General features: G+C 65.2%; 44 protein-coding genes. 23 read left to right on the plus strand and 21 right to left on the minus strand.

All coding sequences use genetic code 11. The features are described from left to right. Positions 1-28 precede the first annotated feature (28 nt). On the minus strand, positions 29-730 hold the full coding sequence (locus BIU99_RS13190; protein WP_071261603.1) for an SDR family oxidoreductase: 702 nt from the start codon (positions 728-730) through the stop codon (positions 29-31). A 132-nt stretch (positions 731-862) separates the two neighbouring features. Here BIU99_RS13190 and BIU99_RS13195 point away from each other — a divergent pair, with 132 nt between their 5' ends. Further along, positions 863-1,465, plus strand: a complete 603-nt coding sequence (locus tag BIU99_RS13195; protein ID WP_071261604.1) for a TetR/AcrR family transcriptional regulator — start codon at positions 863-865, stop codon at positions 1,463-1,465. 49 nt (positions 1,466-1,514) lie between these two features. On the opposite strand, the gene BIU99_RS19425 is transcribed toward BIU99_RS13195, so the two are convergent. Genes BIU99_RS19425 through BIU99_RS13210 form a run of 3 tightly spaced genes read right to left on the minus strand, consistent with a single transcriptional unit; the run spans position 1,515 to position 3,780 of the window. Further along, positions 1,515-2,246 (minus strand): DUF3349 domain-containing protein, encoded by a 732-nt coding sequence (locus BIU99_RS19425; RefSeq protein ID WP_254773622.1) that lies wholly within the window; start codon positions 2,244-2,246, stop codon positions 1,515-1,517. Between the two features lie 2 nt (positions 2,247-2,248). Continuing rightward, positions 2,249-2,557 (minus strand): hypothetical protein, encoded by a 309-nt coding sequence (locus BIU99_RS13205; protein ID WP_071261606.1) that lies wholly within the window; start codon positions 2,555-2,557, stop codon positions 2,249-2,251. Between the two features lie 11 nt (positions 2,558-2,568). Beyond that, positions 2,569-3,780 (minus strand): inorganic phosphate transporter, encoded by a 1,212-nt coding sequence (locus tag BIU99_RS13210; RefSeq protein WP_071261607.1) that lies wholly within the window; start codon positions 3,778-3,780, stop codon positions 2,569-2,571. Positions 3,781-3,952: 172 nt separating this feature from the next. Here BIU99_RS13210 and BIU99_RS13215 point away from each other — a divergent pair, with 172 nt between their 5' ends. The 4 genes from BIU99_RS13215 to BIU99_RS13230 all read left to right on the plus strand — a co-directional run bounded on the left by BIU99_RS13215 (position 3,953) and on the right by BIU99_RS13230 (position 7,839). Next, positions 3,953-4,279 carry a hypothetical protein gene (locus BIU99_RS13215; protein ID WP_071261609.1) on the plus strand — a complete coding sequence of 109 codons (327 nt, stop codon included), beginning with the start codon at positions 3,953-3,955 and terminating at the stop codon, positions 4,277-4,279. Between the two features lie 91 nt (positions 4,280-4,370). Next, positions 4,371-5,237, plus strand: a complete 867-nt coding sequence (locus tag BIU99_RS13220; RefSeq protein WP_079003810.1) for a zinc-ribbon domain-containing protein — start codon at positions 4,371-4,373, stop codon at positions 5,235-5,237. A 132-nt stretch (positions 5,238-5,369) separates the two neighbouring features. Next, positions 5,370-6,839 (plus strand): MFS transporter, encoded by a 1,470-nt coding sequence (locus tag BIU99_RS13225; RefSeq protein ID WP_071261611.1) that lies wholly within the window; start codon positions 5,370-5,372, stop codon positions 6,837-6,839. Then, positions 6,832-7,839, plus strand: coding sequence for an alpha/beta hydrolase (locus BIU99_RS13230; protein ID WP_064295043.1), 1,008 nt, complete (start codon positions 6,832-6,834; stop codon positions 7,837-7,839). Before BIU99_RS13225 ends, BIU99_RS13230 begins: the two co-directional genes overlap by 8 nt. Here BIU99_RS13230 and BIU99_RS13235 read toward each other — a convergent pair. Continuing rightward, a complete protein-coding gene (locus tag BIU99_RS13235; RefSeq protein WP_071261613.1) occupies positions 7,834-8,655 on the minus strand; it encodes a TSUP family transporter in 822 nt (273 codons plus the stop codon). The two genes, BIU99_RS13230 and BIU99_RS13235, sit on opposite strands and share 6 nt — an antisense overlap. 107 nt (positions 8,656-8,762) lie before the next feature. On the opposite strand from BIU99_RS13235, the gene BIU99_RS13240 reads away from it, so the two are divergent. From BIU99_RS13240 to BIU99_RS13255, 4 genes are all read left to right on the plus strand, one after another. After that, positions 8,763-9,044 (plus strand): helix-turn-helix transcriptional regulator, encoded by a 282-nt coding sequence (locus BIU99_RS13240; RefSeq protein WP_064295041.1) that lies wholly within the window; start codon positions 8,763-8,765, stop codon positions 9,042-9,044. 112 nt (positions 9,045-9,156) lie between these two features. Beyond that, entirely contained in the window at positions 9,157-9,453 is a 297-nt protein-coding gene (locus tag BIU99_RS13245) for a hypothetical protein (protein WP_064295040.1), read from the plus strand. Between the two features lie 126 nt (positions 9,454-9,579). After that, positions 9,580-9,933: a hypothetical protein gene (locus tag BIU99_RS13250; protein WP_071261614.1), complete on the plus strand. Its 354-nt coding sequence runs from the start codon at positions 9,580-9,582 to the stop codon at positions 9,931-9,933. Positions 9,934-10,200: 267 nt separating this feature from the next. Further along, complete coding sequence (locus BIU99_RS13255; protein ID WP_071261615.1) at positions 10,201-10,653, plus strand: VOC family protein; 453 nt, start codon at positions 10,201-10,203, stop codon at positions 10,651-10,653. 316 nt (positions 10,654-10,969) lie between these two features. Here the strand turns inward: BIU99_RS13255 and BIU99_RS13265 are convergent, their stop codons facing one another. The 10 genes from BIU99_RS13265 to BIU99_RS13310 form a co-directional block, all read right to left on the minus strand. After that, complete coding sequence (locus BIU99_RS13265; RefSeq protein WP_071261616.1) at positions 10,970-11,524, minus strand: AAA family ATPase; 555 nt, start codon at positions 11,522-11,524, stop codon at positions 10,970-10,972. Between the two features lie 189 nt (positions 11,525-11,713). Further along, positions 11,714-12,271: a GNAT family N-acetyltransferase gene (locus BIU99_RS13270; protein ID WP_071261618.1), complete on the minus strand. Its 558-nt coding sequence runs from the start codon at positions 12,269-12,271 to the stop codon at positions 11,714-11,716. Between the two features lie 122 nt (positions 12,272-12,393). After that, positions 12,394-13,095: a M48 family metalloprotease gene (locus BIU99_RS19430; RefSeq protein ID WP_175484397.1), complete on the minus strand. Its 702-nt coding sequence runs from the start codon at positions 13,093-13,095 to the stop codon at positions 12,394-12,396. A 99-nt stretch (positions 13,096-13,194) separates the two neighbouring features. Next, positions 13,195-13,839, minus strand: coding sequence for a hypothetical protein (locus BIU99_RS19780; RefSeq protein ID WP_139205438.1), 645 nt, complete (start codon positions 13,837-13,839; stop codon positions 13,195-13,197). Positions 13,840-14,088: 249 nt separating this feature from the next. Next, positions 14,089-15,987: a glycoside hydrolase family 2 protein gene (locus BIU99_RS13285; RefSeq protein WP_071261622.1), complete on the minus strand. Its 1,899-nt coding sequence runs from the start codon at positions 15,985-15,987 to the stop codon at positions 14,089-14,091. Continuing rightward, positions 15,984-17,420, minus strand: coding sequence for a glycoside hydrolase family 32 protein (locus BIU99_RS13290; RefSeq protein WP_071261624.1), 1,437 nt, complete (start codon positions 17,418-17,420; stop codon positions 15,984-15,986). The genes BIU99_RS13285 and BIU99_RS13290 overlap by 4 nt, the downstream gene beginning before the upstream one ends. Continuing rightward, positions 17,417-18,310 (minus strand): carbohydrate ABC transporter permease, encoded by an 894-nt coding sequence (locus BIU99_RS13295; RefSeq protein ID WP_071261626.1) that lies wholly within the window; start codon positions 18,308-18,310, stop codon positions 17,417-17,419. Before BIU99_RS13295 ends, BIU99_RS13290 begins: the two co-directional genes overlap by 4 nt. After that, positions 18,307-19,266: a carbohydrate ABC transporter permease gene (locus BIU99_RS13300; RefSeq protein ID WP_254773623.1), complete on the minus strand. Its 960-nt coding sequence runs from the start codon at positions 19,264-19,266 to the stop codon at positions 18,307-18,309. Before BIU99_RS13300 ends, BIU99_RS13295 begins: the two co-directional genes overlap by 4 nt. Positions 19,267-19,321: 55 nt before the next feature. Next, on the minus strand, positions 19,322-20,623 hold the full coding sequence (locus BIU99_RS13305) for an ABC transporter substrate-binding protein (protein WP_071261628.1): 1,302 nt from the start codon (positions 20,621-20,623) through the stop codon (positions 19,322-19,324). A gap of 113 nt (positions 20,624-20,736) precedes the next feature. After that, entirely contained in the window at positions 20,737-21,774 is a 1,038-nt protein-coding gene (locus BIU99_RS13310; protein ID WP_175484398.1) for a LacI family DNA-binding transcriptional regulator, read from the minus strand. 91 nt (positions 21,775-21,865) lie between these two features. Here BIU99_RS13310 and BIU99_RS13315 point away from each other — a divergent pair, with 91 nt between their 5' ends. From BIU99_RS13315 to BIU99_RS20435, 4 genes are all read left to right on the plus strand, one after another. Continuing rightward, positions 21,866-22,975 carry a glycoside hydrolase family 172 protein gene (locus BIU99_RS13315; protein ID WP_071261632.1) on the plus strand — a complete coding sequence of 370 codons (1,110 nt, stop codon included), beginning with the start codon at positions 21,866-21,868 and terminating at the stop codon, positions 22,973-22,975. Positions 22,976-23,183: 208 nt separating this feature from the next. After that, positions 23,184-24,005: a TSUP family transporter gene (locus tag BIU99_RS13320; RefSeq protein WP_071261853.1), complete on the plus strand. Its 822-nt coding sequence runs from the start codon at positions 23,184-23,186 to the stop codon at positions 24,003-24,005. A 569-nt stretch (positions 24,006-24,574) separates the two neighbouring features. Further along, positions 24,575-24,985, plus strand: a complete 411-nt coding sequence (locus BIU99_RS13325) for an ACT domain-containing protein (protein ID WP_071261633.1) — start codon at positions 24,575-24,577, stop codon at positions 24,983-24,985. A gap of 219 nt (positions 24,986-25,204) precedes the next feature. Further along, on the plus strand, positions 25,205-25,480 hold the full coding sequence (locus BIU99_RS20435) for a DUF2961 domain-containing protein (RefSeq protein WP_371263811.1): 276 nt from the start codon (positions 25,205-25,207) through the stop codon (positions 25,478-25,480). A 119-nt stretch (positions 25,481-25,599) separates the two neighbouring features. On the opposite strand, the gene BIU99_RS13330 is transcribed toward BIU99_RS20435, so the two are convergent. The 5 genes from BIU99_RS13330 to BIU99_RS13350 form a co-directional block, all read right to left on the minus strand. After that, entirely contained in the window at positions 25,600-27,393 is a 1,794-nt protein-coding gene (locus BIU99_RS13330) for a cell wall metabolism sensor histidine kinase WalK (RefSeq protein ID WP_139205439.1), read from the minus strand. A gap of 62 nt (positions 27,394-27,455) precedes the next feature. Continuing rightward, positions 27,456-28,643 carry an ABC transporter permease gene (locus BIU99_RS13335; RefSeq protein WP_071261636.1) on the minus strand — a complete coding sequence of 396 codons (1,188 nt, stop codon included), beginning with the start codon at positions 28,641-28,643 and terminating at the stop codon, positions 27,456-27,458. Beyond that, positions 28,636-29,337, minus strand: coding sequence for an ABC transporter ATP-binding protein (locus BIU99_RS13340; protein ID WP_071261637.1), 702 nt, complete (start codon positions 29,335-29,337; stop codon positions 28,636-28,638). Before BIU99_RS13340 ends, BIU99_RS13335 begins: the two co-directional genes overlap by 8 nt. Beyond that, entirely contained in the window at positions 29,334-30,377 is a 1,044-nt protein-coding gene (locus tag BIU99_RS13345) for an HlyD family secretion protein (protein WP_071261638.1), read from the minus strand. The genes BIU99_RS13340 and BIU99_RS13345 overlap by 4 nt, the downstream gene beginning before the upstream one ends. After that, positions 30,374-30,988: a hypothetical protein gene (locus BIU99_RS13350; RefSeq protein WP_071261639.1), complete on the minus strand. Its 615-nt coding sequence runs from the start codon at positions 30,986-30,988 to the stop codon at positions 30,374-30,376. Before BIU99_RS13350 ends, BIU99_RS13345 begins: the two co-directional genes overlap by 4 nt. A 116-nt stretch (positions 30,989-31,104) precedes the next feature. On the opposite strand from BIU99_RS13350, the gene BIU99_RS13355 reads away from it, so the two are divergent. Beyond that, positions 31,105-31,788: a response regulator transcription factor gene (locus tag BIU99_RS13355; RefSeq protein WP_217635001.1), complete on the plus strand. Its 684-nt coding sequence runs from the start codon at positions 31,105-31,107 to the stop codon at positions 31,786-31,788. Positions 31,789-32,029: 241 nt separating this feature from the next. Here BIU99_RS13355 and BIU99_RS19440 read toward each other — a convergent pair whose 3' ends face one another. Beyond that, positions 32,030-33,127 carry a LacI family DNA-binding transcriptional regulator gene (locus tag BIU99_RS19440; RefSeq protein ID WP_083397354.1) on the minus strand — a complete coding sequence of 366 codons (1,098 nt, stop codon included), beginning with the start codon at positions 33,125-33,127 and terminating at the stop codon, positions 32,030-32,032. Between the two features lie 159 nt (positions 33,128-33,286). Between BIU99_RS19440 and BIU99_RS13365 the strand changes: the two genes are divergently transcribed. From BIU99_RS13365 to BIU99_RS20165, 9 genes are all read left to right on the plus strand, one after another. Continuing rightward, positions 33,287-36,118: a right-handed parallel beta-helix repeat-containing protein gene (locus tag BIU99_RS13365; protein ID WP_083397355.1), complete on the plus strand. Its 2,832-nt coding sequence runs from the start codon at positions 33,287-33,289 to the stop codon at positions 36,116-36,118. Then, positions 36,111-37,091 carry a carbohydrate ABC transporter permease gene (locus tag BIU99_RS13370; protein ID WP_083397356.1) on the plus strand — a complete coding sequence of 327 codons (981 nt, stop codon included), beginning with the start codon at positions 36,111-36,113 and terminating at the stop codon, positions 37,089-37,091. The genes BIU99_RS13365 and BIU99_RS13370 overlap by 8 nt, the downstream gene beginning before the upstream one ends. A 5-nt stretch (positions 37,092-37,096) precedes the next feature. Continuing rightward, a complete protein-coding gene (locus tag BIU99_RS13375) occupies positions 37,097-37,942 on the plus strand; it encodes a carbohydrate ABC transporter permease (protein WP_071261856.1) in 846 nt (281 codons plus the stop codon). 62 nt (positions 37,943-38,004) lie between these two features. Further along, positions 38,005-39,444, plus strand: a complete 1,440-nt coding sequence (locus tag BIU99_RS13380) for an ABC transporter substrate-binding protein (RefSeq protein ID WP_071261643.1) — start codon at positions 38,005-38,007, stop codon at positions 39,442-39,444. A gap of 117 nt (positions 39,445-39,561) precedes the next feature. Further along, complete coding sequence (locus tag BIU99_RS13385; RefSeq protein ID WP_139205442.1) at positions 39,562-40,536, plus strand: hypothetical protein; 975 nt, start codon at positions 39,562-39,564, stop codon at positions 40,534-40,536. After that, complete coding sequence (locus BIU99_RS13390) at positions 40,536-42,884, plus strand: family 78 glycoside hydrolase catalytic domain (RefSeq protein WP_071261647.1); 2,349 nt, start codon at positions 40,536-40,538, stop codon at positions 42,882-42,884. The genes BIU99_RS13385 and BIU99_RS13390 overlap by 1 nt, the downstream gene beginning before the upstream one ends. After that, positions 42,881-44,026 (plus strand): SGNH/GDSL hydrolase family protein, encoded by a 1,146-nt coding sequence (locus BIU99_RS13395; RefSeq protein ID WP_071261649.1) that lies wholly within the window; start codon positions 42,881-42,883, stop codon positions 44,024-44,026. The genes BIU99_RS13390 and BIU99_RS13395 overlap by 4 nt, the downstream gene beginning before the upstream one ends. A gap of 171 nt (positions 44,027-44,197) precedes the next feature. Further along, the gene (locus tag BIU99_RS13400; protein WP_139205443.1) at positions 44,198-44,476 is read left to right on the plus strand and encodes a hypothetical protein; all 279 of its coding nucleotides are present in this window, start codon (positions 44,198-44,200) and stop codon (positions 44,474-44,476) included. Positions 44,477-44,485: 9 nt separating this feature from the next. After that, on the plus strand, positions 44,486-44,718 hold a 233-nt coding region (locus BIU99_RS20165; protein WP_217635002.1), incomplete at its 3' end, for a hypothetical protein.

Below are 44,718 nucleotides of genomic sequence, written 5' to 3' on the forward strand. Positions count from 1 at the left end.
GGAGCGTTTTGTGCACTCTCGGGAAGGGTCAGGCGAGCTGCGGGTAGACCGCCTCGAGTGGGGCGCTGAGCCCGGCCTTCAGCTGCACCGAGGTGTCGTCCGCGAGGACTTCGTACTCACCGGCCTCCGTCGCGTCGAGCACCTTCGTCACGAGGACGGCGGGATCGAGCTTCGGGTCGGTCGCGCCGGCGGCCATGGCCGTGTCCACGTAGCCGACATGCACGCCGACGACGTGCACGCCTGCGGGGGCGAGTTCGAGGCGAAGCGAGTTGGTCGCCGACCAGAGCGCGGCCTTCGTCGCGCTGTAGATTCCCGCGACGGCGTACCAGCTGAGGGCGGAGTGGATGTCGATGATCGCGGATCCGGTGTTGGCGGCGAGGATCGGTGCGAACGCGCGAGCGAGGAAGAGCGGGCCGAGGAAGTTGGTCTCCACGTTGGTCCGGATCTCCTCGTCGGTGTGCGACAGGATGCCGGGCGTCGACGCGTTCGTGCCGGCGTTGTTGATGAGGATCGTGACGTCGGGGGCTGCCGCGACGACGGCGGCGATCGACGCGGGGTCGGTGACGTCGAGCGCGAGCGGGACGACACGCTCGTCGTCCCAGGTGCGCGGGTTCCGAGCCGTGGCGTAGACCTTGCTGGCGCCGCGTTCGAGGGCGTCGCGGACGAAGTTGGTCCCGATGCCGCCGTTCGCGCCGGTGACGAGGACGACTGCTCCGTTGAGTGAGGGCATGTGGTTGACCGTTCTGTTCGAATGAGTGGTTCCGAAGTGGCCGTGGAACAATGAGCGACATCCAGTGATGTCGCGATCCAGTGACTATGCTCACAACTGAGTGCAATCATCTTGTATTCCCGAAGGACACCCATGACCGTCGAATCCCGGCCGCTCGGTCGCCGCGAGCGCAACAAGCTCGACAAACTCGAACGCATCACCGCAGCAGCCGGCGAGCTGTTCGCCGAGCACGGGGTCGACGACGTGACCACGCAGCAGATCGCCGATCGGGCCGACATCGGCACCGGCACGCTCTTCCTCTACGCGAAGACGAAGGGTGAGCTCCTGCTGCTCGTGCAGAACTCCATCTACGCGGATGCACTCGTCCGCGGGGTTGCGGACGCCGAAGCCGCCGCCGACCCGCTCGATGCGGTCATGGCGATCATCCGTCCGGTCGTGGAGTGCAATCGGAAGCAGGTCGACAACGGCCGCACCTACCTGCGGGAGATCGTCTTCGGCGATCCCGAGGAGCCGTATCACCGCGCCGCGCTCGCCCTCACCGTGCAGACCGAGGAGGCGATCGCCGCGGTGCTGCGACGAGACGGCCTCATGACCGCCGAGCGTGCCGCGACGACGGCGCACATCGTGTCCGCGATCATGTTCGTCAGCATGGCGGCGACGATCAACGCCGGGAACACCATCGACGAGATCGTCGCCGAGATCGAAGCACAGGTGCGGGTGATCCTTCCCAGCTGAGCCGGGAACCGTCCTGCAGGTGACCCGCAGCGTGGACTGCGGGCGGGTTTCAGACCGCGAAGTCGCTCGGCCACCCGTGCTCGGCGAGCGACCGGCGGACACGCTCCACATCCTCGTCACTCGGCAACTCTGCGGTGACCCGGGCGATCGCCGTGGCGACGTCGACACGGCTGAGCGACGCGTCGCCCTCCGCCGCGAGGCGCGCGCCCACCTCAGCCACCTCGGCGTCGCTCAGCCGACGTCGGAGGAGCGCCACGAGCGGGACGAAGTCCTGCTCGGGGAATCCTGCGGGGTACCCGGCTCGAAGCCAGCGCACGATGCGGGCGACCAGCCCTCCGCGTTCCTCGAGGAGGTTCGCGCGCGCCTCCCGACCGTCGTCGTCATGGTCAGTCGCCACCGCGCGGACGTCGTCCGGGCTCCCGAGCGGCCACCCCGCGCTCGCGAGCCGGGCGGAGACGCGGACGAGGTCCTCCGGGAGCGCCGGACCGAGGAGGAGCTGTTCGACACGCGCCCGCAGGCGATCGTTGCCGACCTGCTCACCGCTCGCATCGGCGTTCTCCGCCTCGATGAGCAGTCCTTTGACGACCTGGTCCAGCTCCTCAGGCGTGAGACTCCGTCGGAGGATGCCGAGCAGCGGCACGTAGTCGTGCTCGGGCACGCCCGTCGGGTATCCGGCGCGGAGCCAACCGACGACGCGCGCCACCACGCCGGACCCGCTGCCAGCGACATCGACGCCGGCCACGTCTGCGCCGGTCGCGTCCACACCGTTCTCGTGCGACACGATCAGTCCTTCGGGGTGAAGGTCGGGATCACGTGTTCGAAGCTGACCTCCTGCCCCAGACCCGTGGCCACGATGATCGTGAGCCCGACCAGCACCGCGGCGACGACGACGGCGAAACACAGCACGCCGATTGCGCGGAGGAGGCCCGATGGGAGCGCCGGCGTGCTCCGCCCGCTCCGGTCTTCGGCCGCGGCACCTCCGGCGACCGCGAACGAGCGGACGCCCAGCGCGAAGAGCGTGGGAAGACCCGCTCCGAGCACGAGCGCGATGACGGCCACCTGGCCGGCGGCTTCGAGGAAGAGCATGAACATGTCCGACGTCCTTACGCTGCGGTCTTCTGCGACGAGCGGGCGGGGGCGTCCTGCCAGTCGTCGTTCACGTTGTGGGATCCGATGCTGTCGCGGCGTGAGCGGAGGTAGATGGCGAGCGCGACACCCACGAGGATCGCGACCATGAGGATTCCGCCGATCGCCCCGCCCGCGAGGTGACCGAGCCACCACATCACGGCGCCCACGAGCGCGGCGGCCGGGAGGGTGATGACCCAGGCGACGACCATCCGGAGCGCCACCCGCCAGCGCACCTGCGCCCCCGGCCGTCCGACCCCGGAGCCGAGGATCGATCCGGTCGCGACATGCGTGGTGCTGAGGGCGAAGCCGAGGTGGCTCGAGGCGAGGATGACCGCGGCGGAGGAACTCTCGGCCGCCATGCCCTGCGGCGTGTTCAACTCCACGATGCCCTTGCCGACGGTGCGGATGATCCGCCACCCGCCGATGTACGTGCCGAGCGAGATCGCGAGGGCACACGCGAGCTTCACCCAGAGTGGGACCGACTCGGTGTCGTCCCAGCCGCCGGCCGCGATGAGCGCGAGGGTGATGACGCCCATCGTCTTCTGTGCGTCGTTCGTGCCGTGGGCGAGGGAGACGAGCGACGCGCTGCCGATCTGCCCGATCCGGAAGCCGCGGTGGAGACGTCCCTGAGCGAGGTTGCCGATGGCCCGGAAGACGAGCCAGGTGCCGATCGCCGCCACCGCGCCGGCGAGCAGGGGCGACATGAGGGCCGGCAGGATGACCTTGCCGACGACGCCGTCGAGCTTCGAGCCGTCACCGGCCCAGTTCACGCCGTTCAGGCCGAGGCCCGCGAGCGTCGAGCCGATGAGACCGCCGAAGAGCGCGTGCGACGAGCTCGACGGCAGACCGAGCAGCCAGGTGAGCAGGTTCCAGATGATGCCACCGATGAGCCCGGCGAGCACGATCAGCAGGAGAGCCGAGCCGCCGCCCTCCAGCAGCGCCGGATCGGGAGCTCCCGACGAGTCCTGGATCTTCACCACCGCGTTCGTGACGGTGAGCGCGACTTCGATGCTCAGGAACGCGCCGACGAGGTTCAGCACCGCCGAGAGCGTGACCGCGACCTTCGGCGGCAGCGCACCGGTGGCGATCGAGGTGGCCATCGCATTCGCCGTGTCGTGGAATCCGTTGGTGAAGTCGAAGGCGAGCGCCGTGATCACGACGAGAGAGAGCAGGATGATGGGGTCCACGGCGAAGATCCTGCTCCTCGATCGCAGGATCGACAACGGGTGAGCGGGCGGATTCACCCGTTGTTCACGTTCCGTGGCGACTCAGAGGGTGACGAGGAAATCGTCGGCCGGATCCGCATGTGCAGTCCGGCCCGGGTCAGGCGAAGCGGTTGGAGAGCACCGTGCCGATCGAGTGCTGTCGGAGGTCCTGAGCGACGAGGAGCTCGCCGGTGACGAGGGTCTCCGACTGATCGAAGTACTCGATCAGTCGGCGGCACAAGAGCGGCACATCGACCTCACCCGACACGTCGATGCCGTTGCGGGAACCGAGTACGTCGAGCAGACCGGCCGGATCCGCGTCGACATCACCGTCTACGAATTCCAGGGTGGAGACGGCTACTCGCAGAGCACCGAGACCCACTACATCGACGACGTCAAGCGCAAGGCGCCGACGGGCCACTTCGAAACCGGGCAGGACAACGTCCCCTGCAGCGAGGACTTCCAGGTCCCGGTGGGGTGACACCGTCCACGCGAAGCGCTGACGACGGCGTCGCCGAGGTGGGCGCCCTTCGCGGGGCCCGATGTCGGCGGCCCGTCGTAGGTTCGGGATCGTGCCGGAACGTGTGGAAGCGTGGTGGGCCCGCCGTCAATGGTCGAAGGGCCTCGACACGCCGTACCCGGTGGGCGCCTACCGGCAGGCCTGGGCGTCGTTCCCCGCGCTGTGGCGTCAGTACCACGCGGATCTCAACGCCGGAATCGTCCTGAGCCAGGTGCCGCCGGCTGCCGACGTCCTCCTGCAGTGGCAGTGCGACCGCGGACACCGCTTCGTCGCGACACCGGCGGAGCAGCGCTCGCGGCCCGGACGCGAGCGTCGCCGCAGCGCGTGGTGTCCGGAATGTTCCGACGAGGCCGATCCGTCGAAGATCGTCGCGTTGCCGATGCGGGAGTCGGTGACCGATCCCGTGCCCGCGGTCGCCGGGATCATCCGGGAGCGTCGCGCGCGGCCGAAGGCGTCGCTGTGCGAGAAGACCCCCGACCTGCCGGTGGGGGAGGCCTTCTTGTCCGTGTGCGCGCCGAAACCGGCGTCCGCTGTCGAGGCTCAGCTGCGCGCGGACGTCCATGAGCGGCTGGCGCTGACGGAGGGACTGAACGCGGTGCGCGTGCAACGTCCGTTCTTCCAGCACCTCGAGGTGTGGCCCGACCTCGTCTACCCGGAACTGCGCATCGCCATCGAGTACGACAGCATCGGCCGGCACGGTCTCGAGCACGTCGGCCGCCGTGAAGCCGTCGACCGACGGAAGGACCGCGCGCTGCGCTCGGCCGGCTGGGAGGTCATCCGTCTCCGGACCGGGAAGCTCGAACCGCTCGGTCCTCACGATCTCCAGCTCTCCTCCTGGAACCGCCGAGCACTCGACCGGCTGGTCGACACGCTCAGGGCCGTCCGAGGTCCGTTGCTGGTCGACGCGTATCTGCGGTGATCCGCAGGTGCGACGACCGGCCGATGATGCGTTACTCTCGTCGCAGAGGGAAAAATCCCGTCGTGCTCCGGCCGACGGAAACGCGCACGCGGCTCGTGGGAGTCGTCACTTCTTCATCGAAGGAGTGCGCCCATGCCCGAACCCTCATCCTCCCCGATCGTCACAGCCTCGCCGCCACGTCTCCGCGACGCCTGGGTCGCGCTGGCCGGCCTCTCGGCCGTCTTCCTGTTCGAGATGCTCGACAACTCCGTCCTGAACGTCGCCCTCCCGACCATCGGTCGTGACCTCACGGCGTCCACCGCATCGTTGCAATGGGTCTCGGGCGCGTACTCGGTCGCGTTCGGTGGTCTGATGCTGCTGTTCGGCGCGGTCGCCGACCGGTTCGGCCGGCGCCGGGTCATGCTCGTCGGCCTGACGCTGCTCGCGGTCGTCAGCGTCCTGACCGTGTTCGTGGCCTCGGTGGAGCAGCTGATCGCCGTGCGCGCGCTCATGGGTGTCGCTGCGGCGATGACGACCCCGGGATCCATGGCGCTGGCGTTCCGTCTGTTCGACCGGGATGACCTGCGTGTGCGTGCGCTGACCGTCATCTCGACCGCCGGACTGGTGGGCCTGGCCGCCGGCCCCACGATCGGTGGACTCGTGCTCGCCGTGGCGCCGTGGCAGGTGCTCATCGTCGCCAACGCCCCGATCGCAGTGATCGCCTGGATCGGGATCCGCGCCGGGATCGGTGCCGACGAGCGGTCGCACCTGCACCGTGACCGGATCGACGTGCTCGGCGCTGTACTCGGGACTGCGACCGTCGTCGGCGTCCTCGTCACCCCGACCCTGTTCGTCACCGGCACCGACGTCGCTGCGGGCTGGGGAACGGCAGCGGCAACGGTGACCGCCGCGATCGGCTTCGTGGTCAGGGAGCGCACCGCCCGCCAGCCGTTGCTGGATCTTCGTCTCGTGGCTCAGCCGCTCGTGGCCTCCGGCCTGGCGTACAAGGCCGCCGCCGGGCTGGCGATGGCCGGCTTGTCGTACCTGGCGACCCTGCAGCTGCAGTTCGCCTGGGGGTGGCCGCCGGCCTTGGCCGCTGTCGCGATGCTCCCGCAGGTCGTCGTGCTGTTGGCGGGCGGTCGCTTCGTCGGGCCGTTCGTCCAGCGCGTGGGGCTCGACCGCGCCGCCTGGATGAGCGCTGCCGCGGTCGTCTCCGGGCTCGCCGTGTTCGCGCTGCTGAGCCGGTTCGGCTACCCGTGGGTGCTCGTCGCACTCGTCCTCGTCGCCGCCGGGATGCGGGTGGTCGGAGTCGTCGCCGGCAACAACGTCCTCCGCGGGCTCCCGGCTGACCGCACGTCCATCGGTGCGGCCCTGGTCGACACCGCGAGCGAGATCGCCACCGCTGTCGGGATCGCCGCGACCGGGACGATCCTCGCCGCGCTCGTCGGCGGCGGCATCGCGACCGAGCACTTCACCCCGGCCCTTGTCGCGTCGTTCCAGCAAGCGGTCCTCATCGCGGGATCGACCATCACCGCCCTCGCTGCAGCCCTCGTGGCTGTCGGTGTCCTCCGTTCACATCACTCCCCATCTCAGCCCGCAACCCAGGAGCCTTCCCATGTCTGACCGCATGCCCCGTCCCCCGTTCGATCCCGAACTCGCCCCCTTCCTCGCCGCGCTCGAGGCGCGCGGGCCGTTCACCCTGACGACCGAGATGCTGCCGAGGATGCGCAGCCTCGACACGACCGAGGATGCCCTCGACGAACGGCTGCGCTCGCGGGGGTTCGAGCGGCGCTCCCTCACGGTGCCCGGCCATCTCGGGGATCCGATCACGCTCGCTGTCATCCAGCGGATCGGGCGCTCGGGCGCGACGACGGCGGTCTACACGATCCACGGCGGCGGGATGATGTTCGGGCATCACCTCGGCAACCTCGAGTCCTACGACGACTGGCTCCTGGACGACCATGACGTCGTGCTCGTCAGCGTCGACTACCGCCTCGCCCCCGAGTACCCCGACCCGTACCCGGTGGAGGACTGCTATGCCGGTCTCGTCTGGGTCGCGGAGCACGCGGATGAACTCGGTATCGACCCGGACCGCATCGTGATCGCGGGCCAGAGCGCGGGTGCCGGGCTCGCCGCGGGCACCGCCCTGCTCGCCCGGGACCGCCGTGGGCCGGCCCTGTTCGGGCAGATCCTCGTCTCGCCGATGCTCGACGACCGCGATGCCACCGTGTCGACGATGCAGATCGACGGGGTCGGGGTCGCGGATCGGCAGATGACGCGGTTCGGCTGGGAGGCCTATCTCGGACACCGTCGCGCCGGTGAGGACGTGTCGATCTACGCCGCCCCCGCGCGGGCGACCGACCTCGCCGGTCTTCCGCGCACTTACATCGACTGTGGCAGCGCCGAGGTGTTCCGTGACGAGACGGTCGCCTACGCCAGTGCGATGTGGGCTGCGGGTGGCGATGCCGAATTGCACGTGTGGCCGGGGGCGTTCCACGGCTTCACGAGCATGATGCCGGCCGCCGGCATCTCGCGGACCGCCACCGCAGCCCTGGCCGACTGGACCCGGCGGCTGCTCGGAACACCTACCCCAGGGCGTTCGGCCCTGCCGGGTGCATCATGAACCGGTGAACTGCGCCACGGTGTCCCAGGCGAGCTTCACGATGAGGATGGACAGGGTCACCAGGAACACGATGCGCACGAAGCCGCTTCCGCGTTTCGTCGCCATCCGGGCGCCGATGAACCCGCCGGTGATGTTCATCACGGCCATGGCGAGGCCGAGCGCGAGCAGGACCTCACCGTGCACCCCGTACACGACGAGAGCGGCGAGGTTCGTGGTGAGGTTGGCGATCTTCGCGTTCACGCTGGCCTGCAGGAAGCCGTAGCCGAGCACGCCGACGATGAGGATGACGAAGAACGAACCCGTTCCCGGTCCGAGGATGCCGTCATAGAAGCCCACCAGCAGGCCGATCATCGCCGCCCGCCAGGCGACGGCGGTGGCGCGGTCATGGCGGGGTTCGTGGTGCAGACCCATGGTCGGCTTGAACAGGGTGTACAGCGCCACGGCGATCACGGCGACGAGCACGACGGGCGTTAATACCTCCCGCGGGACGTATCGCGAGAGGGCGGCACCGAAGGTCGATCCGCCATACGCCCCGGCGACGAGGGGGATCAGGAGGACGAGCTGCACCCTGATCTTGCGCAGGTACACCCAGCTGGCCGACAGCGTGCCGAAGAAGGACGACAGCTTGTTCGTGCCCAGGATGAACGGGGTCGCGACGTCGCTCGGAACGGCGATGACGAGCGCGGGCAGCTGGATCAGTCCACCACCGCCGACGACCGCGTCGACCCAACCGGCCACTCCCGCCGCCACGAGGAGGAGGATGAGCGCGGCCACCGAGACGGGGAGCCATTCGGCGATCAGCGGTCCATCGAGCACAGTCGCCCAGCCTAATCGTCAGGGTGACGATCCAGAACGCGGACGTCGAACGGGGTCTTCGAGGGTCCCGGCGATCCTGATGCATTCACATCTGCTTATATGTACAGATGAACGAGGATCTCGAACCTGCTGCCGAGTTGTTCAAGGCGCTGTCCTCCTCCTCGCGGTTGCGGTTGCTGCGCATCCTGGCCGGCGGCACATCCACGGTTGGTCAACTCGCCGAACAGAGCCAGTTGTCGCAGCCGTTGGTCTCGCAGCACCTGCGGACGCTGCGCTCAGCCGGCCTCGTCTCGGTGCAGCGGATTGGTCGAGAGGCGCACTACGACGTCGCTGACGTGCACGTCTCGCACATCGTCGACGATGCCGTGCAGCACGCGCTCGAGGGATAGCGAGAACCACTATCGATTAGCTGCATGTATTGCAATTCGCTTATGCGTGAGATGTACTGGTCAAGCGTCGCCGTCCATCGCGACACCCGATCTCCTCCTTCGAAAGGCAACCATGAGCACGACTGACATCCACGCCGAGCACTCCGTCACCGAGCACGAGCACGGAACGGATTGCGGCCACGAGGCCGTCCAGCACGACGACCACACCGACTACGTGCACGGCACGCACCACCACGCTCTGCACGACGGTCACTACGACGAGCACGAGAGTGTCGCCGAGCACACCGTCGCCGACCACGAGCACGGTGCGGCGTGCGGTCACGACGCCGTCGACCACGACGGTCACGTCGACTATCTCCACGACGGCCACCAGCACGCCGCGCACGGCGAGCACTACGACGAGCACTGAGCACTCGTCGTCACACGACGCACGAGGGGGTCGGCTTTCGAGTCGGCCCCCTCGTGCTGTTGACGGGCTGGCGTTCGGTCGGTCACCCATCAGGCGTTGTTCCTCGGTGGCCGTTACGCTCGCTGCATGGAACCGGACTGGATCGAACATCGGCGCTCGGAGGACCGAGAGCGGCTGGGGTGGATGAAGTCTGTCGGTGAGGGGTTCGTCGTCATCGATCTCCTGGGGCGTCAGCGAACCGAGGCGCTGGATTGGTTCCATGCCGAGGAGGCGCTCGACGAGATCGGCATGGGCTATCTCGCCGACCCGCACGAGCTTCGTCTGGAGGACGGCTCCTGGTTGCGGGTTCGGATCGCAGAGGTCTCGACCTCCGGGATCCGGGTGAAGAAGGACGATTGGGGTGACATGACCGCCACGCAGCTGTACTACGAGGTGTCCTTCCCCGTGACCGAGGATCAGCTGCGACCACTGCCGCGCTGAGCGCGCATCGATACGGTGTCTCCCGCTCACTCACGACCAGAGGTCGACCGCGATCGTTCGTGGATGTGGTGTGCTTGAACGTCCGGTGGCTGCTGTCCGCCACAGGTAGGCGTGAATCCATGCGCGGACGTTTCTTCGTGACCACACGCGCGCGCTGCTCAAGCCGCTTCGCGTCGGATGACTCTTGACGTCGTCGACCATCGTCGTCATCATTCGAAGGCGACCGACGGCAACGGACCGCCGGCACCCTCGAGAGAGACGGCCCCGATGTCCACCATGATCTTCGTCAATCTTCCCGTCAGCGACCTGCCACGGTCACGGGTGTTCTTCGAGGCACTCGGCTACTCGATCAATGAGGGGTTCAGCGACGAGAACGCCATCAGCGTGGTCATCAGCGACACGATCACGGCGATGTTGCTCACGCGGGAGTTCTTCGCGGAGTTCACGAGCAAGTCGATCATCGACGCCACCACCTCCACCGAGGTGCAGCTCGCGCTCAGCGCTGAGAGCAGAGCCGACGTCGATTCGATGTTCGAGCGGGCCATCGCGAGCGGGGCCACGTCTGCCGGCGAACAGGATCATGGCTTCATGTACTCGAAGAGCTTCGACGACCTCGACGGTCACCACTGGGACTTCGTCTGGATGGATCCGGAGGCGGCCGCCGGCGGTGCGCCGGAGATGACCGTCGAGGAGATGCGGGCGAACACGACGCACAGCTGAGCGCGTTGGGGGAGGCGTCGCCGTCGCCTGCATCACCGAGCAGGGGGTATACGTCGAACTCCCGCACGGGAATTGGAGCGGATGACGGGAATCGAACCCGCGCTATCAGCTTGGGAAGCTGAAGTTACCAACTGTCGGCTAACTGGGGCTCACTGGGGCGCGCTTCCACGCGATTTCGGGGAAGTGTGAGACGTGGTTGGGCGTTGTGTGCTCGAGTTTACGGTGAGAAAAGTGTGAGTCGCGCGGTGGTAAACGACCGCGGCGCGTGGATGGCGTGCGTCGTCTTGATCAGATGGCCGGCATATGGTGTCGAGGATTATTCACCCTTTACCGCCCGCCGTGATGAGCGTTGAATACTGAGGTCCTTCAGGATCGACGTCACCAGATCTTCGGTCGACACGTCGCCGCCTACGCGTGTCTCGTCGTGCCAGGGGAGTGGTTGCCACCCGTCGTACCAGTCGCGAATCTTGTCCTCGCCGAACTCCTTCGACAGCGGCCGTCCTGCGTGGCGTCGGAACGTCTCGTCGAGTCCGATGTCGAACTGGTAGATCCGGGTCTGCCCGCGGTGGCCGTCGTGCAGGTGCTCGAACAGCGCTGAGTAGTCGCGCAGGTTGAAGATTCCGTCCAAGATGACGTCGTATCCGAGGTTGAGAGCGTCGCGTGCAGCGCCGACAATCAGGATGCCCGCGTCGCGGGATCGTTGAGGCCTGTCGTCGTTGCTCAGGATCTCGCGGCGGAAGTAGTCCTGATGGATGAGGGCGACCTTCGGCCCGAGCTTTTCGCGTAGCGTCAGCGCCGTCGTCGTCTTTCCAGAGGCAGAGTCTCCTCGAAGGATCACGAGACGAGTGGATTCGCTGCCGACGGGTGTCACGCTTTCATCTTGTCACTTCGCAAGGATGGTCAGGATCCTGTCTATTGGTGACGTGACCAGGCATGACGAAGAGGTTTGTAGAGTCCTGTTCTCCTCCCGAAGGACGGCGGCGGTCCACGAGCCACTGCTGCTTAGCTTCCCCCGCGCGGCGGCCAGGACCCGTTCTAAAGGTTGCCGTGCGGCTTCCTGCTAAGAGCGTTGAACGCGATCGGTCAGACGTGCGTACATGTACATGTCTCGCGGGGAACCGTCTACGCGTTCCCAAGCTCGGAGGAGTCCTTCGCGGAGGTATCCCGCTCGTTCTGCGGCGCGCCACGACCCTTCGTTGCATGGCTCCACATACAGCTCCACCCGGTCCAGGCTGTCGAGTTGGATGGCCCAGGCGGTGAGTGTCGTCAGGGCGTCCACTGCGTAACCGCGCCGCCGCTGTGACGGGGCAATCCAGTACCCAATGCTGGCTCGCGCCCACCGGCCGCCATCGTGAAAGAGCCCGATGTGGCCGATTGCCCGGTCCTCGGAATCCGCTATCGCAAAGACGTAGGCCTCTCGTGACCGCAGCCGCTCGTGTTGACGCTCGATGAAGGCAAGCGCCTCCGGTTCCCCTGGCGTCGGAGGCACGGTTGTCAGCGCGGTGATCAACTGGTCATTGGACGCCTCCTGAACGATCGCAACGTCCGTTGTCCGCCACGCTCGAAGTGTGATGCGTTCACCGGCGAGGGTCGGAAGCACGAGGGGATCACTGGACATGGTCCTATGGTGGCATGGGTACCAACCACCCCCGCCGACTGCCGCCGATCGCCTCACGTGTTGGCCAGGCGAGAGAGCCTCCAGCAGGTGACGCGGCCCTGCTCAGAGAAAGCGGTCGTGGCCTAGAGGGCGCGCGGTGAGCACTCGCATCGCGCGTAGAAGGCGTGGAGCGCGATCGTCTTGCGACGCCTCGGGGTGCTTGGGTGTGATGCGAAAAGTCGCTCGGTTCGAGGAAGGGAACCGATGGGATCGAAGCGGAGCAGGCTGAAACCGATCGTGCCGAGGTGATGTGCGGCCTCTGCGTCGCAGGCAAGCTCGTATCGGCGTAACGACCGAGAGTAGGTGAGCTGTTCGCTGAGTCGGGCGATGAATAGCGCGACGATGGCGCTGGCCAGAGCAACGAACGCCTGAGTCACGAGACTGTCGGCGGTGAGCGACCATCCGAATGCGGCACCCGCCGTGGTGGCACCGGCGCTGATTGCCAGCAGACCGATACGCCGACGGTGAGCCCAGCGAGGTTCTGGGAGCTTGAGGTGCCCGAGCTCGTGCCCGAGCAGGGCTTGAATCTCGGTGTCGCTCAAGTGCTCGATTCCTCGCGTCGAGATCTCGATTTGGGCTGTGAGGGGTTCGGTATATGCAGTGCCTGGAGGGCCATCGAGATCCGCGAAGCGGATCGTGTAAGAGGGGACTTCGAGGAGATTCGCTACCTCCGCAGCGATACGTCTCAGTCGTTCCTCCTGCGAACCGGGACTCCGCTGGCCATCACGATTCCTTCCTGCCCGCCCCAGACGTTTCAGCTCCTCGTCGTCTTGCGCCTCTCCCATCGCATGAGCGTATCGAGAACGAAGGCGCTCCAGCTTGCTCTCCATCTGCCACCGGCTTGGCTAAGTTTCGAACTCCGAAGCACATGTCCTCACCCTGATCTAACGCGGGGCGGAGCCGTGGCTAGTTGCATGCTGAGTTGCTGCATCCACGACCAATGAGGTGAATAGTTCGGTGACGGTTACGGGGTTGCTGCCGTCGGTGGGGTAGAAGGCGAGTTTCCCGTCGGCGATCGGTAAGTGGTTGAGCTGTGTGGTGAAGGGTCGGATGGTCAGCATGCCTCGTTCGGAGGCGGTTGCGGTTGCTAGGCCGTCGGCGACGGCGTCTGTGACGGGCGCGAGGATCATGATCTTGTGCCGTCCCAGCGCGCGTGTAAAGGCGCGACTCTTGGCGAGATCGGTCCATCCCTCTGAGGGCGCGCCGATTGCCGCCGCATCATGCGCAGTGCTGGGGCGATCGCTGAGGAGCGTGCCGTCTGTGCGCAGGCTTCCGTTCCCAAACGCCCATGCCTGCCCGACGATACGGCAGCGGTGCCCGGTCAGGCGTCGTTGATGGTGCTCGAGAATTGGGATGGTCGGCACGCCTCGTGCGGAGAGCTCTGCGGCCGCCGCTGTCGCGAGGAGGCGGACCTCATCTGCGGCACGCTGATGAATGAGCCTGAGCTGAGCTGCTACGGCTGCGGCAGATCGGTCTGCAGCTGCTTGAGCTTCGAACGCGGCATTGACACCTGAACTGAAGTCACTCATTCCGTTACCGTATCCGCAGCCCCTGACGGAGCTACTGGCGCCGACGGTGCTGGCGGCGAGGCTCCCTACAACTGCACGGGCGCTTGCGCGGGCACATTGGTCCAGATCCACAATGGCTCTTCCAGGTCGATCCTGTTTTTCCGGGTTGAGCTGGTGGCGTGTCCACCTTGCCCTCGTGGCACCCGTCGGGCTCTGTCGTGTCGAGGCGTCATCACCCTCCGCTGAGGGCTCGGGTCACGTCGCAAGCCGCTAGTGGTCGGCCACATCCTCAGTTGAAAGTGCGCTCGATTGGCTTGGAGTCGACAGTGCAGACGATTGGCCACCGCAGATCATCGACCGGATTCGGTCGACCGGCACTTTAGGAGTACGGTCGGCGCGAAGGAGCCCGTTCGTCTCCTGGTCTGTGTCGGTGAGCTGGGTATAGCAGGAGCCGGCCAGGAACGAGCTGGATCGGACCCCGTCGTAGAGAGCGCCGAGGCGCTCCAGGAAGTCGTCGGCGTCCGAAGCGCTCGTGTATCCCCAGCCATCGGCTCGACGGGTGTCAGGCTGGTAGTCGATCCCGCCGAACTCGGTCAGCATGACCGGCTGACCCGAGTCGCTCGCTCCACCGACGAGCTGCGCGCGCCCGCTGGGTGCGAACCCTTCGACGAGGCGTCGCCGTGCGGATTCATCGGCGTAGGTCTGCTGCAATACTCTTCCGTCGCCCTCGTAGTCGTGGACGGTGAGAATGTCCGTGTTCTGTTGCTCCCAGCCGTCGTTCGCCACCACTGGCCGTGAGGGGTCGAGCGCCCGAGTGAGGTCGGTGAGTGCCCGGACGAATGCCTGCTCGCTGGGGTCATCTGCGACGTTCTGGACCCCCCAGGATTCGTTGAACGGCACCCAGGTCACGATCGACGGATGCGACAGGTCGCGATCGACTGCGGCCATCCATTCGGCGGTGAGGCGTTGTACCGCGTTCGCTGAGAACTCATATGCCCCGGGCATCTCGCCCCAGACGAGTAGTCCGAGTTTGTCTGCCCAGAATAGGAAGCGCGGATCCTCGATCTTCTGATGAACCCGGCATGCGTTGAAGCCGAGCTCCTTGATGAGTTCCGCTTCTCGTCGGAGAGCGAGAGCGTTGGGCGCGGCCAAGTGTGACTCGGGCCAGAACCCTTGGCTCAGGACGCTTCGCACGTCGTAGGGCCGGCCGTTCAACGTGAACCGTCCGTGTCTCACGCCGACGGTGCGTAGTCCGTAGTAGCTCTCGACTGTGTCGAGGACCGCGCCGTGTTCATCGAGCAGTTCGATCCGTGCATCGATGAGTCGGGGGTGGTCTGGGGCCCACATGAGCTCGTCGGCGGCTTGTCCGTTCCGTTGCCGGGCGATGGGTACGGACGCCTCCACCACGGTCTGATTGCGCGGCACTGAGCACTTGACCGTGCCCAGGACCTCGTCTCGCGGTGAGTAGCGTGACGTGACGCGAACGGTGGCGGTGTCGGCGGGTGTTCCGGCGAGACGGACCGTCAGCTGCATCCCGAACGCGCCAGGTGCCCAATGGAGGTTGGCGATGCGGGTGGGCGGTACCGCCTCGAGCCAGACCGGTTGCCAGATGCCCGTCGTGCGTCGGTACCAGATCACGTGCGAGTCTTCGTGCCAATCCTGTTTCCCACGGGGCTGTGTCACGTCGTGAGGATCGTCCTCCGCGCGAACGACGAGCAGGTGCGGGCTGTCACCCGAGAGCGCACTGGTGATGTCGAATGCGAAGGGCGTGTGCCCGCCTTCATGCTGGCCGACGAGGTTGCCGTCCACCCAGATGCTCGCGCGGTAGTCGACGGCGCCGAAATGAAGCAGCAGTCGGGAGTTGTGCGTGCCGAATCCGGCGTCTTGGAACTGCTCCGTGGTGATGTGGCGCTGGTACCAGACAATGGGATGGAAACGCGTATCACCGATACCCGAGGCCGCCGATTCCGGGGGGTAGGGAACCTCGATCGGACAAAGGGACTCGAACCCGTTCCTCCATCCGGCATCGAGACCGATGTTGGCGTCGTCATGACTGAACTCCCACGTGCCATCGAGACTGACCCAGTTCGAACGCAGAAGCTGTGGCCGAGGATAGGTGCCGTCTTGTTCGCTGGCATTGATCTGTTGCTGGGTGGCTGTGACGGTCACAGGGCCTTCTCCGTATCCGTGGGCTGTTCGATGTGCAGGTGCTCCGACAGCGTCGACGATGGGAGTACCTCGAGATGGGACCAAGGCGCACTGGGGAAGACCAATTCGCTGATCACGGCTTCGCCGGAACCCGCGAAGACCTCGATGCTCATGGCATCGATGAAGATGTCCACGTCGAGGGCGCCACCGGTCAGTTCGATCGGAGCACGCGTCGGGGAATCGAACCCAGAAGAGTCGTTCCACCCCGAATTCGCTCGATCCAAGAACACGCAGCGCTGCGAATTGTCGTAACCGATCACGACAGATTCGAGCGCGGTCGAGACGACGCGGACGGCCGTCTGCGCCTCCCCGGCATGCAGGACCGCGCGAATGCGCAACGGGCCGCCGGACGGCGTCCGGAGATCGATCACTCCGTTGCCGTTCGAGGTGTCGACGACACGCTCGTCGACGACTGCATCGGCCTCGCGCACGATGCGGCTGACCAGACGCGGCACGCCCTGGACCGTGCGGAGTGTGAGTTCACGGGGAATGGTCATGATGCCGCGCCAGGGTTTGGTGGGAGCTGGGAAGCGGTGGCCCATCCAGCCGATCATGATCCGACGGTCGCCGGTGTCGTTGAATGTGACCGCGGCGTAGTTGTCACGACCGAAGTCGGTGAGGTGATACCGAAGGTCCTGTGGGACACCCGCGTCCTCGGCGAAGCGACGCCCGTCGAAGTCGCCGACGAGGTAGACCTGGTTCGGTCCACTCGTGCTGAGGGAGAGCACCCAGCGCTCGTCTGTGCCGTCGAGCAGGAGCGGGAAGAGGTCGGGGCATTCCCAGAAGCTCGGCACGGACGCCGATTCGAACGTCGAGCTCTCGGTCCAGTGTTTGAGGTCGGGTGAGGTGTTGATGACGAGTCTCGACCGATCTGCCTCGACGGCGACCATGACCCACGCGCCGGTTTCCCGGTCACCATGCCAGAACACCTTCGGGTCGCGGTAGTCGGGACGATCGCGGTCGTCCACGGGGTTGTCATCGAACGGCGACCAGGTGCCCCCACCGTCCGTGCTGAACGCGACCGATTGAGCCTGTTTGGTGCCGTGGACGGGGTGGTCGACGTAGTGGCTGGTGTAGATCGCGACCAGCGGTGCCGCATCGGTGCCGAACCCGGAGGTGTTGTGGACATCGTGGACGACCGAACCGGAGAAGATCATCTCGTGTGGTTCCGCGGGGATGGCGATCGGGAGCTCAGTCCAGTGCAGGAGATCGGTCGACGTCGCGTGACCCCAGCCGATGTTGCCCCATTCGAGTCCGTCCGGGTTGTGCTGGAAGAAGAGATGGTACGTGCCGTCGACCAGGATCAGCCCGTTCGGGTCGTTCATCCACCCCCGGCGAGGGGAGAAGTGGAGCGCCGGTCGGTGCTGTTCGCGGTCCAGAACTCTGTCGCTCATTTGATTGATCCGACCGTGACGCCTCTGACGAGGGACCGCTGGAACACGAGGAAGAGGATCAGGGTGGGGATGAGCGAGAGCAGTGATCCAGCCGCAGTCATTGTCGGATTCAGGAAGCGCTCTCCTTGGAGTGAAGCGAGCGCGATGGGGATGGTCTGCGTGTCTGCAGAGGTGAGGAACAGGATCGGAATGAAGAACTCGTTCCAGGACCAGATGAACACGAAGATGAACAGCACCCCGAGGGTCGGGCGGATCACTGGCACGACCACCTGCCAGAGCACGCGCCACCGGCTGGCCCCGTCGACCTCTGCCGCTTCGATCAGCGCGCGCGGGAAGGTGCCGAGCACCGAGGCGAGGAGGTAGATCCCGAACGAGGAGTGCAGCACCGTCAAGATGACAATGATCGGGAGGAGACTGTTGGATCCGTTCACGGCCTGGACGCCGGCGAACAGCGGATAGATCAGCGCCTCCTGCGGGAGGATGTTGGCGATGAGGAGGATGGCGAGGATGGCGACGCGACCGCGGACGCGGCCGACACCGATCGCGTAGGCGCTGATCAAGGAGAGCGCAACCGTTCCGAGGGCGACGCAGCTCGAGATGATGAGGGAGTTCACCAGCTTCTGCCCGAAGTTAACGGTCGTGACATAGCGGATGAGTCCGTCGATCTCGAACGACGAGGGCCACGAGAGCGGACCGTTGGACGAGTAGTCGCTCTGGGACTTGAAGGCGTTCAGCAGCGTCAGGAAGAACGGGCCCAGGATCAGGATCGCGAGGAGTGCCAGCCCCGCCAGGATGATCCACGCGGTGGTCGAAGGTCGCTTCCGCTTCGGCTTCGGCGCCTCGATGCGGTCCATGCGGGTGCGGATGCGGTTGGAGAGCGGCGTGCTCATTCGTCGTCCTTTCGGGCGGTGCGGGTCTGCCAGACGATCATGAAGATCGCGAGCACGACGGTCAGGAGCGTCAGGACGTTGGCGATTGCCGCTCCGTAGCCGACACGGGAGAGGGTGAAGAACGCGACGTAGGAGTAGTACGACGGGACGTAGGTGGAGCCTTCAGGGCCGCCACTGGTGAGGACGAAGATCGGACCGAACACCTTGAGGGCGCCGATCGTGGCAGTGAGGCTGACCACGAAGATCTCGGGCCGGATCTGCGGAATGGTGATGGCTTTGAACCGCGCGATCCAGTTCGCTCCGTCCAGTTCTGCGGCCTCGTACAACTCGGGATCCACCCGTTGCAAGGCACCCATGAACACGACGACGGGGAAACCGATCTGGCCCCAGATGAGCACGAGCATGATGGAGGGCAGAGCCCACTCCGGTGTGCCGAGCCAGTTGGGCGGGTCGGTCATCCCGAGTCCGCGGAGTACGACGTTGACTGCTCCATCATCCGCCTGGAGGATCCAGTTCCACACGATCCCCGCGACCGCGATGGGCAGGATCTGCGGCAGATAGTAGGTCGCTCGGAAGAAACTTGCTGCGCGTGAACCGAACTCACGGCCGACGTAGTCGAACAGGACGGCGGCGATGAGGACGCCGATGACCGTGGGCACGATGACGAGCGCCAGGATCATCGCGCCGACGTTGCGGAAGGACAGCCAGAAGACCTCGTCAGAGAGGAGCGCGACGTAATTGTCGAGGCCGACGAACGTCGGGATCGACAGGCCGCCCTTCCAGTTGAGGAGGCTGTAGTAGATGTTCATGCCGAACGGGATGAACACGATCACGGTGAACGCAATGAGCGCCGGGATCAAGTAGAGGTAGAAGGTTCGGCCGGCACGACGTTGGCTGGACCGGCGCTTGACAACGCGCGCCGGCTCGGCTTGGGCGGGGATGGTTGATGGGAGCACGATTCTCCAGTGGTGGGGCGACCAGCGGTCGCCCCACCGGATCAAGGGAGTGGGACTACTTGCTGGCCGAGGAGTTCTTCAAGCCGTCCTCGTAGAACTTCTGGACGATGTCGACGACCTCCTCCGGCGTCTTCGAGCCGTTTGCTACCGACTGGGAGTCCTTCAGCAACTCCTCGAAGTAGCCTGGGAACGGGAAGTCGGGGTAGAGCGCGAGTCGGTTGCTGTTGGCGAGCTCCTGGAAGGTGGTCGTGAATTTCGCGGTGCGCTCGTCGGTGATTGCTGACGGGTCTCCTGCGATCGGGAGGCCGCCGTTCTCACCCAGGATGTTCTGGATCTCGGGGCGCAGGGTGATGTCGATGAACTCGTATGCGAGGTCCTTGTTCTTCGCCTTCGTCGGGACCACCCAGAGGTTCCCGACCGACCCCTGATTGAGGTTCTGCTCGGGCCAGGCGAACGCATCCCAGTCGAACTTCGCCTCGCTCTTCAGCCGACCGAACCACCACGACCCGGAGGTCATCAACGGGCTCTTGCCGCTGAGGAAGTTGACGCCCATCTGTTCGTGGGTGATGCCCGTGATGTTCGGCGACGTGTAGCCGTCCTTCACCAGGTTCTCGGCTGCGGCCGTGCCCTCGCTCCAGTACGGTGCATCGAAGTCCACCTTGCACTCCAACAGCTGGTAGCAGTTCACCCAGTCGGCCGGAGCATCGCGGAGGACGTACTGGAACCAGGTGTGGATGTAAGGGAACTCCTTCGCGGAGGCCGCGACGGGAGTCACGCCAAGGCCCTTGATGTCGGCGAGCAGCTGGTCGAGTTCTGCGCGGGTGGTCGGCACCTGCAGTCCGTGCTCGGCGAAGAAGTCCTTGTTGTAGTACCACAGGATGTACTCGCCGTAGTTGGGGATCCCGTACCAGTCGCCGTCTCCTGGAACACCGTCGGTCGTGTAGCGGGAGAGCTGCTGGAGGCTCGGGCTCGCGAGGGTCTTGTCCCAGCCGTACTTCTCCACCGCGTCGGTCAGTGGTGAGATGAGCCCCTGCGAGGCGAGCTGGCCGGCGCCCGCAGCTCCCTTATTGAACTCCATGACGTCGGGGACGTCGTTGCCGGACAGCAGCACCTGGGCGTTCGTCTTCGTGGAGGTGAACGCCTGCTGGGCGAACTTCACCTTCACATCGGGGTGCTCTTCCTTGAAGACCTCGACAGCGCGCTTCCACGCTTGACCCATCGCTGAACTCTCGTCCTCATAGTTCCAGATGACGAGCGACTTGCCGTCCTCCGCCGTGGGCCCGGAGGCGCAGCCGGACAGGGCGGCCAGCAGAGCGCTGGCCGCGAACGCGATGATTCCTAACCTCTTCAACTTCATTGGTGAATTCCTTGGCTGTGGAGCCGCCGGGCAAGGGTGCCCGGGGCGAATGAGAACCTAACTCGTGTCAGGCAGGGACAATAGTGCGCCTGACGCGTGTCAGGTGTCAAGTACTACTTTCGCGCGAGACGCAGATGGGCCGGGGGGCCAGCCAGGGAGCGGCGCTCAACGACGTTGCACGGAATGGTGATGACAGCGGGGGACTGCTGATTGGCGCTCGCGCCAATGGTTTCCAGCAGACTTCGCGCCGCTGCATCGCCCATTTCGCGGTGCGGCAGGCCGATGGTGGTCAGCCCGGGAGTGAAGTCCGAGGCGAAGAACTGCTCATCATCGAACCCGATGACGGAGAGGTCTTCCGGCACCGACAATCCGAGCTGCGCAGCGGCGAGCACCACGCCCGAGGCACCTCGATCGTTCGCGCACAAGATCGCGGTCGGTCGGTCGGGTCCAGCGAGCAGATCGAGCGCCACCTCATGATGACTCCGCATGGAGTAGGCGCCGGCGCGGATGGACATCGCCGCCTCGGGCAATCCCGCAGCCGCGAGTTCTGCTTGGAACCCGAGACGACGCTCGGTCGTGGCTCGAGCGTCGTCGTCCCCCGTGATGAAGCAGATGCGTGTGTGTCCCGCCTCAAGGGCGAGGCGCGCGGCGGCTCGCTCGCCACCGCGATCATCGGGTACGAAGCACTGCGCACGCCCGCCGGAGTCGATCGCGTTGGCAAGGACCAGCGGCAACGCATATGCGCTCGGCGGGAGTTCGAGCTCGCGGACACTCGCGGCGGCGAAGATGATCCCGTCGACATCTCGCGCACGGAGCGTCTCGACTGCGCCGGCGATGTAGTCATCATGGAATGCGGTGTCGATGGTCAGGATCATGAATCCCGCCTGCATGGCCGCTGTCGTCGCCCCGTCGATGAGCTGGCCGGCGAACGGGGCACTGGCGATCTCATCGGTGATCAGCCCGATGGTCGCGGTGCTCTGACGCTGGAGATTGACTGCCGCGGCATTCGGGACGTAACCCAGCTCAGCCGCGGTCTGGCGGATGAGTTCCTGCTTGACCGGGTCGATTTCGCCGTCCGCCCGATTGTTGAGCACCAGCGAGACGGCTGTACGCGAGACACCGACAGCCAGCGCCACGTCCTTCGAGGTCACACGACGGTTCACACTGCACGCTTTCGTTCGGCCGGTGAAAACAAGCATAGTCGCGACTTCCCCGAGCGACCTAGCACGTGTTAGGTTTCCCATGACAGAGGAGAAGAACGTGGTCTGGGAACAGTATTTCAGCGCTCCAACGGGCGTCCGGAGTCGATCCATCAATGCCGAGAACCCGACCGGAGAGCCCGGCCAAGCCGCACAAGCGGCATCCGCTCTGGGTGTTGGGCGGAAAGGGCGGCCGGCGATCTCGCTTGTGGCAGGAGCCACAGCGACCCTCGCCGAGATTGATGGCCCCGGAGTGATCCGGCACATTTGGATGACCGTGCCGGACGCGACCAGCGCTGGACCATGGGTGCTGCGGGATCTTGTGCTCCGCATCACGTGGGAGCGGGCCGGAAGTCCGGCCGTAGAAGTGCCGCTCGGGGATTTCTTCTGCAACGGCTTTGGAGCGCGGACACCGGTGAACTCGGCCGCGATCGTCGTCGCGTCAACGGGCGGTATGAATTGCTACTTCGCGATGCCATTCGCCGAGCACGCGAAGGTCGAGATCGTCAACCAGCACCCAGGTGACGTGTCCGGGATCTACTACCAGATCGACTACACGGTTGGCGACGAACTCCCCGCTGAGCTGGCACGATTCCATGCCCAATGGCGACGATCGAACGGCACCACCCGGCCTGGCGAGGATCATGTGATCCTCGACGGTGTGGAAGGCTCCGGCCAGTACGTTGGCACCTACATCGGACTCACCGCCCTGGAGCGGTACTGGTGGGGCGAGGGCGAGACAAAATTCTTCATCGACGACGACACGACCTTCCCCAGCCAGACCAGCACGGGGCTCGAGGACTACGCCGGCGGCGCCTGGGCCTTCCAGGACCGTCTCGCTAACGATGGGCCGATCTCCCCCGTCCTTTTCTCTGCGCCCTACTCGGGCTATCCCTACTACTCTGCCGAGGACACGAGCGGCCATTCTCCATTCCTCCGTGCGACGCCGCAGTCGCACGGGATGTATCGATGGCATCTTCCGGATCCGGTCATTTTCTCGGAGCAGTTGCGTGTCACGCTGCAACAGATCGGCGCATGGGACCACGGTCACTTCGAGCGAAGCGACGACATCTCGTCCGTCGCGTACTGGTACCAGACCGGCCTGACGCCCGCGCGATCTCTCCGCGACCCGTTTGAGCGACGACCCCGCTAAACATCCGGTCGGGACCAGTTCCGGCACAGGGCTGTGCCGATGAATCGGATTCTCGGGCCAACCCGTTCGCGCCCGATGGGCGGGCGAGCCGCCCTGATCAGGCGACTCGCCCGCACCGCGATGCATACGCGAAACGCGCGTCACGAAGTTCTTGCAAACAATGGTCTCACCCCCGGTGAATCACATCACCCCGACGATTAGGATGACTGTGCTCGATGGACCGCTGATCGCCGAATGGCTCCCCGTCTCGGTGGCCGCGCTCGTCCTCCTTCTCGTTGCGGCGGGAGTGGCCGGCTGGGTCGACGCGGTCGTCGGCGGCGGTGGACTGATCCAGCTGCCCGCGCTCGTCATCGCCGTTCCGAGCGACGTCGCGACCCCGTTCATCCTGGGCACGAACAAGCTGTCGTCCTTCTTCGGCACCCTGTCGGCGAGCTGGGTGTACCTGCGCAAGATCAGGGTGCAGCTCGTGCTGCTGGTGCCTCTCGTCGCCGGGGCCTACGCCGGATCGACCGCCGGTGCCGCGTTGTCGCGGTACGTCCCTCGCGACGTGTTGACGCCCGTCGTGCTCGTGGCCGTGATCGCCGTGGCGCTGTACACCCTCTTCAAGCCGACCATGGGTCTGCACCACGAACCCCGCCATGACCGTGACAGCGCGGTCGCCTGGCGGGCGGCGATGATCGGCCTGCTGGTGGGCTTCTATGACGGCATCCTCGGGCCGGGAACGGGTTCGTTCTTCGTCATCCTCATCGTCGGCGTGCTGGGGTACGGCTTCCTGCAGGCCAGCGTGAACGCGAAGATCGCCAATCTCACCACGAACCTCGCCGCCCTCGTCGTGTACGGGGTGCACGGCGAGGTCCTGCTCGCGCTCGGTCTCGCCATGGCCGTGATGAACATCACCGGCGGGTTCATCGGTGCCCGGATGGCGACGAAGCGCGGAAGCGGCTTCGTGCGCATCGTGTTCCTGGTGACCCTGTCCATCCTCATCGTGAAGCTCGCCTGGGACACCGTGACGCAGTTCACGAGTTCCTGACGATGGTTGAGGCGTGCCGTCCCACCCACGCCCGCATGGTGGACGGACCGCGACAGGGCACCACGACGCGGCGGACAGGGCTGGTCGTTTCTTCGCGGTGAGAATAGCTGCGGTGTGCGTCGCACTGACCAGGAACCGCAATCCCGAGATGTGGGCCGGGGTGGTGCATTGAGCGCAAGTGACCCCGCGCGGTGCTGTCCGGGCGGCGAAGCGAATGTGTGGTTTCCTCGACGCGTCATGGAGCCTAGTCGGTGACCTGGGCACGGGCCGGAGACGGGTCCTGCAGGGAAACCCCGCTACTGGACGGTCGGTCCGGAGCAGAGTCTCGCGGAAGGACCGCACGGATCAGCAATGGCGTACCAGGTACCGTCGAGTGCCCCCGGGATCACGGAATCAGGGGATAGAGACGACAACCTTGCCGTTGCCGCTTTCGGCAGCGGGGAACGAGAAACGATGCATCAACACACAGCCCGAATGATGCCTAGATCGACCGGTTCGCTACTGTTCTTATAACGCGATTGACGTGGTGCCGTTCGGCTACCTTCCGCGAGTCCTGAACGGGTGCTTCCATGCCTGCTGTTCCCCTTCGTTCCCTCGCCGGTGAGTACGTGATTGCCCGGTTCCCCGTCGAGACGGACCTCGGTCCGGCGCTGGCCGGTCTCCTCGGGTCGGCGTCGTTGGTGTCCGTCACACGAACCGACCAAGAGATCTCAATCGTCTGCGACACCAATTTCACCCCGGAAGGAGCGGAACTCGACGGCCCGTGGCGGGCGTTATACGCGGGAGGGCCGATCCCGTTCGGGCTGACCGGAGTCGTTGCGTCGCTAGTCGACCCGCTCGCGGCGATTGGTTGCCCGGTCTTCGTCGTCTCCACCTTCGATGGGGATGTTGTGATGACCCCGAGCGACTGGCATGCAGCGGCAGTGGCAGCGCTCCTGGACGCGGGACACACGATCGACGTGGGGGCAGCTCGTGGCTGAGCGCAGCATCTCGGTCGACTAGCGAATCTGCTTCATCGGCGACTCTTATGTCGTCGGCGGGGGAGACCGTGCGATACTCGGCTGGGTCGGACGCGTCGCAGCAGCCGCGGCCGCGGCCGCTGACGGGCTCCCACTCACCTCCTACAACCTCGGCGTCCGTGGGCAGACCGGACCGCAGATCGCGACGCGCGTCAGCTTGCCATTGTCCTCTTCTCCGCGCTGTACTCGGGATACCCGTTCTACTCAGCCCAGGACACCAGCGGACATTTCCCGTTTCTGCGCGCCACGGCTCAGTCTCACGGAATGTACCGCTGGCATCTGCCAGATCCGGTCATCGTCGGTTCACGATTGCGCGTCACGTTGCAACAGATCGGCGCATGGGATCACGGACACTTCGAACGGAGGGATGCCATTTCCTCCGTGTCCTACTGGTGTCAGACTGGGCTCACGCCGGCGTTGCCATTCGGCGGCCCATCAAACCAACGATCACGCTGAGCCGACGCTTCACCCCAGTCATGTCGACAATCTGTCTCCCTGTGGCGCACCCGAGGCGGTAGCGGCGGTTTTGTCAGTTCGGCATTGCGGTCGGTGGAACTGAATACTGATTGGTCCCATTACTCTCGGTCCTGCGCAGGCAGAGCAAGTTCGAAGCGACTGCCCTTGCCGAGGGTGCTCTGTGCGTTGAGCGTGCCGCCCAACGCCTCAGCGAGGCCGCGGGCGATCGAGAGACCGAGGCCGGTGCTCTGCCCGGCGCGGACCCGAGACGGCTCGCCGCGCCAGAGCCGGTCGAAGACCCGCGGTAGGTCTGCCGGGGCGATGCCCTCGCCGGTGTCGACGACCGCGATCCGCACCAGGTCGTCAGTGGTCACCGCTTCGAGGTCGACACGACCGCCCGGCGGCGTGTGGCGCAGAGCGTTCGAGAGCAGATTGTCGAGGATCTGCCGCAATCGGGCAGGATCGGTCTCGAGCGGCAACGGCCCCGAGAGCTCGACGTGCAGCGCGATGTCCGTGCTCGCCGCCTGCGCTCGGTACGCTTCGCCGAGCTCTCGCACGATCACCGCCGCGTCGCACGCCCTGCGCTCCAGCACGAGGTCGCCGGCCTCCGCGAGCGCGAGGAGCTGCAGGTCCCCGGTGATCCGCTCCATCCGCCCGGCCTCGTCGAGCACGAGCCGGCGGAGTGCCGCATCGTCGAGACCGAGACCGTCGTCAGCCGCCTCGACCCATCCGCGGATGTTCGTGAGCGGGCTGCGCAGTTCGTGGGCGATGTCGCCGAGTAGCCGTCGCCGTGACGCTTCGTGTCCAGCGATCTCACCGGACATGCGGTCGAACGCGGCGCCGACGCCGGAGAGGTCGTCGCGAGCGGGCAACGCCGCGCGGGCCTCGCGATCGCCCGCGCTGAAGCGATCGACCGCGGTCTCGAGTCGGCGCGCGCTCCGGAGGGTCGGCACGACGATGAGCGCCGCGGCCACCGAGAGGAGTGCGAGCAGCACCACGACGAACACGCCCACGCGGGCGATCGATCCAGGACTCGCGTCGAGCGGGCCCTGCGCGTCACCTCGCTGGTCGGTGAGCACCACGTTCACGGCAGGCGCCGTCGTCGCCCGGGCCTGGTCGATGCGCGCCTGCAGCAGGCACCCGTCAGCCGCGTCGTCGCCGGTCGGGACGGTGCGCAACGCGAGCTGCGCAGGGGCGCTCGACGGAGACAGATCGAGTTCGACGTCGGTGACCAGCGGTGCGTTCGCGGCGAGCAGGCAGGCGTTCGTGCGATCGCGGAGTTCGTCGAGGGCGACCCGCTCGCTCGGCAGCGGTGTGTTCAAGGCGGCACGGCCACAGTCCGGGGCATCGTCGTATCCGTTGACCACGGGGCGGCCGCTCCCCCACAGGCCGGTGTCGACGACCGCATCGCCCAGGCACTCCACCACCGCGGCGGCCTGCGCGGTGAGCTGGTCACGTTGCGCATCGTCGAGCGAGAACGGCCCGCTGATGCCGTCGGGCAGACGCAGTTCGGATGTCACCGGGTCACCGAGGGGTTCGAGCGGGTCGAGCAATCGGGTGGAGGCCGCCGGACGGGGCAGCTCGGGCGCCGTGTCGGCGGTCACCGTTCCGGCACCGTCGACCACGGCGATGCGACGCCCGGTCTCCTGGCTGAGCAGCAGCAGCGTGGACCCGACGTCGCTCCAGTCGTCGTGGTGTCCGGCCCACGTCCTGAGTGCATCCAGCACCTGCTCGTCTCGAACGAGATCGACGCCGGACGCCTGCTCGTCGTACCGGTACTCCGAGGTCTGGGCCAGCCAGACAGTACCGCCTGCGGAGGCCAGCACGAGCAGCAGTCCAGCCGCGAGATAGCGCGCGAGCAGCCGCGGCACGCGTCGGGGCCCAGCGGTGCCCGCTCTTCTGCTGTTGCTCATGTCGTCGGCCATGCTCTCATCACTTTCCGTCCCGGCCCGCATCCGCGCACCGTCGGACCCGCTCAGGTCGCGGCGAGCGCCGCGGTCGGTGATTGGCGGGCGGCGCGGATGGACGGCGCGAGTCCGGCGACGGCGCCCGTCACCAGCGCGGCGCTCATGCCGGACAGGATCGTCTCCACCGGAACGACCAGCGGCCAGCCCTGCAGACCGCTCCAGGCCGCGGTTCCGAGGAGACCGAGCACGACTCCGGATGCGCCGCCCAGGGCGCAGATCAGGATCGCTTCCACGAGGAACTGCGCCTGGATCTGACCGCGGTGGGCGCCGAGCGCTCGTCGCAATCCGATCTCCCGGCGACGCTCGAGCACGGAGACGAACATCGTGTTCGCGATGCCGATGCCTCCGATCACGAGTGCGACTGCGGCGAGCGCGAGGAAGAGTCCATCGAAGCTGGATCGGGCAGCAGCCTTCGCGGCGAGCACGGCCGAGGGCTGGCTCACCTGCACGAGTCCGCTCGCCCCCGGGGAGAGGGTTGCGGCGACGACTGGTCGTAAGGCGTCGATCGACGCCTCGACACCCGTGACGTAGGCGACCGTCGGTGCGCCGTCGAAGCTCAGCCAGCGCCGCGCGGCAGCATCGTCGACGAGGACCGCCGACTGCACGTCGGCGGAGAGCGGCGTCGGTGCGAGCACGCCGATCACGGTGAACGCGACGCCGTCGACGTCGATCGTGACCGGCCGATCGGGGAGCTGCGACAGGCCGAGCCGATCAGCGGCGTCGATGCCGAGCACGGCCGTCGGCAGGTCGCTCCCGTCGAGCCAGCGACCGGAGGTCACGTCCGTTCGCAGCACCTCGCGAAGATCACCGCGGACGGCGAGTGTGGTCAGCCCGGTCTCCGGGTATCCGCGGAGCTGGTTGCTGCGGACGGGGGCGTGGGCGTTGCCGACCGTCGCGGCATCCTTCACGGTTCCGATGCGCTGCAGCATGCCGAGTGCCTCGGCCGGAAGCGGCACGGGGGTTCCGTCTGCGCCTGCGCGAGGGTCGGCTCGCAGCAGGTCCGCTCCGAGCGCCGTGAGCTGTTGATCGAGCGCGGCCTGGGAGGACGCGGGCACGGCGGTGACGGTCACCAGTGTCGCGATGCCGATGGCGATCCCGATGGTCGAGAGCACGGCGCGAAGCGGTCGGGTGCGAAGCCCGACCGTGCCGACGGCGAGCAGATCCCGGGGGTCGAGACGTCTGCGACGCTCACGCATGCGGCACCGCCCTGGAGCCGGTCCGGGTGTCGGTGATGATGCGGCCGTCCCGCAGCTCGATGCGTCGTGGCAGTCGTGCGGCGAGCTCGACGTCATGGGTGATGACGACGACGGTGGTGCCCTCGTCGTGCAGTCGCTCGAGGAGGCTGAGCACGCGTTCGCCGTTCGCCGTGTCGAGGGCGCCGGTGGGTTCGTCGGCGAGGACGACGAGCGGGTCGGTCACGATCGCCCGGGCGATGGCGACCCGCTGTCGTTCACCGCCGGAGAGGTCCTGCGCCGCGTGCCCGATGCGGTGCTCGAGTCCCACGCGCTCGAGTGCCGCGCGGGCGAGGTCACGGCGCTCCCGCCTGGGAACGCCGCTGTAGAGCAGCGCCATCGCGACGTTCTGTTCTGCGGTCACGCCGTCGGTCAGATGGAAGCCCTGGAAGACGAACCCGATCGAGCTCCCGCGCAAGGTGGACAGCGCGCGATCCGAGAGGTCACGGGTGTCGGTGCCGCCGATGCGGACCACGCCGGCCGTGGGACGGTCGAGGGTGCCGAGGACGTTGAGCAACGTCGACTTGCCGGCGCCGGAGCGTCCGACGATCGCGGTGAGTTCACCCGGGTCGACCTGCAACGAGACGTCGTCGAGTGCAGCGACTCCGCCGGGGTGGACGCGGCTGACGTGCTCGAGCTCGAGTGCCGGCGTCGTCATCGTGCCGACACCACCGTCATGCCGGCGTCGATCCCTGCACCGCTGACCTCGACCCGGTCGTCTGCGATGAGGCCGATCTCGACACCATGGAGACGGCCGCGGTCGTCCTGCAGCGCGTAGCCGCCTTCGGCGAGCGCCACGAGTGCGGCGATGGGCACGATCAGCACGTCCGGCACGGATCTCGTGACGACCCGAACGGTCACGGCGGCAGCGTCGACGCCCGCTAGTGCAGCCTGATCGTCGATCGCGACGAGCGCGCGGACCTTCGCGTCGGCTCCTTCTCCGGTCGTGGTCACCGTGACGATGGACCCGCCGACGGCGCGCCCGTCGGGCAGTTCGATCGTCGCTTTCGCGCCGGCCCCGATGACCCCCGCGTCCTGCGCCGGGACCGACGCATCGACGACGCGTGTCGTGGGCGTGACCGAGAACGGCTGACCGCCCGCCGCGTCGCCGAGGCGTGCCGTCACTGCGGCGATGCGACTCGGCGCGCTCAAGACGACCACGTCGGCGGGGGCCAGCGTGCCGGTGCACTCCAGACCGAGCGATTCCTGCCAGTCCCTGACGGCCTCCGTGAAGTCCCACCCGGTCTCGAAGGTCTCCGGATCACTCCGGCTGAGATGTCCGAGGTCCATCAGGTTCGACGCGACCATGCTCACATCCGCTCCCTCCATCCCCGAGCCGTCGATCGCCCGATAGAGCGGAAGCGCTCCGATCAGCACCGGCACCGGTCGCTCGTTCGCGCGCAGTGCCACGGATCCCCGATCGAGTGTCGCGCCGACGTCGGGCAACCCGGTGATGATGCCGTCGGCTTTCGTCGTCACGGGTACCGCGGCACCGAAGCCGACGGTGCCGTCGAGGCGAGCGGTCTGGACGAGCTCACCCCGCTCGACGACCGCGGTGGCCGGTGCGGCGGTGTGCTCGACCGGGGCTGCGTCGGCCACGGGCCGGAGGAGCAGGGCGGCTCCTCCGGCCCCCGCCGCGAGGACGGCACAGAGCGCGAGCGATCCGACGAGCGCGGTGCGGCGACGCGACCGGGTCATTCGGCGCTCCCATCCGATGCGGACACCATGCAGGCGTCCACGTACTGCATCCCCAGTGAGATCGAGGTGGCGTCGTTGGCCTCGCCACCGAAGGCGAGGTTGATCTGGCCGAACGCATCCGGCTCGGTGATCTCGACCTCGCGGACACCGCGTTCGTGCAGGCAGTCCACCACGCGCTGCGCGAACCGCAGGGCATCCGGGTTCTGAGCGTCGAGCTCCCACGGCGGCAAGGGTGCCACGCGCTGGCAGAGCGCCTCGGCCTCGGCAGCCTTCGCCGGGTCCCCGCCGGCATTTGCACTGACGTCGTCTCCGCCGTCGTTCCCAGGAGTGCCCTGCTCTGCGGAGGTGTGGTCCGCGAGACAGCGATCCCGTGGCTTCCACGCGTCGGCCTCCTCCTTATCCGACATGTCGAGACGCAGACGCACGGGCTCGCCGTACTTCGCGACGAGTGGGTCGGTGGCGTCGGTCGGCGTCGGAGCAGCGGTCTCCAACGTCGCGATGCCTCCGTCGGTTCCCCGATCGGCAGAGGGTGCGGCGCAAGCGGTGAGTGCCGCCAGGAGCGTCAGGGCGCCCGCGGCGGCGGTCAGGGATCGGTGCATGATGCGTGTCACGGTTCCTCCTCGTGTGGTGAGCGGCTGTGACCCACGCTCGCCGAAGGATGTGAAGGACTTGTGAGCGATCGGTCCGGAGCCCGACCGCGCGCCGAGCCCGTGCCTAGGATCGGATCGTGACCAGAGTCTTGATCGTCGAGGACGATGCCCTGCAGTCGGAGCTCGTCCGCCGCTACCTCGAACGGGAGGGGCACGACGTGACCGTCCTGGCCGACGGTGCCGAAGCGCTCTCCGAGGTGCGTCGCTCCGCGCCCGACCTGCTCGTCCTCGACGTCATGCTCCCCGGGGCCGACGGCCTCACGGTCTGCCGCACGCTTCGCGAGGAGCAGTTCGACTTCCCGATCCTGCTCCTCACCGCACGCTCCACCGAGAACGACCTGCTACTCGGGCTCGAACTCGGTGCCGACGACTACCTCGCGAAGCCCTACAGCCCCCGCGAACTCGTCGCCCGGGTCCGAGCACTGTTACGACGAGCCCGCCGCACGGTGCCGGCCTCGACGGTCATCATCGCTGGAGACCTCGAGATCGACCCGGACCGGCATCGAGCCACCCTCGCGGATCGGCTGCTCGACCTCACGCGTGCCGAGTTCGACCTCCTCGAGGAGTTCGCCCTGCATCCCGGCATCGTCCTCAGCCGCGCCCGTCTGCTCGATCGTCTCCACGGGACCGACCGCTGGATCGGAGGCCGCACCATCGACACCCACGTGAAGAACCTCCGGGCCAAGATCGAGTCCGACCCGCAGCAGCCCACCCGCCTCGTCACCGTCTACGGGGTCGGGTACACCTTCCACGCAGGCTGAGCGAGGAACGGACGCCGGCGGAAGCGATTCTTAAGGCAATATTTCCCAGTGTCATATCGGGGACAGTCTCACTGGTGGCCCAGGAAAGCCCCGCGGGCAGCTAGCGGGCGATGACTGCCGAAGGTCACGATCCCCACTCCGCCGCTGTACTCCGGCAAGCCTGGCCGGTCGGTTGGCCGCATGCAAGAGCGCTATAGGAAATCGGCACTCTGAGGGCTGCAGGTGGTCGACAGGGTGGCTTCTATCGATCTCGTAGTGGATGCGGCGCGGGGTTTCTTGCGGTCTCAAGCGTGGGTAGAGCCGCGGCGGTTGCTGGTGTCCGGTGGTCTTTCGTAGCTCCCAGTCGACGCGAGCTCTCACGTTCCACGAGCTGGGGTGTGAACCGTATCTGGCGTGGTATCGCGGCCGCCTCGAATTGCTCGAGAACGAGTTCCACTGCAGCTGTGCCGAATTCTTCGTGGGGGTGATGCACCGACGACAGCTTGGAGATCCCGAGAATGTCGGCGGCCATGTCGTTGTAACCGACCACCGCGACATCCTCGGGGACTCGTAGGTCTGTCTCCGCGAGGGCTTCCAATACTCCGGCGGCGATGGAGTCGTTGACGGCGAAGATACCGTCGACGGGCATTCCTGAGGCGAGGAGACGAGCGACTGCTTCTCGGCCCGCTGAAGCGTCGCGGCGGACGGAATCGACAACGACGAGGGCACAGTCCGGTGTATTGGCCGCGGCCGTTGAGGCTCCCTTGCGTCGCAGAGCCACCTGCGGGATGTCGACCGTACCTCCGACGACTGCGATTCGCCTGCACCCCTGACTGAGCAGATGTTCGACCGCGAGGCGTCCGCCTGCGGCGTTGTCTACACCCACGCTCGACCACAGATCCGATGATTCATCCTGGTCGATGAGCACAGTGGGGATCCCACGAGCCGTGAGGCGACCTACCTGACTATTGATCGCGTTCACGGGCGCAAGTATGACGCCGCGTACCCGGTGTTCCTCGAACAGGGACACGTAGTCGTTCTCCGAGTCCGCATCACCGTTGGTGTCGGCGAGCACGAGACTAAGCCCTGCTTCGCGTGCACGATTCTGGGCACCGCGGGCCACCGAGGCAAAGAACGGATCGCTGACGTCGAATGCGATGAAAGCGAGCATCTTGCTCATGCCAGACCGCAACTGACGTGCGGTCTGATTCGGTATGAAGCCCAGCTGTTCGATAGCGGAGGAGATCTTTGTCGCGCTTTTGCTGCCGACACTGTCGGGGCGATTGATGTAGCTCGACACCAGCGAGACGGACACGCCTGCTACTTCAGCGACGTCTCGCAGACGCGGTTGACGGTTCACGCGATCCTCCCGTTTCCCTCCCTGAATGGTTGCAGATTCGGGCTTGCTTTGCCACCCACACTCACTATATTGTCGCTGTCAGCAGAATCTGTAACGTTACAGACTGCGGGGCTACGCATCCGCCAGAGCCCTCACGTAATGACTCACTGAGGAGCCGCCATGCACCGATACCTGACTCGAGCCCTGAGTATCGGGACAGCTTTTCTATTGGCCTTGGCGATTACCCCGGCATCACCGGCTGCTGCCGAACCGGTTGTGTACTACGTCAACAGCTCTTCGGCGACTTGCGACGACGCTGGAGATGGTGTGAGCGCTGACTCACCGTGGTGCTCGCTCGACGCAGCGAGTCGCACCTACTCGCCCGGTGATCAACTTCTCATCGCGCGCGGATCGACCTACGCCGGAGAGTTCCTCACGGTCAGTGGTCAGGGGACCGCGAACGCCCGCATCCTCATCGGCGCCTACGGCGAAGGCGCTGCGCCCCATCTCGACGGAGAACAGGAGGAGGGAAGGGCCCTCGTCCTCCTTCAGAACCCCAGTTATGTGACGGTTCGCGACCTTGAACTCAGCCACGCGGGAGCGGGGGCTCTCGCACAGTACCGTGGCGACTTCCCCGGACCGGTAACTGGAAACTCCTCCATCGTCTTCGAGGATCTATACGTCCACCACATCGCCGGACTCTTCGTCTCCACCATCCCGGGCGGTCCTGCCGACTTTTTCTGCAAGTCCAACGATCTTGATCTTTGGCAGTCTGCCGGAGCAGGTGTCACCGGCGACTACTACGAGGACGTGCCAAGTGATTCCTACTTCGTCTCCGGAGTGACGTTCGAGCGAATCGTCGGCCACGACAACCTCAACGTGATCAACGTCGACATGTGTGACGGTCGAGTCGGAGAACCCAACTCACCTGGGCCCGCGGCGCCGCACCTTGTTCGCGATGTTACGGTCAACAACGTCCACGCCTACGACGGCAACGGCGCCGGATACGCGCAGCAGTGCAACGAGGGCATGCGGTTCGACGCAGTAACCGGGCTGACGGTGATGAATTCTCGCTTCGAGAGTCTTGGAGCGTGCTATGTGCCGACTGGCACAGCTGGATTCATTCTGGTCTCTGTAGACGACGTGACCTTCAAAAACAATGTCCTGTCCGATACGCCCAACACTGGATCGAACGACCAAACAGCAATCGACAACGAGTTGTACGTGAACGATGTCACGCTCCGCAACAATCTCATCGCCCGCAATGCGGGACCTGGTGTCGAGTTTCTCTCCCTCCGACCGCAGATCGCGGACTACAACACCAACCACCGTATCGAGGGGAACAGCTTCTACGGCAATGGAGGCGGCTCCCTATATCGGCTTGGAAATGCCCCCTTCACTGGCACCATCGCGAACAACCTCAGCGCTGACAGCCGATTCGTCTACCCGGAAGCGGATTTCGCTCCACTCATTGGCAACAACACGAAGAACACCACCGCAGCGACGGGGACGGTGCCCTTCTACGCTGCAGATCACTTCGGCGATGGCATCGCGGGCGACCCCTGGTCCTATCGAGTGGGAATCGATGCCCAAGACGTCCTGACGTGGGACGCCGCGGGATATACCGCCAATGCCCACATTGAGGGAGTCTGGGGCGATGGCGCGCAACGTCAGATCTCAGCCTTCGAGCAGACGCCCGGCACCGCTCGCGTCTGGACGGCTCCCGCTTCTGGTGACATCTCGCTCCGCAGTCTCGCATTCAAGACTGAGGCGGGTGGCGGCAGTGCGACGGCGACAGTCTTGCTCAACGGAACCCCTATCCGCAGCGAGTCCATTAGCGGCAACAACACAGAGGGACTGTCGGTCGATGCCGATATCTCGGTCAATGAAGGCGATACTCTCGCCTTCGCCATAACGGGCGCTTCCGACGGGACTGAATGGACGAGTTGGGTGCCGTCCATCATGTATGTCGCAACGCCCACCGACAGCCCCGACGGCGTCGTTCGTGCCGGTTCCTTTGAGGCACCCGTCACGGGAGGATTCGAGTACTCACCGCGAAACGATGCGTGGTCATTCATCTCCGACTTCGACAATGGGGCTGGTGCCGGCATCGTACGCAACAACGGCCCATTCGGAAATCTCTCTTCCCCCGAAGGCAGCCAGGCTGGCTTCATCCAGGGTCAGGGATCAATGGCCCAATCGATTGCCGATCTCCGGCCAGGTGTGGACTACTCCGTCGAACTCGATGTCGCTAGCCGAGGCGCGGAGGCCGGTCAGAGCGTGGAGGTCCTGTGGGATGAGGAGGTCATTGCGACTATCCCCGCATCGGATCCACAATTTGTCGCTCATAGCGTTGCGCTGCCCGCAATCACGAGTGGCAGTCACCTTTTGACACTGCGCGGCACAGTCGCAGCGGACAGGACCGCCTTCGTCGACGATGTCCGGATCACTTACCAGGCCGAGACCGCGACGGCGCAGTTTGCGGACAGTAGCTTTGAAACGCCGGCGGCCAGCGGGATCAACTACGCGGTAACGGGCTCGCCCTGGAGTTACAGTCCGGTGGAGAACGGCAACGGCAGCGGAACGGCGTCCAACGGATCGGGGTTCGGTCAGCCGAATGCACCCGACGGCGCGCAGGTCGCCTTCGTGCAGAGGGGGGGCTCATTCCAGCAGACAACATCTGGTTTCGAGGTCGGGGCTTCGTACGCCATCGAAGTTCAAGCTGCTCAACGAGGCTCGGAGAGCCAGCAGATCGAGGTGTTGATCGATGGGGTCCCCATCGGCGTAATCGTGCCGCAGAGTTCCGCCTGGGCCTCGTACCGCACCCCGATCTTCACGGCCACGGCTACCGAGCACGTCATCACCTTCCGCGGTCTCGCCTCGGCGGACTACACCGCATTACTGGACACACCGACCTTGCTCGAGGTGTCCACCGCCGGCGTCGGTGATGCAGCAAGCACCGCTAATACCGGGCGCCTCCCCGATCTCAAGCAGGGAGAAACACATGGCTGAAACACTCACATCGACACCGCTACCGGCCGCAGACAAGCCCCCGGCCGGCCGGCAACGGACCACCGCGCCGCCACTGCCCCGCCCCAAGCGTGCTCGGGCCGCGATCTACCTCGCGCTCGTACCTCTACTGGTCATCATCGGTCTCTTCGCGTACTACCCTGCGGCGTCCGGTGTGTTCTGGTCGTTCTTCGACTGGAATCCAGCGTCGCAGTCGTTCTTCACCGGCGTTGAGCACTATCTCGCGATGTTCAACGACGAGATCTGGTGGACTTCATTCCGCAATCTCGGCGTCATCTTCCTTTTTGGGATCCTGGCCTGGGTCCTCCCTTTACTCGCCGCCGAGCTGCTGATCACACTCCGTAGTCCCAGATGGCAGTTCGTGACGCGGACCCTTCTCATCCTGCCGATGGCGTTTCCCGGCGTCGTGACGGCGCTCATCTGGGGGTTCCTCTACGAACCAAACCAGGGGGTCATCAACCGTTTCCTCGAAGCGATTGGGCTCGGCGACCTCGCTCACAACTGGACGGGCATGCCAGACACCGCCCTGCTGGCGCTCCTCTTCGTCGGTTTTCCGTTCATTGCCGGCTTACCGTTCCTCATCTTCTACGCAAGTCTCCAGAACATCCCTCCGGCGGTTCTCGAAGCAGCGCAGCTCGACGGGGCAGGGAGGCTGCGCAGATTCTGGTCTATCGACCTTCCCCTGATGGCAAGTCAAGTTCGTCTGCTGCTCTTCCTCGCCGTAGTAGCTGCCCTCCAGTACGGCTTCGTCGCCTATGTGCTCACGTCAGGCGGTCCGGACAACGCCACGATGGTTCCTGTTCTGCGCATGATCAACGTCGCGTTCGCGGGATCCGATTGGGGCTACGCCGCAGCGCTTTCTACCACGCTGTTTCTCATCACGCTCGTGCTCAGCTCAGTGGTCGTCTTCTCCGGTCGACGCGAGAGCGCGCACACAGACGGGGGGTCAATGTGACTACGATGCTTGAAAAGCGACCGAGCGTCCGTGACCGTTCCGGTCGGCAGATCGGGGTCAAGGCGGCGCTAATTCTGTTGATCACTATCAGCTTGCTGCCGTATGTCCTCATGGTGGTGACGTCGTTCAAGACGAACGAGCAGTTTGCGTCGAGCTTCTGGGGCATCGAGCTGCCGTTGCACTTCGAGAATTACGGACGCGCCTGGAACCAGGTTGCGCCCTATCTGTGGAACACGATCTTTATTGCGGCCATCACGATAGTTCTTGTTCTCATTGTTTCTTCGATCGCGGGTTTTGTGCTTGCCCGCTACCGGTTCCGCGGCCGGAACTTCATCTACGGTCTCGTGCTGTTGATGATGATGATTCCTGGCATCGCAAATCTCATTCCGCTCTTTGTCATGATGCGCGATCTTGGGCTGCTGAACACCTACACGGTTCTTGTTATCCCCTACGTAACGGGCGGAGTCGTGCTCGGCACGGTTCTGTTCCGGAACTTTGTTGAAGGAGTGCCACAATCGATCTTTGACGCGGCGCGAGTCGACGGAGCCACGGACTTCCGCATGTACATCTCAATTATGTTGCCGCTCTCGCGTCCAGTGCTGGGAACCATTGCGTTGATGACAGTTACAACCGTATGGAACGACTTCTTCTGGCCGTTGCTGGTGCTCAGCGATGACAGCCTCCGGACGGTATCTGTCGGATTGCAGTTTTTTCAGGGACAGAACGCCACTGATGTCGGTCCTCTCATGGCGGGGTATTTCATCGCCAGTCTTCCGCTCGTTATCCTATTCGGCTTCCTCTCCAAGTACTTCCTGGCGGGGGTACAAGGAGGTATGCCGGGCTCACACTGAGTTCAAGCTTCTACCATCGACGCCCGCATTCCGCTGGCGCACCACATTCGAAAGGCCAACTCATGCAGTCACGCAGCCGCTCCCGCATCGTCGCGGGTGCCGCAATCTCAGGAATAGCTATCTCGACGCTCGTCGGCTGCGCCGGCGGGTCCGCCTCAGATAAGACGACCATCACCCTCGCCGGCCCGAACCAGTTCACGAGCGACACCGACTCATTCGGTAGCGCCTGGGACGATCTCATCGCGGCATTCGAGGCTGACAACCCTGACATCGAGGTGAAGACGACCGTGCTGCCGTTGTCTTCCTGGGCCCAGACGTCGTCCGCTCAGTTGACGGCGGGCACGGCTCCCGAGCTGATTTTCGCGCAAACCCCGCACCAACCCGACCAGGTGGCATCGTTGAGCGACCAGCTCGCCGAACCGAACCCCTTCTCTCAGACCAGTCGGCCATGGATCGAAGATTTCAAAGGTGACTACTTCGGCGGCCCCAACAAGCTCGGTACCAATGCCGATGGAGAGTACGAGGCCATTCCTTTCAACCTCGTCGCAGCCGGGCTGTATTACAACCAGGACGCGCTGAAGAGCGCCGGAGTGGAACTCGAAGACCTCGCGACGTTCTCGGGCTTTATTGACGCCTGTGGAGATTTGCGCGAAGCGGGGTACTCGCCCGTCGGCTTGGATAATTCCGGCCTGTACCCGGCGTGGACGGTGGTCGCACTCGGTTCGATGTTGCTGCAGAGCGAGTACGAAGACCTCAACCAGTTCGACGCAAATGGTGAGGCTGGTGAGTCCATGCCGGTCACGGTCAAGAGCCTGGCCCACGCGCTCCTCACTGGTGAAGTGGACATGACCGGTCCCGCGTTCCAGGACACGCTCGGGCTTCTCAAGACCTTCGTCGACGAGTGCGGCACGGAGAACTGGTCCGGTGTGCCCGCGCAAGGGTCGTTGTCTGGGGGAACGGAATTCGCCGGCGGCCAGGCCGCCATGGCGTGGGGTACCAACTTCTCCGGCGCCGGCCTAGGCGACGTCGACTTCACCTGGGGCACATTGCCATTCCCGACAGTCGAGAAGACTGACTCCACATTCGCGAGCGGGTCCGACGCTCAGTTCGGAGTCAACAACGGTGGCACGGCCTACATGATCCCGGCCTACGTCCAGGGTGCGAAGCGAGACGCGGCCATCACCTTCCTCCAGTACGTCTCGAGTCCCAAGGTCAAAGACTGGCTCGACGCCACCAGTAGCATCTCTGCGCTTGTCGACGTCGAGGACCCCTCGTCGCTCGCCGCACTGACGCAGGGATCCTGGGCACAGCTACCGCTATCCGGACAAGCGGGGGGACTGTTCCAGTTTCCGGCGGCGGAGGCGGGGCAGAACATATTTGAGGGCTACCTCATCGGGTCCGGCGACGCGAAGAGCTCTCTCAAGCAGATCCAATCCAGCTCGACTGAGTGGGCCCGGGAGCAGGCAGCTCAGGCGAACTGGACTGAGGACTGGGCCCAGTAATAGCGGCACCCCGGTCAGCTCGGCTTTGGTTCACCCACCCGGGCTGGCTGGGGTGACCTCAACCCAATCCATTGTCGTCTTGGAAGGCCTCACATGACAGTTCATACCATCGCCAGGATGGACGCGTACGACAGCGTCCCTGTTCTCACACACGGCGAACCGGAGTTTGGTGATCAGCACAACGCCCGCGACGTGTGGGTGTTTGAGCACGACGGTCTGTTTTTTATGCACTACGACGCGGCTGGTGCTGATGGTTGGCTCTCAGCCCTCGCGACCAGCGTCGACGGGGTGCATTGGACCAAGCACGGTCCCATTTTGCAACTCGGATCTGTGGATTCGCAGGATTCTGCGTCCGCAAGTTACGGCACAACGTTCTACGACGGAGATCGTTGGCATATGTTCTATCTCGGAACGCCAAACGTCACCAACGACGAGCTGAAAACGCCAAGCTTTCCTTACATGACGATGAAAGCCGAAGCGTCGCACCCTGCTGGTCCATGGCGGAAACGTCCGGATATTGTCCCCTTTGTGGCTGAGGCGGGATCTTGGTATTCCGACACGGCCAGTCCGGGGTGTGTCGTACGGTACGACGGGGAATTCATCATGCTGTTCAGCGCGGCGACCACGGCCCAGGACGGTCGTATCTTGCGCACCCTCGGGGTGGCCCGCACCCGGGACCTGGACAGCACATGGCAAGTCGATCCTGAACCGCTTCTGCCTTTGGACGAGCAGATCGAGAATTCTTCGCTCTACTACGAACCGGCGAACGGCCTGTGGTTCCTCTTTACCAATCACATCGGCGACGAAAGTGGTTGGGACCCTGTGCCGCCACAGAATACCTCGGAGTTCACCGATTCAATCCTGGTCTACTGGTCGGCTGATCCGACGAAGTTCGATGCCGAGCGAAAGGCCGTTGTTGTCGACGCCCAGAACGCCGAGTGGACGCCCCGTATCGTCGGACTGCCTAGCGTGCTCCCCATCGGCGACCGTCTAGCCGTTTACTTCGACGGAGCCCTCAACGACACCATCGAGCATGGCGGCCGAGACATCGGCGTCGCATACCTCGACCTCCCTCTCGAGCCTCCCGTCTGATGGTGAGGGATAACGAAGATGTCCCGCGAGGGTTGGAGCTCGCGGCGAACGATCCGGCCGACATCGTCACCGCCCCCGGGACGTATGGTCGCCCGGCCGCAACGCTGTATCTCGACCGAGATGAGAGCGCACTCTCGACGCTGTTCTGGTTGAACAACGATGCCCAAGACGTCGACCACCATGCCGGCTTCCGCGGGCAGGTTGAGATCCTGAACGGTGGAATGTATACGTTGCGTTTCCAGGCGGTGTCGGTGTTCCGCATGTGGGTCGACGACGAACTCGTTGCACACGGACCTGTTCGCTATGTCCCTGCGGTGCCAGAGTTCACCGCGGTGACAATCGACCTCGCCCCTGGAGAGCACGTCCTGCACTTTGAGGCGCACGCCGAGGGCCTCATGACGAGGACGACGCCACCGGTAGCTCCTTTCGTATGGGCAGAGCTGGTGAGCGCCCAGGATCACCGCCTGCCTATCCAGTGGGTCGGAATGTCCCTCGCTGATGCGTACCCGGCGACGGGGCGACGAGTAAGCCCGTTGCTCGGTTGGATCGAGCATCAAGATTTGCGGGTTTTGGACTGGCGATCGCTTAGCGGAGACGACCCACGGTGGGAGCCCGTCAGCACGTCGCCAACTGCGCGTGAGCAGCTCGGAACCCCGCTTGCACATGCTGCGGCCTGCCCCGTCGGTAGGGCCTCTGTGATGCGGTTGACCGAAACGGGCCGATACATCGACACCTACGCAGGTTACGTCCTCGACGACCCGGCTGTTCAGTTTCTTCTCGCTGACCCCAGTCCGTCCCGGAGCGACACTCCCGACGGTGTGTGGCATCGGTACGACCTTGGTCGCATACGTATCGGGGCGGTGGAGTTGGATGTCGAAACTGAAGTCGAGTCCATTGTGACCATCGCGTATGCAGACCGACTCACTCCGGACGGGAGGCCGTCACCTGTGCACGCGCTGTCACTCGGCTCGACGGCGTTCCTGCAACGGTTCACCGTTCCCGCCGGCATAACCGAAATCCGTCCCTTGCAGACCTTGGGCGGCCGTTACATCGAGGTGCGTGTCGAGAGCCAGCGGAGCGTTCACGTGCGCTCGGCACGGTTCCGCGACCGAGATCTTCTCGGTAAACCCGTCGGCGCTTTCAGCTCGCCGGATGTTCTCCTGAACCGTATATGGCAGGTGGGAATAGAGACGCAGCGCTCGGCGGCCGAAGACTCTCTGGTGGACTCGGTGCGTGAGCGTGGAGAATGGCTCGGTGACGTAGTCACGGCCTCGCTCGGGATTCTGCAGTCGGGATGGGGAAGTTCTGACTTGGCGCGTAGAGCGGTCGTGCACGCGGCCTCCGCTGCACGCTCGGACGGTCTGGTCGCCGGATGCGGGCCAGGCGAGCTCATCTACTTGGGCACCTACGCTGCGCAGTGGACGGCGGCATGTCTCGCGATTGCTCGGATGGAACAGTCAGACGATTTGCTCCATCAACTGGTCGATGTTGCACGCGCGAACGCTCACGCGGTCGCATCGGCCATCCACGACGATGGGTCGAACAGCCTCCCGTGGGGGTTTGTCGACTGGGGGTATGAGATTGGAGCCCCTGGCGCGGATGTCGCTGTTCTGGCCCACGCCTTGATGTGCCTGCAAGCCTGGGTTAAGTGGCTGCTCATCCTCGACCGAGCAGAGGAGGCAGCGGAGTGGACTGAAGAAGTTGACCGCCTGACAAATCTGGTCCGCCAACACCTCCCGACCTCGCGGTCGCCGTACCAGTCGCAGACCTTAGCCGCACGGGCTGGGGTTATTGCGCCCTCGGAGGCCGCTACAACCATCCTTCGAAGCGTCCGTCGGGGGTTTCCGTTCCGGCCTGAAGCATCCCGCTTGAAGAATCCAACGACGTGGGTCGATGATGCGGTAACTCCGTATTTTTTGAACTACGCGGGCATCGTCCTTCTCGACGCGGGGTTCGGTGAAGAGCTTCGCGACATCTGGAGGACAGGGTGGGGCTGGATGCTGGAAGCGGGAGCCACCACATGGTGGGAGGTTTTCGACGACCGATGGAGCCGGTGCCACGCGTGGAGCGGATCTCCCACTTGGCAGATCTCGCAAAGGGTCCTGGGGCTTCAGCCCGCGGAATCGCTGCGTGGATGGGCTATCCAGGTGAATACCCTCGGCCTGGATCAGGCGTCCGGGACTGTCCCAACGCCACACGCCGTAGTTCGCGTCGAATGGACGAGAGTAGGTGACGAGGTGCGTTGGCAGGCCGAGTCCGACCGGCCCATCCAGTTCGTAGGAGAGCCCGAGCCGGTGACAAATCTCGCACGCACGCTACATCTTCATCATGGAGATCTCTTCCGATGACCTCGTTCACGCATCACTACATCGCCGACAGTGCGGACCTCGGGCTCAGCGGGGCGCTCGACCTTGTTCGCACACGCGATGGATTTCGACCGCGCCGACTGCCGCACGCAGCGTGGGAGCAGGTTCCCCATGCCTTCATGCGCACGATGGTCGAGTGTCCGGCCGGGGTGCGGCTGAGGTTCATGACCGAAGCGCGCAATATCGCCGTCGTCTTGGTCACGCGAACCCTATACCTACTGGACACGGATCAGCGCTTCAGTGCGGCCGTCGACCTCGTCGTCGACGGGTCGGTGATCGCGTCACAAATGGTGGGACGGCACCACGTGCGAATCGGGCCAGGTGCGGATCGGGCAGTACTTGAGGCCGCAGAACCTGAAACGGTGGAGTTCGCGGGCCTGCGGGTGGGCCCAAAGCTAGTTGAGATTTGGCTGCCGCACTCCGCCGTTGTCGATCTGGTTACGGTTATGACGGACGGGCCCGTCGTGCCCGCCCCTTCGCAGCAGATGAGGTGGGTGCACTATGGTTCATCCATCAGCCACTGTCTCGAGGCATCCGTACCGACCCGAACCTGGCCCGCGCTGGTTGCTAGGGGACTCGACCTCGACCTCGTAGATCTTGGCCTCGCCGGCAGCGCGCTACTGGACCCGTTTGTCGCGCGAGCAATTCGCGACACTGACGCAGATCTCATCACGGTCAAGGTCGGTATCAATCTCGTCAATCTCGGCGTGGCGCACGAAAGGATGTTCGCGCCGCTCATGAATGGATTTCTCGACACCATTCGCGAGGGACACCCCGCAACGCCCATCGTCGTCATTTCACCCGTCACCTGCCCCGCCCACGAGCACACTCCCGGCCCCACAGGTGTGGGCGTCGACGGTGTCGCTATCAGCCTCAATCAGGAACCGTTGAGGCCCGGTGCCCTGACACTGACGGATGTTCGACGCATTCTTTCCGACATCGTTACGCTTCGTAGCGCGACGGATGCCCATGTGAGCTATATCGCAGGCGATCAGCTCTTCCGAGACGCTGACGTCACAGCCGGTCGGCTACCGGACGGTTTGCATCCGGACGAGCGTGGATACCAGCTGATTGCTTCGCGCGTCGAGCCCATGCTGGGGGCCGTCATCGAGGACAGGCGGTGAGCTTGACAGGGAGTCATTCGCCGTCGCGCTTGACCTCACCCACTACGAGGTCACCCGCGACGTGAACAGCGTCCGCAACAACGGTCCCCAACAGATTGAGCCTTTGCCTTGACCCTAGAGATCACCTACAAGCGAGGCTCGGATCCAGACGTCGAGCCGCACGACGCGCTGGTGCAGTTCGGCGCTGCTCGGCTCCGCGCGGACGCGGTGGAGGGCGGTCTGTATCTGGCTCACGTCGAGACTCCGGAGGAGCTGCAGCGCACCGGCATTGCCTCTGCGTTGTTCGCACGGCTCCACCAGGAGCAGCCGACGGTGACCGAGTTCTGGACTCATGCAACCAGCCTCGACATGGATCACTTCCTCCGGCATCTGCGCTCGACTTACTCGTCGCTGACGTTCCACGCCATCGGAGACGACGATGACCTCACCGATGTCGGGTACGGCTCGTAGGCTCGAGCGGTGAAGATCCTCGCTACCGTACGTAACCGCGTCGCCATCGAGATCGAGGTGTCAGCCCCCGATGTCGCCGGCATGCGATCCACGGTGCTTGCCGAGCGGCCAGAAGGCCATGAGCTTGCAGCGCTGCGTGGCAGAGGCCGCGTCGACGGGAACCTCGTGGGCACCGCGGTGTTCCGTCCCACGAGTTTCCGGCGCAGCGCGGCCATAGAAACGGGGGGGGGGGGGCTGCTCTT

Origin of the sequence: Plantibacter sp. MMLR14_011, assembly GCF_001865025.1 — a bacterium.
Taxonomy (GTDB): domain Bacteria; phylum Actinomycetota; class Actinomycetes; order Actinomycetales; family Microbacteriaceae; genus Plantibacter; species Plantibacter flavus_A.

Excerpts from the sequence above, each read along its gene's own strand:
- BIU99_RS13250 (WP_071261614.1), top strand. The coding sequence starts at position 9,580 with ATGGAACCGGACTGGATCGAACATCGGCGCTCGGAGGACCGAGAGCGG.
- BIU99_RS19430 (WP_175484397.1), bottom strand. The coding sequence starts at position 13,095 with ATGGGAGAGGCGCAAGACGACGAGGAGCTGAAACGTCTGGGGCGGGCA.
- BIU99_RS13290 (WP_071261624.1), bottom strand. The coding sequence starts at position 17,420 with ATGAGCGACAGAGTTCTGGACCGCGAACAGCACCGACCGGCGCTCCAC.
- BIU99_RS13395 (WP_071261649.1), top strand. The coding sequence starts at position 42,881 with ATGACCTCGTTCACGCATCACTACATCGCCGACAGTGCGGACCTCGGG.
- BIU99_RS13225 (WP_071261611.1), top strand. The coding sequence starts at position 5,370 with ATGCCCGAACCCTCATCCTCCCCGATCGTCACAGCCTCGCCGCCACGT.
- BIU99_RS13195 (WP_071261604.1), top strand. The coding sequence starts at position 863 with ATGACCGTCGAATCCCGGCCGCTCGGTCGCCGCGAGCGCAACAAGCTC.
- BIU99_RS13255 (WP_071261615.1), top strand. The coding sequence starts at position 10,201 with ATGTCCACCATGATCTTCGTCAATCTTCCCGTCAGCGACCTGCCACGG.
- BIU99_RS13365 (WP_083397355.1), top strand. The coding sequence starts at position 33,287 with ATGCACCGATACCTGACTCGAGCCCTGAGTATCGGGACAGCTTTTCTA.
- BIU99_RS13325 (WP_071261633.1), top strand. The coding sequence starts at position 24,575 with ATGCCTGCTGTTCCCCTTCGTTCCCTCGCCGGTGAGTACGTGATTGCC.
- BIU99_RS13245 (WP_064295040.1), top strand. The coding sequence starts at position 9,157 with ATGAGCACGACTGACATCCACGCCGAGCACTCCGTCACCGAGCACGAG.
- BIU99_RS13385 (WP_139205442.1), top strand. The coding sequence starts at position 39,562 with ATGGACGCGTACGACAGCGTCCCTGTTCTCACACACGGCGAACCGGAG.
- BIU99_RS13230 (WP_064295043.1), top strand. The coding sequence starts at position 6,832 with ATGTCTGACCGCATGCCCCGTCCCCCGTTCGATCCCGAACTCGCCCCC.
- BIU99_RS13315 (WP_071261632.1), top strand. The coding sequence starts at position 21,866 with ATGACAGAGGAGAAGAACGTGGTCTGGGAACAGTATTTCAGCGCTCCA.
- BIU99_RS13305 (WP_071261628.1), bottom strand. The coding sequence starts at position 20,623 with ATGAAGTTGAAGAGGTTAGGAATCATCGCGTTCGCGGCCAGCGCTCTG.
- BIU99_RS13380 (WP_071261643.1), top strand. The coding sequence starts at position 38,005 with ATGCAGTCACGCAGCCGCTCCCGCATCGTCGCGGGTGCCGCAATCTCA.
- BIU99_RS13190 (WP_071261603.1), bottom strand. The coding sequence starts at position 730 with ATGCCCTCACTCAACGGAGCAGTCGTCCTCGTCACCGGCGCGAACGGC.
- BIU99_RS13295 (WP_071261626.1), bottom strand. The coding sequence starts at position 18,310 with ATGAGCACGCCGCTCTCCAACCGCATCCGCACCCGCATGGACCGCATC.
- BIU99_RS13375 (WP_071261856.1), top strand. The coding sequence starts at position 37,097 with ATGCTTGAAAAGCGACCGAGCGTCCGTGACCGTTCCGGTCGGCAGATC.
- BIU99_RS13390 (WP_071261647.1), top strand. The coding sequence starts at position 40,536 with ATGGTGAGGGATAACGAAGATGTCCCGCGAGGGTTGGAGCTCGCGGCG.
- BIU99_RS13340 (WP_071261637.1), bottom strand. The coding sequence starts at position 29,337 with ATGACGACGCCGGCACTCGAGCTCGAGCACGTCAGCCGCGTCCACCCC.
- BIU99_RS13345 (WP_071261638.1), bottom strand. The coding sequence starts at position 30,377 with ATGACCCGGTCGCGTCGCCGCACCGCGCTCGTCGGATCGCTCGCGCTC.
- BIU99_RS13370 (WP_083397356.1), top strand. The coding sequence starts at position 36,111 with ATGGCTGAAACACTCACATCGACACCGCTACCGGCCGCAGACAAGCCC.
- BIU99_RS13330 (WP_139205439.1), bottom strand. The coding sequence starts at position 27,393 with ATGAGCAACAGCAGAAGAGCGGGCACCGCTGGGCCCCGACGCGTGCCG.
- BIU99_RS19780 (WP_139205438.1), bottom strand. The coding sequence starts at position 13,839 with ATGAGTGACTTCAGTTCAGGTGTCAATGCCGCGTTCGAAGCTCAAGCA.
- BIU99_RS13205 (WP_071261606.1), bottom strand. The coding sequence starts at position 2,557 with ATGTTCATGCTCTTCCTCGAAGCCGCCGGCCAGGTGGCCGTCATCGCG.
- BIU99_RS13270 (WP_071261618.1), bottom strand. The coding sequence starts at position 12,271 with ATGTCCAGTGATCCCCTCGTGCTTCCGACCCTCGCCGGTGAACGCATC.
- BIU99_RS13240 (WP_064295041.1), top strand. The coding sequence starts at position 8,763 with ATGAACGAGGATCTCGAACCTGCTGCCGAGTTGTTCAAGGCGCTGTCC.
- BIU99_RS13335 (WP_071261636.1), bottom strand. The coding sequence starts at position 28,643 with ATGCGTGAGCGTCGCAGACGTCTCGACCCCCGGGATCTGCTCGCCGTC.